The 57,671-nt window shown below is 38.1% G+C and carries 55 protein-coding genes and 1 pseudogene (2 of these 56 cut by a window edge); 28 read left to right on the forward strand and 28 right to left on the reverse strand.

The annotated features are described in order from the left end of the window. Window positions 1-742 carry the 3' portion of a helix-turn-helix domain-containing protein gene (locus HMPREF1321_RS09445; protein ID WP_009422418.1) on the forward strand. It extends 224 nt beyond the left edge of the window, so the window shows 742 of its 966 coding nt (coding positions 225-966); its start codon lies beyond the left edge, outside the window; it ends in the stop codon at window positions 740-742. Between the two features lie 59 nt (window positions 743-801). Here the strand turns inward: HMPREF1321_RS09445 and HMPREF1321_RS09450 are convergent, their stop codons facing one another. Beyond that, window positions 802-1,494: a porin family protein gene (locus HMPREF1321_RS09450; protein WP_009422397.1), complete on the reverse strand. Its 693-nt coding sequence runs from the start codon at window positions 1,492-1,494 to the stop codon at window positions 802-804. An 855-nt stretch (window positions 1,495-2,349) separates the two neighbouring features. Here HMPREF1321_RS09450 and HMPREF1321_RS09455 point away from each other — a divergent pair. The 10 genes from HMPREF1321_RS09455 to HMPREF1321_RS09500 all read left to right on the forward strand — a co-directional run bounded on the left by HMPREF1321_RS09455 (window position 2,350) and on the right by HMPREF1321_RS09500 (window position 15,357). Beyond that, window positions 2,350-3,159, forward strand: a complete 810-nt coding sequence (locus tag HMPREF1321_RS09455) for an RHS repeat domain-containing protein (RefSeq protein WP_009422412.1) — start codon at window positions 2,350-2,352, stop codon at window positions 3,157-3,159. 266 nt (window positions 3,160-3,425) lie between these two features. After that, complete coding sequence (locus tag HMPREF1321_RS09460) at window positions 3,426-4,550, forward strand: DegT/DnrJ/EryC1/StrS family aminotransferase (RefSeq protein WP_034575990.1); 1,125 nt, start codon at window positions 3,426-3,428, stop codon at window positions 4,548-4,550. Between the two features lie 57 nt (window positions 4,551-4,607). Continuing rightward, window positions 4,608-6,194: a DNA methyltransferase gene (locus HMPREF1321_RS09465; protein ID WP_009422404.1), complete on the forward strand. Its 1,587-nt coding sequence runs from the start codon at window positions 4,608-4,610 to the stop codon at window positions 6,192-6,194. A gap of 8 nt (window positions 6,195-6,202) precedes the next feature. Beyond that, a complete protein-coding gene (locus HMPREF1321_RS09470) occupies window positions 6,203-7,924 on the forward strand; it encodes an AIPR family protein (protein WP_009422399.1) in 1,722 nt (573 codons plus the stop codon). Further along, window positions 7,899-8,702 carry a TdeIII family type II restriction endonuclease gene (locus tag HMPREF1321_RS09475; RefSeq protein WP_034575992.1) on the forward strand — a complete coding sequence of 268 codons (804 nt, stop codon included), beginning with the start codon at window positions 7,899-7,901 and terminating at the stop codon, window positions 8,700-8,702. Before HMPREF1321_RS09470 ends, HMPREF1321_RS09475 begins: the two co-directional genes overlap by 26 nt. Further along, a complete protein-coding gene (locus HMPREF1321_RS09480) occupies window positions 8,702-9,670 on the forward strand; it encodes a glycoside hydrolase family 130 protein (protein ID WP_009417204.1) in 969 nt (322 codons plus the stop codon). Before HMPREF1321_RS09475 ends, HMPREF1321_RS09480 begins: the two co-directional genes overlap by 1 nt. A gap of 118 nt (window positions 9,671-9,788) precedes the next feature. After that, window positions 9,789-11,018, forward strand: coding sequence for a 3-deoxy-D-manno-octulosonic acid transferase (locus HMPREF1321_RS09485; protein ID WP_009422351.1), 1,230 nt, complete (start codon window positions 9,789-9,791; stop codon window positions 11,016-11,018). An 802-nt stretch (window positions 11,019-11,820) separates the two neighbouring features. After that, window positions 11,821-12,597 carry an acid phosphatase gene (locus HMPREF1321_RS09490; protein ID WP_002674231.1) on the forward strand — a complete coding sequence of 259 codons (777 nt, stop codon included), beginning with the start codon at window positions 11,821-11,823 and terminating at the stop codon, window positions 12,595-12,597. 11 nt (window positions 12,598-12,608) lie between these two features. Next, on the forward strand, window positions 12,609-13,823 hold the full coding sequence (locus tag HMPREF1321_RS09495; protein ID WP_009422377.1) for an OprO/OprP family phosphate-selective porin: 1,215 nt from the start codon (window positions 12,609-12,611) through the stop codon (window positions 13,821-13,823). A 247-nt stretch (window positions 13,824-14,070) separates the two neighbouring features. Next, the gene (locus tag HMPREF1321_RS09500) at window positions 14,071-15,357 is read left to right on the forward strand and encodes a histidine-type phosphatase (protein ID WP_009422348.1); all 1,287 of its coding nucleotides are present in this window, start codon (window positions 14,071-14,073) and stop codon (window positions 15,355-15,357) included. Between the two features lie 160 nt (window positions 15,358-15,517). Here HMPREF1321_RS09500 and HMPREF1321_RS09505 read toward each other — a convergent pair whose 3' ends face one another. The 27 genes from HMPREF1321_RS09505 to HMPREF1321_RS09635 form a co-directional block, all read right to left on the reverse strand. Continuing rightward, the gene (locus tag HMPREF1321_RS09505; protein ID WP_034575994.1) at window positions 15,518-16,642 is read right to left on the reverse strand and encodes a glycosyltransferase family 4 protein; all 1,125 of its coding nucleotides are present in this window, start codon (window positions 16,640-16,642) and stop codon (window positions 15,518-15,520) included. Next, on the reverse strand, window positions 16,639-17,769 hold the full coding sequence (locus HMPREF1321_RS09510; RefSeq protein WP_009422350.1) for a hypothetical protein: 1,131 nt from the start codon (window positions 17,767-17,769) through the stop codon (window positions 16,639-16,641). Before HMPREF1321_RS09510 ends, HMPREF1321_RS09505 begins: the two co-directional genes overlap by 4 nt. Further along, window positions 17,766-18,656 carry a glycosyltransferase family 8 protein gene (locus HMPREF1321_RS09515; protein WP_009422445.1) on the reverse strand — a complete coding sequence of 297 codons (891 nt, stop codon included), beginning with the start codon at window positions 18,654-18,656 and terminating at the stop codon, window positions 17,766-17,768. The genes HMPREF1321_RS09510 and HMPREF1321_RS09515 overlap by 4 nt, the downstream gene beginning before the upstream one ends. A 7-nt stretch (window positions 18,657-18,663) precedes the next feature. Continuing rightward, the gene (locus HMPREF1321_RS09520) at window positions 18,664-19,512 is read right to left on the reverse strand and encodes an NAD-dependent epimerase/dehydratase family protein (protein ID WP_009422359.1); all 849 of its coding nucleotides are present in this window, start codon (window positions 19,510-19,512) and stop codon (window positions 18,664-18,666) included. After that, entirely contained in the window at window positions 19,509-20,837 is a 1,329-nt protein-coding gene (locus HMPREF1321_RS09525; protein WP_009422360.1) for a UDP-glucose dehydrogenase family protein, read from the reverse strand. The genes HMPREF1321_RS09520 and HMPREF1321_RS09525 overlap by 4 nt, the downstream gene beginning before the upstream one ends. 13 nt (window positions 20,838-20,850) lie before the next feature. After that, window positions 20,851-21,726 carry a glycosyltransferase family 2 protein gene (locus HMPREF1321_RS09530; protein ID WP_009422369.1) on the reverse strand — a complete coding sequence of 292 codons (876 nt, stop codon included), beginning with the start codon at window positions 21,724-21,726 and terminating at the stop codon, window positions 20,851-20,853. A 19-nt stretch (window positions 21,727-21,745) separates the two neighbouring features. Further along, entirely contained in the window at window positions 21,746-23,290 is a 1,545-nt protein-coding gene (locus tag HMPREF1321_RS09535) for a lipopolysaccharide biosynthesis protein (RefSeq protein WP_009422374.1), read from the reverse strand. A gap of 3 nt (window positions 23,291-23,293) precedes the next feature. Beyond that, window positions 23,294-24,442: a hypothetical protein gene (locus tag HMPREF1321_RS09540; protein ID WP_009422364.1), complete on the reverse strand. Its 1,149-nt coding sequence runs from the start codon at window positions 24,440-24,442 to the stop codon at window positions 23,294-23,296. Then, entirely contained in the window at window positions 24,442-25,458 is a 1,017-nt protein-coding gene (locus tag HMPREF1321_RS09545; protein ID WP_009422376.1) for an acyltransferase family protein, read from the reverse strand. Before HMPREF1321_RS09545 ends, HMPREF1321_RS09540 begins: the two co-directional genes overlap by 1 nt. 5 nt (window positions 25,459-25,463) lie before the next feature. Further along, window positions 25,464-26,015 (reverse strand): acyltransferase, encoded by a 552-nt coding sequence (locus HMPREF1321_RS12420; RefSeq protein ID WP_034576004.1) that lies wholly within the window; start codon window positions 26,013-26,015, stop codon window positions 25,464-25,466. Then, window positions 26,012-27,112, reverse strand: a complete 1,101-nt coding sequence (locus HMPREF1321_RS09555; protein WP_009422438.1) for an N-acetyl sugar amidotransferase — start codon at window positions 27,110-27,112, stop codon at window positions 26,012-26,014. Before HMPREF1321_RS09555 ends, HMPREF1321_RS12420 begins: the two co-directional genes overlap by 4 nt. Before the next feature lie 17 nt (window positions 27,113-27,129). Further along, complete coding sequence (locus tag HMPREF1321_RS09560) at window positions 27,130-27,897, reverse strand: oxidoreductase (RefSeq protein WP_009422357.1); 768 nt, start codon at window positions 27,895-27,897, stop codon at window positions 27,130-27,132. Then, complete coding sequence (locus tag HMPREF1321_RS09565) at window positions 27,882-28,799, reverse strand: Gfo/Idh/MocA family protein (protein ID WP_009422440.1); 918 nt, start codon at window positions 28,797-28,799, stop codon at window positions 27,882-27,884. The genes HMPREF1321_RS09560 and HMPREF1321_RS09565 overlap by 16 nt, the downstream gene beginning before the upstream one ends. Window positions 28,800-28,803: 4 nt before the next feature. Beyond that, window positions 28,804-29,535: an acylneuraminate cytidylyltransferase family protein gene (locus HMPREF1321_RS09570; RefSeq protein WP_009422419.1), complete on the reverse strand. Its 732-nt coding sequence runs from the start codon at window positions 29,533-29,535 to the stop codon at window positions 28,804-28,806. 12 nt (window positions 29,536-29,547) lie between these two features. Further along, window positions 29,548-30,591, reverse strand: coding sequence for a nucleotidyltransferase family protein (locus HMPREF1321_RS09575; protein ID WP_009422386.1), 1,044 nt, complete (start codon window positions 30,589-30,591; stop codon window positions 29,548-29,550). A gap of 13 nt (window positions 30,592-30,604) precedes the next feature. Continuing rightward, window positions 30,605-31,762, reverse strand: coding sequence for a UDP-N-acetylglucosamine 2-epimerase (gene neuC, locus HMPREF1321_RS09580; RefSeq protein WP_009422370.1), 1,158 nt, complete (start codon window positions 31,760-31,762; stop codon window positions 30,605-30,607). Then, entirely contained in the window at window positions 31,759-32,766 is a 1,008-nt protein-coding gene (neuB, locus tag HMPREF1321_RS09585; RefSeq protein WP_009422382.1) for an N-acetylneuraminate synthase, read from the reverse strand. The genes neuC and neuB overlap by 4 nt, the downstream gene beginning before the upstream one ends. Beyond that, window positions 32,763-33,398 (reverse strand): acetyltransferase, encoded by a 636-nt coding sequence (locus tag HMPREF1321_RS09590; RefSeq protein ID WP_009422356.1) that lies wholly within the window; start codon window positions 33,396-33,398, stop codon window positions 32,763-32,765. The genes neuB and HMPREF1321_RS09590 overlap by 4 nt, the downstream gene beginning before the upstream one ends. Next, on the reverse strand, window positions 33,353-34,495 hold the full coding sequence (locus tag HMPREF1321_RS09595; RefSeq protein ID WP_009422421.1) for a LegC family aminotransferase: 1,143 nt from the start codon (window positions 34,493-34,495) through the stop codon (window positions 33,353-33,355). The genes HMPREF1321_RS09590 and HMPREF1321_RS09595 overlap by 46 nt, the downstream gene beginning before the upstream one ends. A gap of 69 nt (window positions 34,496-34,564) precedes the next feature. Further along, window positions 34,565-35,773 (reverse strand): UDP-N-acetylglucosamine 4,6-dehydratase, encoded by a 1,209-nt coding sequence (locus HMPREF1321_RS09600; protein ID WP_009422405.1) that lies wholly within the window; start codon window positions 35,771-35,773, stop codon window positions 34,565-34,567. A gap of 54 nt (window positions 35,774-35,827) precedes the next feature. Next, entirely contained in the window at window positions 35,828-37,144 is a 1,317-nt protein-coding gene (locus HMPREF1321_RS09605; RefSeq protein WP_009422426.1) for a UDP-glucose dehydrogenase family protein, read from the reverse strand. Next, complete coding sequence (locus tag HMPREF1321_RS09610) at window positions 37,141-39,069, reverse strand: nucleoside-diphosphate sugar epimerase/dehydratase (protein WP_009422434.1); 1,929 nt, start codon at window positions 39,067-39,069, stop codon at window positions 37,141-37,143. The genes HMPREF1321_RS09605 and HMPREF1321_RS09610 overlap by 4 nt, the downstream gene beginning before the upstream one ends. Before the next feature lie 67 nt (window positions 39,070-39,136). Continuing rightward, window positions 39,137-40,264 (reverse strand): DegT/DnrJ/EryC1/StrS family aminotransferase, encoded by a 1,128-nt coding sequence (locus HMPREF1321_RS09615; RefSeq protein WP_009422431.1) that lies wholly within the window; start codon window positions 40,262-40,264, stop codon window positions 39,137-39,139. Further along, window positions 40,261-40,908 (reverse strand): HAD family hydrolase, encoded by a 648-nt coding sequence (locus tag HMPREF1321_RS09620; protein ID WP_009422410.1) that lies wholly within the window; start codon window positions 40,906-40,908, stop codon window positions 40,261-40,263. The genes HMPREF1321_RS09615 and HMPREF1321_RS09620 overlap by 4 nt, the downstream gene beginning before the upstream one ends. Continuing rightward, on the reverse strand, window positions 40,901-41,875 hold the full coding sequence (locus HMPREF1321_RS09625) for an ATP-grasp domain-containing protein (protein WP_009422449.1): 975 nt from the start codon (window positions 41,873-41,875) through the stop codon (window positions 40,901-40,903). The genes HMPREF1321_RS09620 and HMPREF1321_RS09625 overlap by 8 nt, the downstream gene beginning before the upstream one ends. A gap of 21 nt (window positions 41,876-41,896) precedes the next feature. After that, window positions 41,897-42,520: a sugar transferase gene (locus tag HMPREF1321_RS09630; RefSeq protein WP_009422416.1), complete on the reverse strand. Its 624-nt coding sequence runs from the start codon at window positions 42,518-42,520 to the stop codon at window positions 41,897-41,899. A gap of 78 nt (window positions 42,521-42,598) precedes the next feature. After that, entirely contained in the window at window positions 42,599-43,696 is a 1,098-nt protein-coding gene (locus HMPREF1321_RS09635) for a methyltransferase (protein ID WP_009422444.1), read from the reverse strand. Window positions 43,697-43,987: 291 nt separating this feature from the next. On the opposite strand from HMPREF1321_RS09635, the gene HMPREF1321_RS09640 reads away from it, so the two are divergent. From HMPREF1321_RS09640 to serS, 17 genes and pseudogenes are all read left to right on the forward strand, one after another. Further along, the gene (locus HMPREF1321_RS09640; RefSeq protein ID WP_009422417.1) at window positions 43,988-44,368 is read left to right on the forward strand and encodes a ribonuclease P protein component; all 381 of its coding nucleotides are present in this window, start codon (window positions 43,988-43,990) and stop codon (window positions 44,366-44,368) included. 67 nt (window positions 44,369-44,435) lie between these two features. Beyond that, window positions 44,436-44,996, forward strand: a complete 561-nt coding sequence (gene purN, locus HMPREF1321_RS09645; protein WP_009422372.1) for a phosphoribosylglycinamide formyltransferase — start codon at window positions 44,436-44,438, stop codon at window positions 44,994-44,996. 356 nt (window positions 44,997-45,352) lie between these two features. Then, window positions 45,353-45,808: a 50S ribosomal protein L13 gene (rplM, locus tag HMPREF1321_RS09650; protein WP_009422395.1), complete on the forward strand. Its 456-nt coding sequence runs from the start codon at window positions 45,353-45,355 to the stop codon at window positions 45,806-45,808. After that, the gene (gene rpsI / locus HMPREF1321_RS09655) at window positions 45,808-46,194 is read left to right on the forward strand and encodes a 30S ribosomal protein S9 (RefSeq protein ID WP_009422392.1); all 387 of its coding nucleotides are present in this window, start codon (window positions 45,808-45,810) and stop codon (window positions 46,192-46,194) included. Before rplM ends, rpsI begins: the two co-directional genes overlap by 1 nt. 111 nt (window positions 46,195-46,305) lie before the next feature. Beyond that, entirely contained in the window at window positions 46,306-47,031 is a 726-nt protein-coding gene (gene rpsB, locus HMPREF1321_RS09660) for a 30S ribosomal protein S2 (protein WP_009422407.1), read from the forward strand. 123 nt (window positions 47,032-47,154) lie between these two features. Continuing rightward, window positions 47,155-48,117, forward strand: coding sequence for a translation elongation factor Ts (gene tsf / locus HMPREF1321_RS09665; protein WP_009422394.1), 963 nt, complete (start codon window positions 47,155-47,157; stop codon window positions 48,115-48,117). A 72-nt stretch (window positions 48,118-48,189) separates the two neighbouring features. Next, window positions 48,190-48,426: pseudogene (locus HMPREF1321_RS09670) on the forward strand (gliding motility-associated C-terminal domain-containing protein); the annotation flags it as partial. A 155-nt stretch (window positions 48,427-48,581) separates the two neighbouring features. Beyond that, window positions 48,582-49,922: an NADP-specific glutamate dehydrogenase gene (gene gdhA, locus HMPREF1321_RS09675; protein ID WP_009422345.1), complete on the forward strand. Its 1,341-nt coding sequence runs from the start codon at window positions 48,582-48,584 to the stop codon at window positions 49,920-49,922. A gap of 526 nt (window positions 49,923-50,448) precedes the next feature. Next, entirely contained in the window at window positions 50,449-51,483 is a 1,035-nt protein-coding gene (locus HMPREF1321_RS09680) for an Acg family FMN-binding oxidoreductase (protein ID WP_034575997.1), read from the forward strand. A gap of 316 nt (window positions 51,484-51,799) precedes the next feature. Next, window positions 51,800-52,534: a 23S rRNA (guanosine(2251)-2'-O)-methyltransferase RlmB gene (rlmB, locus tag HMPREF1321_RS09685; protein WP_009422406.1), complete on the forward strand. Its 735-nt coding sequence runs from the start codon at window positions 51,800-51,802 to the stop codon at window positions 52,532-52,534. A gap of 27 nt (window positions 52,535-52,561) precedes the next feature. Next, window positions 52,562-53,395 carry a helix-hairpin-helix domain-containing protein gene (locus tag HMPREF1321_RS09690; RefSeq protein WP_009422409.1) on the forward strand — a complete coding sequence of 278 codons (834 nt, stop codon included), beginning with the start codon at window positions 52,562-52,564 and terminating at the stop codon, window positions 53,393-53,395. A 468-nt stretch (window positions 53,396-53,863) separates the two neighbouring features. Continuing rightward, the gene (locus HMPREF1321_RS09695; protein ID WP_009419475.1) at window positions 53,864-55,009 is read left to right on the forward strand and encodes an acyl-CoA dehydrogenase family protein; all 1,146 of its coding nucleotides are present in this window, start codon (window positions 53,864-53,866) and stop codon (window positions 55,007-55,009) included. A gap of 16 nt (window positions 55,010-55,025) precedes the next feature. Next, entirely contained in the window at window positions 55,026-55,463 is a 438-nt protein-coding gene (locus HMPREF1321_RS09700) for an RrF2 family transcriptional regulator (RefSeq protein WP_009419476.1), read from the forward strand. A gap of 72 nt (window positions 55,464-55,535) precedes the next feature. Then, window positions 55,536-55,799: a SemiSWEET family transporter gene (locus HMPREF1321_RS09705; RefSeq protein ID WP_009412761.1), complete on the forward strand. Its 264-nt coding sequence runs from the start codon at window positions 55,536-55,538 to the stop codon at window positions 55,797-55,799. Window positions 55,800-55,916: 117 nt separating this feature from the next. Beyond that, the gene (locus HMPREF1321_RS09710; RefSeq protein ID WP_009422414.1) at window positions 55,917-56,129 is read left to right on the forward strand and encodes a hypothetical protein; all 213 of its coding nucleotides are present in this window, start codon (window positions 55,917-55,919) and stop codon (window positions 56,127-56,129) included. After that, window positions 56,129-56,428: a Txe/YoeB family addiction module toxin gene (locus tag HMPREF1321_RS09715; protein WP_009422408.1), complete on the forward strand. Its 300-nt coding sequence runs from the start codon at window positions 56,129-56,131 to the stop codon at window positions 56,426-56,428. The genes HMPREF1321_RS09710 and HMPREF1321_RS09715 overlap by 1 nt, the downstream gene beginning before the upstream one ends. Window positions 56,429-56,478: 50 nt before the next feature. Further along, a protein-coding gene (gene serS / locus HMPREF1321_RS09720; RefSeq protein ID WP_009422381.1) for a serine--tRNA ligase crosses the window boundary here: on the forward strand, window positions 56,479-57,671 show its 5' portion. It continues 79 nt past the right edge of the window; 1,193 of the gene's 1,272 nt are visible here — the first part of the coding sequence; the start codon lies at window positions 56,479-56,481; the stop codon falls past the right edge of the window.

Here is a 57,671-nt window from a genome sequence, read left to right on the forward strand (position 1 = left end):
CAAAGGTATGGCGGTGCAGATAGACGGGCGAAATTGTATCAGTAAGGCGGGGACTCACAATATCTTTTTTGGTAAAGAAGAATGCTTGGGCAAAGACTTGTTGCATAAAGATGATATTATAGAAGTGATTACGGTTGCTATCAGTGCTGAGCAATTTGCGCAAATAGCTACTCAATACCCCGAAACTTTTATGGCGTGGTACCAGCGCTATGAGCGGGGTGGTAACTTTATTCTTTCGCCTGAACAATCACTTCCTACTGACTTTGCTATGCAAACTGCCCTTGACCAACTGCAACACGCTTCTCTTTTAGGCAAGGCAGCACGACCTTATGCCGACCTAAAAGTGCAGGAACTTTTTTTGTTACAATTACATCAATACGAACAGCAACAGCTACAAGTATACCAATACTGCAAAACCCAAGCCGACGTGCGGAAGATGTACGAAGTGCGCGACCGCCTTACGGCTCAGTTGGACGTTACGCCTTCGATAACTGAATTGGCACGTGCCGTAGGTGTGAATGAAAAGAAGTTGTGTTATGGTTTTAAAGAGGTATTTGGCACTACTGTTTTTGGTTATCTATACGACTATAAAATGGAGTTGGCACAACAACTGCTCCTTCACACCGATAAGAGTATAAGTGAAATCGCCCTCACTTGTGGGTATGATTATATATCGCATTTTTCGACTGCCTTTAAGAAGAAGTTTGGTAGAAATGCAAAGGAGGTAAGAAATAAGAGGTAAAAAAAGACTGTCTATGGTTTTTAGACAGTCTTTTTTATAAAATTTTTCGTATGAAGCTACTAGAACTTGTAACCTATCCCTACTTGGAATACGCGGTTTTTGAAATTCAAAGTAGTAAGTTTATATCCGTTTTCTGAATACGATTTAGTCGATAAGTCGGTAAGACCTAAATTAAAGGAAGCATCGAAAAAGAAACCAGAATCGAAGTTGTATTCAGCACCAAAGCCTAATCCTAAATCGAATTTCTTGTCGAGAGTTAAAGGTTCATTGTCTACATTTACTAAACCAAAATTCGAATTATCTTTACCGCTGGCTTTAGCTTTTGACACAAAACCTAAGTTCACCCCTATTTTAGGGCGGAACCCATTGAAGTCGTATTTAATCCAAAGAGGAATGTTGAACTGCTCGATTTTCAATTTACCGTCCTTAATATCTAATTCTCCAAGCGAAAAGTTGTTAATCCTACCACTTAAAGAATTGATATTAGCTCCTTGGAAAGCATAGTCAACACCAGCTTCTACCCATAATTGTTCGTTGAAGCCATATTCGATAAAGGCTCCGAAGTGGAACCCAGGGCTGTAAGAAGCACTAAATTTGGCGGTTCCTGTAACTCCTTGTACTGAAACTGATGTTTCAGGGTCAGAAACATTGGACATCAAAAAGCCCGCTTTAGCACCTACTTTAAATTCTTGGGCGTTAGCGCCAATGATAGTGGCGATTGCCACAACAAAAGTAATAAATGTTTTTTTCATTTGTAATATGATTTAATGGTTTTTACTTATGGTTATTAATATCTCTGAACTCTTTGAGTTTTCAGAGGGGTAGTAGAGTAGTAAATTAAATGAAGTGTGATATAAAACTTGATTTCTGATGAGTTTTTATTTTGCAAAGATAAATAAAAAATTTTAATTAGCAAATTTGGAAATGAGAGAATGAGGTGCGAGCCGCACAGGCAGTTAAATTAGCAAATGGGAAAGGGTTGAGAGATTCGGAAGATGTCGGAGTAATTCGGAAGAGGGGAGGTAGGATTTTTGGTGAAAAAAGGCTATGAGAAGGGTGGGGGTAGCTTATAGAGAGCTTATAGGAAGCTTATACGAATCTTGGACGATTGGTATAGAAAGGGTATATAAGTGGTTGGTTCATAGCATAATACAGTGGTACAAAAAATGGTAAAAACGGGGTTTCGAGGCGAAAGAAAAGGGAATCCTCACCCCGTCCCTCTCCCAAGGAGAGGGGGAATGTGGAGACGGAAAAGGGGTGAGGTCGTAGCACGACAGGCAATTGAAAGTAGTACGACAGGTGATTGAAAGTAGTACGATGGGTGATTGAAAGTAGTACGACGGGTGATTGAAAATAGTATAATAGGCAATTGAAAGTAGTATTTTATTACATCGGATTGAGGTTAAATAAGGGTAGAAAATTTCTTTAAAAAGAGAAACAAATGATAGCTATTTAGTTATAAATATAACAAGAGGTGCTTTATTATTCTCATTTTACTTTGTTTTGGCATAGTTTTGGTAAATAGGTAGATATGGCGTATTGGTACATTTAGAAATCTTTTGTACTTTTGCGCCCCAAAAAAGTATTATTTTAAATAGAACATTATTATGAAAAGAATCATAGCTATTGCCTTATTAGCTACTACTGTCGCTTTTGGGCAGAGTCAGAAAAAGAATGGTTGGGAGCGTGCTCAGCTGAAAGGGAAAGTAAAAACGGTTGTGCAATCGGGTATTCAAATTGGTGAAAACGGAGAAGAAATACCGATGAACTCTGAGCTTTTTTCGCAGTTTGACAAAAAGGGAACTGTTGTGAAAATGCAATCGAAGCAAAATGGAATGACGATTAAATTCGTAGATGTGTATGACAAAGACGGGAATATGATAGAGTCGGCTTCGAGAGATGACTCGAACACGTTGCTTTCTAAGAATGTGTATGAGTACGACGAAAAAGGGAACCTTACCAAGCACGATGTAGAGACGCCCGACGGGAATATTTTTATGAGCCGAATAAATGTTTATAACGAACAGAATCAGCTTGTAGAACGCACGGATTGTATAGCAGGAATGTGCCAAGATAAAACTACTTATAAGTATACTCCTGAGGGGAAATTATCGGAAGAGTCTAAATTCACAAAGGACGAGCTTACCAGCAAAACGGTATATACTTACGATGCCAAAGGGAATATAGTAGAAAAGCAAGTGTTTGACAAAGATAACGCTTTGAAACAGAGAGTTGTTTCAGCTTTTGACAAAAACAACAATGAGGTGGAGGTTAAATACTTTGACAAAGATGGCAACGTTACTAAAACAGAGACTTACGAGTTTGTGTATGACAAGAAGAACAACTGGACAAAGAAAACAATGTCGGTTAACGGTCAGCGTGTAACGATTTTCACACAGAAGTTGAAATATTTTTAGGAATAAGAAGTTTTTTTAATAGCATAAGGGTTGGCTTACGAAGGTGAGTCAACCCTTATGTGTTAAGAAGGGGGATATTTTTATATAATTCAAAATATTTTTGTATCTTTGCACTGTGGAAAGCTGTGTTTAATGGCTATAGAACTGTGACGCGGTAGGCATTACGTAGTCGTAGTGCGACGGGCTATTAGGACTTTGACAAAAGTCGTGGCAAAGCAACACTAACTATTAAGGATTAAAAACGAACGATTAATAATATTCGACATATGAAAAAAATACAAATGGTTGACCTTCAAGGTCAGTACGAAAGAATTAAAAATGAAGTACAAGTTTCTTTTGAAGAAGTACTCAACACCACCGCTTTTATCAACGGTCCCCAAGTACAAGCCTTCCAAAAAGAATTGGAAAACTATATGGGGGTAAAACACGTCATCCCTTGCGCCAACGGTACTGATGCCCTGCAAATAGCAATGATGGGACTCGGACTCAAAGAAGGCGATGAAGTTATCACTGCCGATTTTACCTTCGCAGCAACCGTAGAAGTGATTGCCTTGCTAAAACTCACCCCCGTACTCGTAGATGTATATGATGATACTTTCAACATCAATATCGAGGCTATTGAAAAAGCGATTACTCCCCGCACAAAAGCAATTGTACCCGTGCATTTGTTCGGTCAGCCAGCCAATATGGAAGCTGTAATGGCTTTGGCTAAAAAACATAACCTCTTTGTGATTGAAGACAATGCGCAAGCCATTGGTGCTGATTATACTTTTGCCGATGGTCGCAAACAAAAAGTAGGAACTATCGGTCACGTGGGGGCAACTTCTTTCTTCCCTTCTAAGAACCTCGGTTGCTACGGCGACGGAGGGGCTATCTTCACTAACGACGACGACCTCGCTTACACCCTTCGCGGTATCGTAAATCACGGTATGTATGTGCGTTATCACCACGATGTAGTAGGGGTAAACTCTCGTCTCGACTCTTTACAAGCGGCTGTATTGCGCGCTAAACTCCCTCACCTAAACGATTATAATGCCCGTCGTCGTGAAGCCGCTCGCAAATATACCGAAGCGCTGAAAGGCAATCCTCATATCATCACTCCTGTAATCGCCAAAGGTAACGACCACGTGTTCCACCAATATACTCTCCGTATTACCAATGGCAAACGCGATGAACTCGCCAAAGTATTGGGTGAAAAAGGAGTGCCTTTTGGTATTTACTACCCTATACCATTGCACGCCCAAAAAGCCTATACCCGCAGCTCTTATAACGAAGCTGATTTTGGCGTTACCAATAAATTAGTACAAGAAGTCATCTCTCTGCCTATGCACACCGAGCTTGACGACGAGCAAATAGCGTTTATCACAGAATTGATAAAGAAAACAGTGTAGTTGTAGGTCGTAGTAGGACAGACAAAAAGACAGTAATATCCATCGGATTAGAAAAATATGCTAAATACAAATCAATACTTTACATTGCAACAAGCCTCATTGTGGGCAACGGAATATATGGGGAAGAATGTTACTTCCTCAAATATCTCCTATTTAGTACAGTATGGTAAAGTAAAGAAATTTGAAAACAATGGCATCACCCAAATCGCTAAAGAGGAACTTAAAGCCTATTACGATGCTTTGGGTGGAAATCGCGCCTCACAGTGGAAAGAGAAATTAGGCGATGACCTCAACTGGAGTCTGTCGTTTGAGCAGTATAAAGAAGCCGAAACTACCAAGCACGTACACCGCTTGCACCCTTATAAAGGTAAGTTTATTCCGCAGTTAGTAGAATACTTTTTAGATGGACATATTGATGCTTTCAAAAAAGAAGTATTCTTTAAAGCAGGTGATATAGTACTCGACCCTTTTTCAGGCAGTGGTACTACTATGGTGCAAGCCTCAGAATTAGGAATGCACGCTATAGGGATAGACGTATCAGCTTTCAATGCGCTCATAGGCAATGCTAAGGTAGGACATTACGATTTGGTAGATGTGTATAACGAAACGCACCGCATTACCCAAGCCTTAAAGGAGTTTTTAGCAGAAAAACACATACTTGCTTTTGATGCTGAACTTACGGAAGCGCTCAATAATTTCAATAAGGAGTACTTCCCTGTACCCGACTATAAATATCGCCTACAGCGTAAAGAGATAGACGGCAAAGTATACGGAGCAGAGAAAGAACAACAGTTTTTGCCTATTTATCAGGCACTTGTAGAAAAGTATCACATTCAGCTGAAACAAGCTAAAGCTGACACTTTCTTAGACAAGTGGTATATACAGCACGTGCGCGAGGAAATAGATTTTGTGTTTAAGCTTATTAAACAGATAGCTAATCCCACTACCAAGCGTATTGTTACCCTCATATTGAGCCGAACCATTCGCAGTTGTCGTGCCACCACTCACGCTGATTTAGCCACGCTAATAGAGCCAATAACTACCACCTACTATTGTGCTAAACACGGCAAGGTATGCAAACCTCTTTTTTCTATATTGAAATGGTGGGAAACCTATACTAAAGACACTATCAAGCGTTTGCAACAATTTAAAGAATTGCGTACTAATACTTACCAGAAGTGTTTGCAAGGTGATAGTCGTACCATTGACATTTTTGAGGCATTAGAGCATAAGGACCCTGAGTTTGCTGCTTTGGCAAGAAAGCAGCAAATAAAAGGGATTTTCTCATCACCTCCTTATGTAGGTCTGATTGATTATCACGAGCAACACGCATACGCTTATGACCTTTTTGGTTTTGAGCGCAATGACGATAAAGAGATAGGACCCCTTTACAAAGGACAAGGGCAGGAAGCCAAACGTATGTATGTAGCGGGTATTGCTGAGGTACTTACCAATAGCAAACGCTTTTTAGCTGATGATTACGATGTATTTTTGGTAGCCAACGACAAATATGGCTTATATCCCGAAATAGCTGAGCGAGCAGGAATGTGCATTGTAAACCAATACAAACGCCCTGTACTGAATCGTACCGAGAAAGATAAAAACGCGTATGCTGAGATTATATTTCATTTGAAAGAAAAATAGAAATAGTTATGGAACAAAATTTTGACATTGGATTAAATGCAAAAATAAATGAGTTTGCAAAAAAATTTAATATAGATAGGGAAAAAATCAAAGATGACGATATCTTTGAAGATTTTGCAAACTATACCATTGCTTCTACTTTATTGGAAGAAGAGGTAGAGAATGTTAAGTCTGTCTCAACAAATAAGGCACAAGGAATTGATGGTATAGCAATCATTATTAATGATAAATTAATCTCTGAAGAGTCTGATTTAGCAAAATTTGGAGAATCTGAAAAATTAAAAATAAGAATAGGATTCATACAGTCAACTATAAAAGGGAGTTTTGATGAACAGAAATTACGATCTTTTACAGATGAAGTTGTTAATTTTCTTGTAGGAGACATTAGAATTGAACCGTTTTGTAGTATTTATAATAAATTACTTGATCAAGAAGGTGATTATATTAAGAAGAGAATTATTGAAACTCCTCGTATCTCATTGTTTTTCCTATCAGCAAAAACATCACATAATATACAAGAGGAAAAAATTAATATTGAAAAAGCAAAAATTACTTCAAGAAGTGAACTTAAAAATAAATGTCATTTAGATAATTTTTGTATTTATCAAAAAGAGGAAATAAAGAATGAGTATGATAAAATATCTAAGTTTCATACTTCAGAAATAACATTTGAAAAAAATGTTACATTATCTTCTGTAGATAAAGTAAAATTAAGTCTTTTAACTATTATAAAATTTTCAGAATTGAAGAAGTTAATTCTTACTCCTGAGGGTAATCTGAAAGAACGATTGTTTGTTGAAAATGTGAGAAGTTATATTGGTTCAACAAATGTAAATTTAGATATTAGAAATACTTTAAACACAGATTCACAGAAACAGTATTTTCCTTTTTTTAATAATGGGTTAGTTATTATTTGTGATGAAATAGAGAGACATCGTTTTATCGAAAATAGTTTTAAATTGACCTTTCCAAGAATTATCAATGGATGTCAAACAACTAATGAATTGTTCAAGAAATATAAAAAATCAAATGATATTGATTCAGTAGAAATAGTAGCTAAAGTAATATCTACAAAAGACAATGAAATAAAGAAAAGAATTATTTATTCTGCAAACAATCAAAATTCCATTAGTAAAGACTTACAATCTTTAAATGAATTTCATGAAAAAATAGAGAATTATTTCTTAGGAAAAGACTCTTCTAACTATCATCTATATTTTGAGAGACTAAGAGGGCAGCATTCAAATGTTACACCTCCGTACAGTAAAATAAATATAGAAACATTAGCAAGAGTATTTATTTCTGTTTTTTTAAAAATACCTCATGAGATGAAAAGTAGTGCTCTTGCTATAATAGAAAATTATCAAGAGAAAAAATTGGTATTTGATTCTGCAAATCATAGCCCTAATCAATATTATTATTGTGGAGTTTTGTGGTATTGGTTTAATTATCTCTTGCTTAATGAAAAGTTTACTTTGAGATCAAAGACAATGGATATGCATGTTTTAATGGCTTCTGATATTTTTTTAGAAAAAAAGCAAATCAACTCTATTGAAAATAAAATTAGCTTTTTAGATAATGAAAATAATGCTACGAGTTTAATTTTAAACACTGTAAATGTTCTCAATAATCAAAAATATCTATTTGAAAGAAGGGGATTATATTCAAATCCTAAAACACAAAAACTTATAACATTTTTAACAAATGCTAACCCCACAACAAATAACTAATGTAGAAAACACGCTTAGGCATAGTCTTAGAACAAAGTTTCAGCACTATAACCCTGAACCCGCGGTGATGCCTTTCCATACACGCTTATTAGGTAAAGATCGTATGGCACTGTTTTCGTTTATTCATTCTTTGAACACTAATTTTGGTACGAGCATTTTTGAGCCTGTAGCTAAATCATTAGCTGAATCTCGGTTTAAGGTTGCTAAACTACAAGCGGTAGCAGGTGATAAGATAAGTGAAAAAGCACAACGTGTTATTCAGGATATTATGGACAATCTTACCGTAAATGGCAACCCTAATAAGGAAGCAGAAATAGAAGCTATTAGGGCTGTGTGTCAGGAAGGAAAGATGAACATCGTAAAGCCTACCAAAGTAGATGTGTGGTTAGAAAGTCATTCAGATGAACTTTTCTTGTTTGACATTAAAACAGCTAAACCTAACAAAGGGGGCTTTAAAGAGTTTAAACGTACTCTATTAGAGTGGGTAGGCTGTGTATTAGCTGAAAACCCTAACAGAAAAATACATACCCTTATTGCCATACCTTACAATCCTTATGATCCTAAACCCTATTCACGCTGGACAATGGCGGGAATGTTAGATTTAGATAACGAGCTAAAAGTAGCCCAAGAGTTTTGGGATTTTCTCGCAGGTGAGAATGCCTATCAGGATTTGTTAGATTGCTTTGAGCGTGTAGGTATAGAACTACACGATGAAATAGATGAATACTTTAAAAAGTTTAATAACCTAAACAATAACAAATTACTAAAACAAAAATAATGAGTCAAAAAATTCCTTGGCAAGAACGCCCTGCGGGTTGTACCGATGTAATGTGGCGTTATTCTGAAAACCCTATTATCGGTAGGTATGATATCCCTACCTCTAACAGTATTTTTAACTCGGCTGTTGTGCCTTTTGGCGACGGCTATGCAGGGGTTTTCCGTTGCGACAACAAAGCAGTGCAAATGAACATCTTCGCTGGATTCAGTAAAGATGCTATTCACTGGGAAATCAACCACGAACCTATCGTGATGAAAGGTGGTAATACTGATTTCCTTCATTCTGAGTATAAGTACGACCCTCGCGTAACGTTTATCGAAGACCGCTATTGGGTAACTTGGTGTAATGGCTATTGTGGTCCTACTATCGGGATTGCCTATACTTTTGATTTCAAAGAGTTTTTCCAATGCGAGAATGCCTTTTTGCCTTTCAACCGCAACGGAGTGCTCTTCCCAGAGAAAATCAACGGTAAATACGCAATGCTTAGCCGCCCAAGTGATAACGGACATACACCTTTCGGTGATATCTTCATCAGCTATAGCCCCGATATGAAATACTGGGGTGAACACCGCTGTGTGATGAAAGTAACGCCTTTTATAGATAGTGCTTGGCAATGTACCAAAATAGGAGCAGGAGCTGTGCCTATCAAAACCAAAGACGGATGGCTATTGTTCTATCACGGTGTAATCAACACTTGCAACGGTTTCCGCTACTCTATGGGGGCTGCATTGTTAGACCTCAACAATCCAAGCAAGGTAATAGCTCGTACACAGCCTTACCTCTTGGCGCCTGCCACTCTCTACGAAACTACCGGCGATGTGCCTAATGTAGTATTCCCTTGTGCTGCCTTGCATTCTATCGAAGAAGACAAAGTAGCAGTGTACTACGGTGCTGCCGATACAGTAGTGGGCGTTGCCTTCGGACGTATTTCCGAAATCGTAAAATTCACTAAAGAAAACTCATTGTAAACAGATAAATCTAACAAGTGAAAAAGCGCAAGCCGTCGGCTTGCGCTTTTTTTATTGCCCCTTTTTTACTACCTTTGCGCCTTGTATCGTCATTTGTCATTCGTAATTCATCATTAAAATGTACACATTCTCTCTTTATATCATCAAGGCAGTCCTCCCTCTCATTGCCCTATTCAACAAAAAGATACACCTTTTTGTAAGCGGACGTAAAACCGTATGGACTACCCTTACCGCCAAACTCGACCCTCATACCCGCTATGTGTGGATACATACCGCTTCTCTCGGCGAGTTCGAACAAGGCTTGCCCGTTGTCAAATCCTTGAAAAAACAGGGCTATAAGATACTCATTACCTTCTTTTCTCCCTCAGGCTACGAGGTGCGCAAAAACACCCCCGATGCCGATATAGTGGTCTATCTTCCTCTTGATACACCTGCTAATGCTCGCAAGTTCGTGCAAATGGTAAATCCTGCAATGGCTATTTTTGTGAAATACGAGTTTTGGGTCAATTACCTTACCGAGCTCAAAAAAGCACAAGTACCCACTTATTTGCTCTCCGGTATTTTTCGCAAAAATCAAATCTTCTTCAAGCCTTACGGCGGAATGATGCGCCGAGCCCTGCATTGCTTTACTCATTTTTTTGTGCAGAACGAGCTTTCTCAGCAACTACTTAAAAACTTAGGCTTCAATAATGTAACCGTCAGTGGCGATACCCGCTTCGACCGTGTAGCCGAAATATTGGAACGAGACAACCATTTAGATTTTGTAGAGCAGTTCAAAGGAAACAATCTATGTGTGGTCTTCGGTAGTTCGTGGGTTACCGACGAAGACATTTACTTGCAATATGTCAACACTTGCACTGCCCCAGTGAAGTTCATCATTGCCCCTCATAATATTCACCCTACCGATATCGCAGAACTCAAACACAACCAGCAGAAGTTAAACCGTAAAGTTGCCCTATTCTCCGAGAAAGACTCTCTCAACCTTTCTGATTACGACGTACTCATCATCGATACCATAGGCATTCTCACCAAAGTGTACAGCTATGCCGATATAGCCTATGTAGGAGGCGGAATGGGCACTACGGGCTTACACAATGTCTTAGAGCCCGCCGTATTTGGGGTACCTGTAATCATCGGTAAGAATTATGAAAAGTTCAATGAAGCAAAGGAGTTAGTCACCTTAGGAGGCGTTCTCTCCGTAAGCAGTAAAGAAGAATTCGCCCAGGTGATGAATAACCTTGTTGCTTCACCCGAAAAGCGCATCGCCATAGGCAATATCAATCGCCAATATATAAACGAAAAACAAGGCGCTACTAAGACTTTTTTACAAGCAATAACTTCGCTTTAACCTCGCCTTACCGCCTTTTTACCTTCGCTTTTCCGTCACCACATTCCCCCTATTACCTCCGTCATTCGTCATTCGTTCCTCGTCATTCCTTCCCTTTTCCGTCATACTCCCCCCCTATTGCCTATGGCCTAAGGCCTAGTGCCTTTTCTCTTTCTTTCGCCTCGAAACCCCGATTTTAACATTTTTTGCACCGTTGTATTATGCTATGAGTCAATCACTTATATACCCTTTCTATACCAATCGTCCAAGATTCGTATAAGCTTCCTATAAGCTCTCTATAAGCTACCCCCACCCTCCTTACACCCTTTTTTCACCAAATTTTCTCTTAGCTCACTTCCGTTCTTTTCCGATATCTTTTGAAAGCTCCTAACAGTCTCAACACGTCCCTTTTTCATATCAAACTTTGCCCAAGTTAATTGCCCGTCGTGCTACGACTGCCTGTGCGGCTCGCACCTTTGGCAAAGTTGAATAAACTAACAATCCCTCCGCTGGTTTACAAGGCGTAGCCTTGATTTTGTTTAAATTTTGTTTGATTTCTGAGGTACAGCCTCATTCCTCTAATACAACTTCACATCCCATTTTCTAATTTTCTCATTCTCTCATTTCTCCCCCGCCTGTGCGGCTCGCACCTCGTACCTAAAAACCACAAAATCACCATATTTGTTTTTATTTCTTTCTTTTTTAGTAAATATTTTTTTGAAATAATTTGCACATTTATTCTTTTCTTTCTACATTTGTAGTGTCTTTTAAAACCTAAATACCTTCCAAAAGAGAATACAATAAATTTTAACTGTATAATAAGATGAGAAAAACATTATTATTCGTAGCCTTGCTATCGGTGATGGCAACTACATTCGCACAAGAGAAAATCAAAGACGTAAGAACCAAACCCGACCTCTACTTCTTGCAAATCGGTGAGGTGGCAAACAGTCTTGAACTCTTACCTCCTCCTCCTCAACCAGGTAGTATCCTCTTCCTTAACGACGAAGCCCAATACCAATGGGGCTTAATGCAACGCCGTACCCCTCGTGGTGAGCAAGCTGTATCCGATGCTCGCGTAGAGGGTCCTGGTGTACCTAATGCTTTTTCCGAAGCTTTTGGCATCAAGATTTCTAAGGAAACTACTCCCGAAATCTTCAAACTCGTAGTAAATATGCGTGAAGATGCAGGCGACCTCGCTACTCGTGCCGCCAAAGAACACTATATGCGCGTGCGTCCGTTTGCTTTCTACGAAAAGACCACTTGCAATCCCGAACAACAAAAAGAACTCTCTACTAATGGTTCTTATCCCTCTGGTCACACCGCTATCGGGTGGGCTACCGCTTTGGTGCTTGCCGAAATCAATGTCGATAGACAAAACGAAATTCTCAAACGCGGATATGAAATGGGACAAAGTCGCGTGATTTGTGGTTACCATTTCCAAAGTGATGTAGATGCTGCTCGTCTCGTAGCAAGTGCCGTAGTAGCGCGCCTCCACGCCAATGATGCCTTTATGAAACAACTCGAAAAAGCTAAAAAAGAGTTTGAAGGACTTGTAAAAAAAGGCAAAGTAAAGAAAAGTGAACGTATGACTAAATAAAATTTAAAACTATGAAAAAGATATATTTTATGATGTTCAGCCTAATGGCTGTGGGCTATACCTATGCCCAAGAAGAACCAACCACCGTTACCGATACCACCGAACCTATGCCTGCTACACCTGTACAGGAGGCTCCTAAACCCGAAGAAAAGTTAGAAGTAAAACCCGGAGGACGTATTTTATTGGACGCTGGTTATTTCAATGCCAATGAGCAAAAAGATAAGTTTGTAAGTGGGGTAGCTATCCCCGATGTGCGTATGGGCTTAGGCGTACGCTATGGTAATTGGAAAGGAAAAGTAGATATCGGCTTTGCTTATGGCAAAGTTTCTCCTAAGGATATCTTTATCGAATACGGTTTCAGTAAGCACACGCTCTTGCGAGGAGGTTATTTCGTACACCAATTCGGTATGCAAAGTGCCACCAGCTCTTCTTTCAAAATATCGATGGAAGAACCTCAAAGTAACGAGGCTTTCTTCAACTCTCGTCTCATCGGTTTGATGCTCTTACACCAAAAAGATGACTTTATGGGTACTTTAAGCCTCTTTGCCGAAGGTGAAACGATGAAGAAAAGTTCTGATGCTACAGGCGACCAAGGTATGGGTATGATGAGCCGTTTGCTCTATCGCCCACAACGTGAAGAAGGCAAGATTTTTCACGTAGGACTCTCAGGTGCTTTCGAAACACCTCGTTATAACGAAACACCAGCACTTAACCACAACTCTTATGTGCTCAAAACACCTTTCCCTACTCGTATCGCTAAGGTAACCGCACAACAAGCAACTATTGATAACGCTACTTTCCTTTATAAATTCTCCCCCGAATTGCTCTTTGCGCGTGGTCGTTTAGGGTTAGAAGCCCAATATTACTATGTGAATGTAAATCGTAAGAGTGGTTTCGATAATTTCAAAGCAAGTGGTGCTTATGGTATGTTCCGTGCTATCGTAAAAGGAAACCCTTACGAATATACTGACATCGATGGAGGTATCGCTACCCCCAGACCTGGTGCTATGGAACTCGTTGCCGGTTATAACTATACCGACTTATCCGACCCTAAAGCGGGTATCTTAGGAGGTCGCCTCAACGATTATTCACTTACATTCAACTATTATATCAATAAGTATATGATTTGGCGTGTACGTGCTTCCTACACCGGTGTTACTTACCGTGAAAGCATTCCCGACACCAATTTAAGTCTTATCGAAACTCGTTTGCAAATCAAGTTCTAAGTGCGAGCCGCACAGGCAATTGTAAAAGGACTGTTTGAAAAGTTTTTATAGAGGTATAATTGTGGATTGTCCCCCTTTTGGAGGGGGAACGGGGGAGGTTTATTATCATATAGTTATAAAAGACCTCCCACCATATAGCAGTCACAAACTTTGCCAAAGCTCGTAGCACAAGTTGCAATTAAAACTTTGCCAAAGTTTCAAACTTTGGCAAAGTTGAACCTAACAAATTTTCTAATTAAAACGCAGTATGAAAATAAGAATCATAACTCTACAAGCATTACTACTCCTCTTGTGTCCGCTCTTAGCGATGGCACAACTCAACCGCTCCGAAAGCTTCAAAAGCCAATACAAGCTCAAAGAAGTGGTCATTCTCAGCCGTCATAACATTCGCTCCTCTTTATCAGTGAACGGGAGTACTTTGCAAAAAATGACGCCTCACGAGTGGATAAAATGGAGCGCTGCCCCCAGTGAACTTACCCTTCGTGGGGGAGCACTCGAAACCATTATGGGTCAGTTTTTCCGCAAATGGACAGTAGCCGAAGGACTTTTTACTGAAAATGCAGTTCCCTCTGTTGATGAAGTGAATTTCTATGCTAATAGTATGCAACGCACCATTGCGACGGCACAATATTTCTCCTCAGGATTTATGCCCGTAGCCAATTTGCATATCAACCACCGCTTTACCCCCAGCAAAATGGACCCTGTGTTCTTCCCTGCGCTTACTAAAAGTAGCCCTGCTTTCAAAGCACAAGCAATGAAAGAAATTGCTGCTATGGGAGGTAAAAAAGGTATTGTGGGCATCAACGAGGGATTGAAAGACTCTTACCAACTCTTGGAAAAAGTACTCGATTTGAAGAACTCACCCGCTTGTAAATCCGGTGAAGTGTGTGCTTTCAACGATTACAACACCCAGTTGAAACTCGAAAAAGGTGATGAACCTAATATGAAAGGTTCGTTGAAGTTAGCTAACTCCGCTTCCGATGCTTTTATTTTGCAATATTATGAAGATAAAGACCCTGTGCAAGCAGCTTTTGGCAACAACCTCACCACCTCCGATTGGGAGAAAATCGCTAAGGTAAAAGATGTCTATGGCGATGTGCTTTTCACCGCTCCTATCGTAGCCGTGAACGTAGCACACCCACTATTGGTGTATATGAAAGACGAGCTCAACGCCAAAAACCGCAAGTTCACATTCCTTTGTGGTCACGATTCTAACATTGCCAGCGTGAATGCCGCTTTGGAAGTAGAAGAATACAGCTTGCCAAAATCTATTGAGAAGAAAACTCCAATAGGCAGCAAACTCGTGTTTGAAAAATGGGTAGACAACAGCGGTAAAGAGTTTGTATCGGTAAACATTGTATACCAAACCACCGAACAATTGCGTGGAATGGAACTATTGGATATGCAAAATCCACCAGTAGTATTTCCTCTAAAACTCAAAGGAGTGAAAGCCAATGCCGATGGTCTCTACACTTTAGAAAGTGTAAACGACCGCTTCGACAAAGCAATTCGTGCTTACGAAGCTATCAAATAGTATAGTATATCTATTGAAACAATAAAAAAGCTGTCCCATCTCAGGATAGCTTTTTTATTGTTTAACATATCTCTGTAAGCTCTCATTAGCTTTAGTGCGATACTTCTTTAGGTAGCAAAGCTACCTATTTATTTGATTCGTAAAGTACACTAATTAGAACTTATTCTATAAGCTTCAGAAGTTTTTTATTCACTTTGTTTCCATCAAATTTTTCTAAGGCCATTTGGTAACTTTTAAATCCCATACGTTTGATTTCAGTTGGGTTTTTAATAAAATATTCCATAGCTTTCACTAAGGCAGATATATCCCATTTAGGAATAAGAAATCCATTTTCTCCATTTTCTACGGTTTCACGACAACCAGGCACATCAGTAGTAATTATAGCACGACCTATAGCCATCGCTTCTTGAGTGCTACGAGGCACACCTTCTCGATAAGAAGGGAGTACAAATATAGAACTTTCAGTTATCCATTGATTTATATTATTTACAAACCCAGGATAGGTGATAATGTTATTATCAATGTAGTACTGTAGTTCTTCTTTTTTTAGAGCTCCCGGGTTTTCTATATCAAAACTACCAATTACTTTAAAAATCACTTCTGGATATTTCTTTTTTAGTTCTTCAGCAGCTTTCAGGAATTCAAAAATCCCTTTTTCTCGCAGTAATCTTGCTATGAAAACAAATGAAATAAAAGATGATGAGAATTCACTAAACCGATACTCTTTTAAATCTAAGCCAATACCGCCTAATACTTCTCTTCTCTTTACCTTTATATGATATTTATCTAATAAATCTTTAGCGTCATCATTATTTAAAAATAATACCAAATCGGCCTGTGGTAGGGCTAATTTATAAAGTAATATTTGTATAAATTTTATCAATCTTGCTTTTAGTGTTTGCCCATTAGGTTGTTCTGTAAAAGCATATCCCAACCCCTCAATCATTCCAACAACTTTTTGTACACCAGCTATCTTAGCGGCCAATGTGCCAAAAATAACAGGTTTAGCAAAACTTGATAGTATTATATTTGGTCGTATTTGTTTAAAAGTTTTGATTAATTGCCATAAAGTTTTTAAGTCATAGAAAGGGTTAAGTCCACCTCTTTTAAGTGAATAACCTATTGGTATAGCTCCTAACATTTCTATTTGCCTCTTTGTCTGAGAGGAAAAATCAGTAGCCATAACATATACCATATAGTTTTGAGTTATTAAGTATTGTACAAGATGTCTGCGAAAAATAAGAATGTCTTGTGCTATGTTATTTAATAAGATTATTTTTTTCATCGTATTAAAGATTGTTTTTTATATTCACATAACACAATATGATAAACTAATATCCAAATAAAATGCATTATTACATAAAACATTACAGGATAATGTAAATTTGATAATGCTAAACTGATAATAAAAAAGCGAAATATAACAGATTTTTCTTTGTAAAAAATTAGTAATAAGTACATTGTATATACTATAAAATAAAGAAGGCCTACCTTTGATATCATAAATATAGGGCCAAAGTCAATTGTTATATCTGAAAAAGAAGAGAAACCTATCCATAAATCTTCTGTTGGAGTGTATTTAAAAAAATCCACTATAAGATATTCGAAATAATAATAACTAAAAATTAAATATTCCAACCCTATTTTTGGTATTACTTCAGATGTTATAATGTAGTAAAGAATAACCGAAAGAATCAATGTCCCAAAAATCAATAATATTTTATGTTTTTCCCATAATAAAGCTATAATATAAATAAGCAAAGAAATAAACCCTGTACCACTTCCTTGTGCTATAATGGCTGATATAGCTAGTAAATTTAATATTAAGCTATTTTTTTTATCAATAAATCTCTTTAATAATAATGCTCCTACTAAAATAGCAGTATTTATACTAGGTTGACCAAATAATCCAAAAGGACGATCAAGATAAGAATAAGCATCCTCCCCTCGATACATTGGTTGTAAATGAATCATATTAAAGACATTCAATAGTAAAAAGTCAATAAAAATACTAAATGATATTAGTATAATAAGATAAGTAAGATATTGACTTAATTTTGTCTCAACAATTTTCTTTATATCAATAAAAAGAGGAATGGTAGGCACTAAAATAGAGGTTTGTAAGAAAAATAGAACATTATCAAAATTCTCAATATAAAAAAGAGATGTAGAGATTAAATAAATAATAGATAATAAAAAAATAGGAGCAAAAATAAGAAATAATCTTTTTTCTTCACTTGTTATTTTTTTAGGGTTATATAAATTAAGAATTAATGATAATATCAATAAAAATGTAATAACGACGTATACTATTACAGAGTTCAATCGAAGAGTAATAATATTAGCAAAAGGAATAAATAATAATATAAGATAAAAAGATTTTTCTCTAAGTGACAGTTTTTTGGTAGTCATTGTAACATATACTTAATATTTCTATATATGGGACGTAGGAGTTTATATTTTATAATTCCTATATAATCTTTACGAGGCTTATAATCCTTAAAAGATGTTTGCTTTAAGTATTTTTTATATTCCTTTTTCAAAGGATTTATACAAGCATAAAACCAAGGTTTATAAGGATATCCTCCTGTATAATGAACAACACATCTGTGTTTTATTTCTGTTTTCTCTTCACTAGTTTTTCTGCTTTTATCAAGTAAGCTAAATTGGATATTATAGCGCAAAGGGAGTAATTTTATTTTTGTATCAATAATTGCATTAATACTATCTTGATCAGCATAAGATATTACTGTAGGATTTTCAGAAGCAAAAGCTATTATTCTTTGCATCAATTTATCTTCTCTCCATTTATTAGTATTGATTACTAAAATACCTGCATTAAAATAAGTCGATTCTTTTGACATACCTAACTTTTTCTTTGTCTCTTCAGCGTATGTATTAAATGTATCTTTAACAGCTAATACATAATTGTCCTCAAAATCAATTTCAAAAAGAGGAATTAATGAGCCTGTAACTACAATATCAGAATCTAAATACAAGACTCTCTCTTCCTCAAGAAGTTGAGGAATTAGTAACCTAAAAAATGTTTGAATAGATAAGTGTTTTGCCCCTATATGTAGATTTTCAAATAATTTTTCATTAACAATAATATTCTCAAAAGTCACGGGATACCCTTGTATAGTTTCTAATATTAAAGTTTCATTTTCTCTTGAAAGTCCTTCGTTCAATAAATATATTTTAAAAGGGCAAGAGTTATTATTAACCAAAAGAGATTTTAAAGCAACTAAAAAATGCTGTATATAGTTATTATTTGCTGCAAAAACTACTGTATAGTTCATTTTATTATCATACTAGAACATTATTAATAAACTCTTTTATATGTTTCTGAGCTTTCCAGCCAAGAGCTTCTGTTTTTTGGGTAACAACTTCAGCAGTCATACGGTTCCCTTTGCGTTCTGGTAGCATCTGTATATCTCCACCAAATAGCTGAGCGATTTCTAAAACAGTATAGGTTTCTGGACTTCCTATACCATAACCATCACCACGACCTTTTTCGCCTACGATAAGTAGTCCTGATACGATATCATCTATATGAGTGAAATTACGTTGCTGTGTTCCTGGACTTACCACTGTTAAGGGTTCTCCTTTCTTCATCTTCTCAGTGAACAAAGCTATCAGCGTGGCGTATTTGCCTGTGCGTATCTCACGTTTTCCATAAACATTATAGAAATACACAATAGCATACTCAAGTCCATACCAATTACCATAGTTCTTCACCAGTTCAGTATTGGACGATTTGCTCCACGCATACGGACTTTGATTTTTACCTATCCCACCATCACCAAATTTGGTGCTACTTCCTGCATACACTAGTTTACAACAGTGCTTACGACAGAATTCCAATACTTTAAGTGTTCCTATTTTGTTGAATAATAAAACTTTATCTATATCATTAAAACTCTGTTCTACACGAGAGTATTCTCCTAAATGGTATACAAGGTCTGGTACAAAGTCAATCAATTCAAAGATATGTTCTGTACTCCCCTCTATATAGGTTACCCCATCTACGTGGTTCTCACGACTCCCTGTAAAATAGTTGTCTAATGAAAAGACCTGATTATTAATATCTTTTTTTAAGGCTTCACAAAGATTTGAACCTATAAAGCCTGCTCCTCCTGTCACTAATATTTTCATTTCTCTTTACAACCTATCTGTACATACTCCCACCCTTTGTTGGGTAACTCAAAGGCGTTATACTGATTACGCCCGTCAAAGATTATTTTTTCGTTTAGCAATTTGGCTATCTCATCAAAATCGGGAACGCGAAATTCTTTCCATTCGGTAAGCAAAAGCAGAGCGTCAGCTCCTTTTAGAGCTTCGTATTTGCTCTCTACATAAGTAACCTCTACATCTTTTAGGTAGCATACTTTTGCTTCGTGTATCGCTTTTGGGTCATATGCTTGGATTTTAGCACCATGCTTTATGAGCTCCTTAATGATATAAATCGCAGGAGCTTCGCGCATATCATCGGTTTCAGGTTTGAACGATAAGCCCCAAATAGCAAAAGTCTTGCCTGTGAGGTCTTCGCCGTATTTGGCAATTATTTTCTGAGCTATCACATACTTCTGACGGTTGTTTACATTATCTACTGACTCAATAAGTTCCGCTTTATAATCTACTTCTTCAGCTAATTTTTTAAGCGCCAATACATCTTTCGGAAAACAAGAGCCCCCGTAACCACAACCGGGGTAGATAAAGCTATAACCTATACGGCTGTCAGATCCTATCCCTATACGTACTTTGTTTACATCCGCTCCTACACGCTCGCAGATATTAGCAATCTCGTTCATAAACGATATTTTAGTAGCCAGCATTGTATTAGCTGCGTATTTAGTCATTTCTGCTGAACGAATATCCATCATAATCATTCGGTCATTTTGCATATAGAATGGACTGTAAAGTTCTTTCATCTTAGTAAAAGCCTCTTCGCTATCAGCCCCTATTACCACGCGATCAGGTTTCATAAAATCCTGAATTGCTTTACCTTCTTTTAAAAACTCGGGGTTAGATACTATGTAAAATTTGTAATTTACCCCGCGTTTATTTAAGGCAGTTTGCACAGTAACTCGTACCTTGTCAGCAGTACCTACGGGTACCGTTGATTTATCTACTACTATCAACTCCCCTTGCATCTTCTCGCCTATCTGTTGTGCTACCGAAAGTACATATTGCAAATCAGCGGAACCATCATCACCCATAGGAGTACCTACAGCTATAAAAGCTATCTCAGCATCTTTGATGGCTTCGGCTATATCAGTAGTAAAAAATAAGTTATTATGAGCTACATTGCTCAATACCATTTCTTCTAAGCCTGGCTCGTAAATAGGAATCACTCCTTGCTTGAGCTTATCTATTTTCTCAGTGTTTACATCTACACAGGTTACTTTGTTGCCCATCTCAGCGAAACAAGTCCCCGATACTAACCCCACATACCCAGTGCCTATGACAATTATCCTCATATTGTTAAAATAGTTATATTTTAATTCTTAATAAACAACATAAAATCCCTAATAAAGCAAACTTAAATTTTACTGTTCTAATGTCTAAAGATTTTATGTATTGTTGCAAAGCTTTTGAAAAAAAACCATTAGTATGATAAATCCTTCCTTTATGAAAACAGAACATCTTATTTACTAATTTTATTGATTTTTTAGAGGTAATTTCTCCTTTATATTTATTTAATAAATTTTCATATCTCTGAATTTGTATCATTTTATAAGATGTATTACTTCCTTTCCAATAATACCCTAAACTTTGAGCTATATATTTTGTTTTGGCGCCTTCTTTTATAGCTCTTATCCAATAATCAAAATCCTCGACAGCCATTAGATCTAAATTTTGATCAAGAAAGCCTATCTTGTCGATTATTCTTCTTGAAAGAACTACACTTGAATTTTTAATAGGATTACCATTAATAAACAAATCTTCAAAAAAATTTTCTTTTGGAATATCTCTACTATATAGTCTTTTTCTAAATTTATCTTTACTACTATTAGCATTCACTATATCCAAATCGTGATATATAAGGTCATATTGATTTATATACTCATTACAAATCTCTAATTTATTTGTTTTCCACCAATCATCAGAGTCTAAAAAACATATGTAATCTCCTTTGGCTACTTTAATACCTACATTTCTTGATGCTGCAATTCCCTCATCATTATTAAAATTAACACACTTAATTTTAGGGTTATGATATCCTTCAATTACTTCAATAGTGTTATCACTGGAAGCATTATTTACAATTATAAGTTCCCAATTATCATAAGTTTGATTTATGATAGATTCTATGCATCTTGGTAAAAGGTGAGCGTGATTATAGGTGGGTACAATAATTGAAAACATATTTTCAGAATAGTTAATATTAAAATTTATTTTTTTTAAAGAGAATTGCTATTATTGATTTTACTACCACTCTAAAATTAGAAGAAGTAAAATAATGTATTAATAAACTAAAACTAAAAACTCCCCCCATAATAAATGTAACAATAATTAGGTTTTTAATAGATTTCTCAAAGACAAACCAATCTTTTGATATAAAATAAAAACTTATAAGGAAAAGAACAGAAGGAAACGTTGCAAAGATATATCTTTTCAATGAATTGACCAAAGAAATATTTAAAAATCGCAATAAAAAACGATAATAAACAACTGCCATAATGAAAAAAGAAATAAGTTTAAAAATAGCAAAAGAACGTTCTTCAAAATAATTTTTACTAACTAATATCCCTATCCAAAAAATCAATGGAATAAGCCAGTTTATAAAAAACATCTCCCTTATCCTTTGCTTAGCCACCAACAACATCCCTAATGGATAAGATATAAAAGCAAAAAAATTACATAACACCAAGAATTGCACAATAGGCACCGATGACCTATAACTTACATCTACCCAAGAAAATACTAAGGGCTTCGCCAATAAAGCAACCGAAAGAAGAGAAAACATCGTGATAGGAGCATATAAAATAAGTATTTTATCAAGTAAAGTTCTAAGATTCGTTTCATCTCTCAAGCCTTCTAAATGATTAAATCTCGCTGAGAAAGGTGAAAAAAGAATACCAAAAATATTTCTTATGAAAGTAAGCAAAGTGAGTCCAATACTATAAATAGCTACCTTTTCTACTCCCCAAAAACTCCCTATAGCAATAGTGTCCAATTCATAATATAATACCCAAGAAAACATTGAAAAAAACAAAGAATAAGCCAATGATTTTGTATAATCAAAAATCTCCCTATCAAACCTAATAGCCCTAAAAAGTGCATATATATTATAACCATACCTCCTTCTCGCCAATCCTATATTTATAACAGTAGCACACAAATTAATTAATTGAATAAACAAAAAATAACCCACTATATCATAAGAGGTATCTCTAAAAAAATAAAAAACAGCACTAATTTTTAGAAGATTACCTATAATATTTATCCTTTGATATACATAATCCTCCAAGCGAACTATATAAATAGTTTGTACAACCCTTTGTAGTAAAGTAATAGGAGTAGAAAGAGCCAAAATAAGAAGTAAATATTTAGCTATCTCAAACTCCGAAAAATCTGTTAAATTCTTAATAATCCATTGAGGGTGATAGCTTAAAACTAAAAAAACTCCCGAAAATAAAAGAAGGCATATCAAAAGAATAAAAGCCGTGAAGCCAGTTACCCGTATTTCATTTTGTATATCCTTCTTAGCAAAATACTCAGCAGCAAACTTTTGTCCCGCTCCTAAAAAACCTAAATCAGCATATGATAAAAAAATTGAGAGAGACATACAAACAGTATATATTCCATAGATAGGTTTATCTGTACTTATAATGGGTACTACAATAAACAGCGACAAAAACGTAAGTATGAAAGAAAGTCCTTGCCAAAGATATATTTTAAAAAAATTTTTAGAATAAACAGTATCCATCTATTACAGTTCTTTAAGCGTACGTATGAAAATTTCCTCTGTAGAAAGCTCTTCAGTGTCTTTATTCGTTAAATAATCATATTTATATTGATTATATTTTTCTTTATCTGTTAAAGGAGTAGGAAGTATAGCTTGAAGATCATCATAAAAAACCAGAGGAGCATTGAGATATTCCGCTATAAATTTAATAAACTGCCCATTTTCTCCCATATATCTTTGAATTAGTTTACTATTGAGGAAAAGCATAGGCTTCTCCTCAGCCACCGCAAATCCTAAAGCTGTACTATCGTGAACTAACACAAATCGACAGTATTTTACCAATGTAGCCGTTTTACCAAAAAACACTTGTCTTCCATCAAAAAAATTTTTCTCTTTATACAATATTGCTTTTGGATGAGCAGCTATCACAACAGGTAGATGAAACTGTTGTTCCATTTTTTTAAAAAAAGCATTTAACTCACTATAATATTGTTCAGAAGGAATAGGGGTAATACTACAGACTTCTAAATCGGGATGAAAAGGATAATACTCGTCTAAAAAAACTATATACGATTCATTTTCAATTCCTTCACAGCATTTATTTATATTGTGAATATGTTCGTAATCTACTGTATTAACAGCTGTAATTTGTGCTTTTTTAATATCCTCTCTCCAGCCAACACCTATCATATATAAAGAAGAACCACAGTTAAAAATATAATCATAAGTCTTGAAAAAACACATTTTCTTCAATAATAAAGTGAAAAACATTTTAGTATACCTAATATATTTTTTAATATTGAAATTTAAAAGTTTTTGCGATTTAGATAAAGTAGGGAATCCTCCCCGTGTAAATACGGCTAACTTACAATTATATTTTTTAAATAACCTAAACAAGCCTACTACTACATTAGTGAAAGTAAGCCGTGAAACATATAGAGTTTCTCTGTCGTTGTGATTACTTATGAACTCCTTTAGTTGCTTTGTCGTTGCAATGCTGTGTATAGCGACCCCTTCAAATGAGACCTCTTTAGCCAATGAGGGATGATACAGTGCTGTGAGATCTAAATATATTACCTGATAGCCCTCAATGAGCAATCTGTGAAAATAATAATGATCATACACTTGTTCTGAAAGTGCTTGGTAGTCAAAAAATACTATTTTTTTTATCATTAGACAGAACGTTTAATTATAAAATGACGTATTTGTTCTTCGGCTTTGGTAACACCATAAGACAAGAAGGTAATAAAAACAAATAGTAACAAAGGTATACAAAATGAAGGAATTACCCCCCCCCATTTACCCACAAAAAAGAGAAGTATAGGTTCTTGCAACAAATAGAAACTATAACTGATAAACCCAAAAAATAATAAAAACCTATTTTCTAAAACCTCTTGGGCTTTCGTATAGAGTAAAGGCATATAAAAAACTGCAATAATAAGAATTACTGTAATAAAATATTCTATAGGATTATCAACTTTTAAAGAAGAAAGAAGTATAGCAATCAAAGTAGTAATTCCCGAGAGATAGAGATAACTCTTTTTTCTATTTTTAAAATATAAATAAGCCAAACATCCCCCTATAAACCATCCATAATACACAAACATCTCAGAAATCTTTACAAGCATCTCATGGTCTGAGACCAAAGGTGTAACAATAGCAAAAATCCACAGTATAAGCAGAGAAAGTATAGCCTTTCCGTCTTTTCTACGCGACAAAAAGAAAACAGCTCCAAAAATAATATAAAACTTAACCTCAACAAAAAGTGTCCAAAAACTTGGAGACAAAGCTGCAATAGTATCTATATGCAATAGTTTCTTATAAAAATAAGGTTCCGTAAAAGTAAGCCCAGGCAAAAGATTATAAAAAGGCAACCATTTCTGGCAATATAAATAATACCCTATATAAAAAAGTAAGCTGACAATTGCCATTGCAGGAAATAATCGCAACCAGCGTTTATAAAGAAAATTGAGATAACTTCTACTCTTCTCTAAAGTCATCAAAATTACAAAACCCGAAATAAGAAAAAATAACTCTACCCCTAAATATCCATATTTAAAAAGAGGAAAAGATGCATATTCAAAAGCATAAGGGAAATGTTCATATCGCGCATAAGCGTGATACAATACTACTAACCATACTGCAATGCCACGAATTGCATCTAAGTAGCCTATCCTTATTTGTTTCATAAAACTTATTCAATTGTTTTAATTACCTTCGCAGGAACCCCTACAGCTACTGTCCTATCAGGAATAGATTTAGTAACCACACTACCAGCTCCTACTACCGCATTTTCCCCTATCGTTACTCCTGCCAAGATTATACTATTAGCCCCTACCCAACAACCTTTTTTTAGTACGACTTGTTTCTCTGGAGAATATCCCTGATCTATTATAGGAATATTAGGATTATCAAATTTATGATCTCCTAAATAGATATGTACTCCACTCCCCATTAACACATCATCTTCTATAATGATGGAAACAGGTAGATCAGAAAGTGTTTCTCCAAAAAGCATTGTTTGCGGACGAATTACTACCCGTTCCCCTATAGAAATTTGAGAACACCCTATCGCATAAGCTCCTGCCCTAAATTCAGCTGTATCTGCAAAATGATAAAATTTTTTCTTACACAATTTAAGCATAGAACTTTTAAAATGCAATTTCCAATGTGTAAATGGCATATCAGGACCTATGCGATTGGCCTTTAAACAATATTTATATTTTCGTATGATCTCTCGTATCATTTTTTCAATACCCATCTACCCAATTTATCTTTTTTGAATAAATTAGGATTGTACAATTTGTCTATAATTTCCCAAAATTCAGGTTCGGAATATCCTAAAAAAGTACAGAAATCACGAACTGCAAAAGGATCTAAAGCGTGATCGTGTTTTTCGACTAATTTAAAAGCTTCTTCTCGACTAAGCATCCCATAACGTACCATTCGAGCTGCATAATCAGTAGCTGAAGCATGTCCAAATTTAGGATATTTCATCCAAGAATGTACTAAATAAGCACGAGAGTCTATTTGGTCAAAATCTTCAATATGGTGCGTCCTACGCCATTCGTGTGTGAGATCGTGAAAACCTTTTTTCTTCGCTAATTCATAGTTAGCAAAACTATTCCATTCTATAAAATAACTCACATAGATAGGTTCAAGTTTGTCTAACTCCTCTTGGGTAGGAGGTTCAAAAAAATTTAAATCTTTTAAAGACACTCCTAAAGCCAACAATTCCTCTGTAGCTATCCCTGACCCTACTCCATTATAGATCTGTTCTTTCGCCGAAGGTGTTTCAACAGCATTATTTCCGCCATATTCATAACTTACATTCTCCCCATAAACTAATAGTTTGATATTGAACTTAACAGCCATATGGAGAGGGTAAGTGTAGATATAACGATCTATAAAATAGGTAGGCTTACCATATTTTTCAAAAGTATATCTCATTATTTTTTTCTGCGCTTTGATATTAGGTTTCATACTGATAATATCACAGCCAAAAGCTTCTGAAATATTTTTGATATTATGCATCCCTGCATCAGTCATCGGGAAATTATCTTCAACACTCACCAAAAGAGGATTCATCCCCAATACTTCTTTAAATAAGTAAGTTTGAAAATGACTATCTTTACCACCACTTACAGCAATCATACAATCATAGCCATTAGGCCCATTACATCCTCTATATTTGTCACAAAGTTGTTTGAGCTCTTCAAAACGCTTAGTGTAATCTATATTTTTTCTATTTTCATAAGATTGGCAGGCAGAGCATACCCCATTTTCGTCAAATGTAATACCTGGTCTTGTATCAGGCATTACGCATTTTGTACAATATTTCATTTATTTTCTTTTATTATTTACAAAGTGAAACCATCATCCACTACTATATTTTGTCCATTTACATATTCTGAAAGGTCTGATAACAAAAACAATACCGTACCTGAAATATCTTTAGCATCCAGCATTCCCTTGTTTAAACAAAACTCTTTATAAGCTCTTAAGAAAGACTCTGGTTGTTTGTCTTCTATACCTCCCAAAGAAATGGTATTTACTCTAATATTTTTCCCTTTAAAGTATTTAGCCATATATTTGGTGAGATGTATTAAACCTGATTTGATAGCAGCATATTCTACTGGCATAGTCATAGAAGTATTATTATAAACCTCAAAACGTGGCGCAATTACCCCATAAATAGAGGCTAAATTGATGATATTACCATAGCCTTGTTCATAGAAAAACTTAGCAAATTGCTGTGAAGTAAGGAAATAACCGCCTAAGTTCAAGCCTACATTCTCGCAAAAATCATCATAGGTTACATCAAAAAAGTGTTTCCCATAGTTTTTATTTCGTGGGTAGGCACTATTTATGAGGGCATCTATTTTACCAAACTTTTCTGAGATAGAGGTTATAAGTTTTTGTATAGAGTTGATATCAGTGATGTCAACTTGGGCAGGGATAATTCGCTCCATACCCAATGCTTCTACAGCTTTTTTAGCTACCGAGAGTTCTCGTTCTGCCATAATAGCAATAGCTCCATTAGTAGCGATAGCTTGGCAAAACTCTTTGCCTAATAAGCCTGCCCCCCCCGTAACTACTACTACTTTGTATTTTATTCCTGCAAGCATAGTTTTAAAACTTTATATCCTTCAACAATGGTGTTGAATTTTGTTTGTTTGTTTAATATTTCTTCTACAAAAAACTGCATTTGAGCAGTATAAGTTTCTAAAGGCACTTGTCTTGATTGAAAAACGATCTCATCATTATATGAAATGTTATTCTTTAATAAATCTACTAAATAAGTTCCCTCATTAGTGAGTATTTCGAGGGTGCGTTTGCTGTCTCTCCTATAATAGTTTAATACTACAGAAACTGAAAAGTCATCATATTCCCATAAATAGTTAGCATAGTCATAGGCAGTAATATTTAAAGATGATTTATTACTAAAGAAAGATTGAGTACGAGTAGGAGTTCCAAATAGCCAATATACATAATCCAATTCGTGAATAAGGTCGATATGTACGCCTCCTCCCATTTCTTTGTTAGCACTGTACACCTTCCTGAAATCTACATTAGGTCGCCAATCAGGCAAATAAGAACCACAATATACATTTACCTCATTTACTCTTTTGTTTGCGAGCAACTCTTTTGTTTTAGCAATACACTCTAAATAGCGTAGATTACAAGCTACATAAGTAGGTATTTCTTGCTTTTCAACTTCGGTTACCAACTCATTTGCTTCTTTAGAGAGGTCACCAAAAAGAGGTTTTTCTATAAACAAAGGCTTTTTATAAGCAATAACCTCTTTTATAGTTTGATAATGTACTGACGTAGGATTTGATATCAGAATAAATGAAAGCGTATCTATTGCTATCTCATCAATATCAAAGACTTCAATAATCCCCTTTATTCCTTTAAAAGGTTCTCCTTTTCTTCGGAGTGCATAAATTACTACAGAAGGATAAAGCTCTTGCAATGCTTTGATATGTTTTAAAGCTATAGACCCTAAACCTATAATGAGTACTTTCATTTATCTAATAATTAAAATCAAAATCCAATTTTTTCTGAGTTAATAAAAATGACATAAATTCAAAGTCGATAGGTTCATCTAAATCAAAGCACAAATGTGGCACTTCATAAACCAAACTTTTGTCTGTAATCACACCTTCACAATGGTTGTCAAAGAAAGCTCTTTTGTAATAATAAAAAGAGGCATTCATATCAAAAACCTTTGGGGCGCTTTGTCGTGTTAAAAAACTTCCTTTTTTGCAAAGTTCATAAAAACCCTCTTTATTTTCTTCAACCATATTAAAATAAGGATTTCTATGACAAGGGCTCACTGAAAAAACATTATAAGCCTCAGCATTTCGTTCCAATAAAACTAAAGCTTTTTCCAAATCGGCTACATTTCTTAAAGGAGCTGTAACATCCATATCCAAAACATAATCATATTTCTTATGGTGTTTTTGCTCCATAAAGTTCTTTACATCTATAATTACGCCTAATTTTCCAGCAGTATCTGTAGCTAATGCCTCAGGACGGGTATAGTCAGTCTCTATATATAGCCCTTGTCTCTCTACTACATCCTTTATTTGTTGGCTATCTGTAGAAAGTACAATATCCACTTTGCCTTTGTATTTTTCTTTAAAAGCGTTAGCTGTTTTTAGAGTGTAATATATAAGAGGTTTCTCATTAATAACTTTTATATTTTTACCAGGGATTCCTTTAGATCCTCCTCTTGCGCAAATGGTAATTAATATTTCCATAATAATGAATATCTAATCTTGCAAATGTTTAATAAACTCTTGTGCGTGCTCATAGTCTACGGTTTTACCGATGTCTATCCAATAGCCTATGATAGGGTCGTATACCAATTTACCTCCTTCAGTAACTAATTGCTCCATTACATCTGTAATGTCGCAATACTTACCTTTTTCTATTTTAGAAATTAGAGAGCGTTTGAGTATATAAATACCTGCGTTTGAGTGGTATATAAAACTGGGTTTTTCTTTAAAGTTTGTTACTCGTCCTTCTCTAGTTTCAAATACGGCATAAGGGATATCTACTTTATACTCAGTAGAAGCTACTGCCATATCTGCATTTTCATTGATGAGTTTTAAGTAAAGGGACTCAAAGTTTACATTGGTAAACAAGTCGCTATTCATCAATAAAATATGTTCAGAGCTTAGGTTGTTTATCAGTGCTAAAGCACCTGCCGTACCCAAGGGTTCGTCTTCCCATACATATTCTATACTAATTTCTTTTTGGCTACCATCACCCAAGTAGTTTACTATCTGCTCACCAAGGTATTTTACTGATATATAAATTTTTTTGATTCCAAAACTAATGAGCCTATCTATGTTGTGTTCTATGATGGGTTTATCACCTAATCGCAACATTGGTTTTGGAACGGTATCTGTGAGCGGACTCAAGCGTTTGCCTCTTCCTCCAGCCATAATCACTGCTTTCAAAGGAAGTTGGGCTTTGGTATATTCTAAATCTATCAAATCGACCATTTTACCTTCTTGGTTGAGGATAGGTAGAATTTTTATATCGCTTTTTCGATATTTCTCAAAGCTCTGATAGGTGTCTTTTTGGTATAGTCGTTTGAAATCTGGGTTTGCAATCTCTCCCAGAGTTTTCTGTAGGTTTTGTTCAGCGATGATAGATCTGCGTATATCACCATCAGTAACTGAGCCTATAACTTTCTCATTATCATCTACTACGAAGAGAATAAGCCGACTTAAGTTGCGCAACTCGTTGAGACGTTGTAGCCCCTCTACTAAGTTTTTGTTTTTATGTATTAAAATGTCAGTTCTCATAGTAGCATTAAAATTAATTGTCAATATTGTAAAACGACTTTTTTAAAGGAATAATAGAGTGTTCTTTGATTGTTTTTAAAATTTTTTCAGCGGCAGTCCCATTGCCATATGGCATTTCTTGTTGCTTTATTTTATCTCTAAATTGTTTAGAGAGAGCAAAAGTAATACTTTTTTTGATAACCTCCAAAGTGTTAGTACTATTAATAACACTCTCACTACAAAAACGTCCTTTCTGTCTATCGCCTATGTTAATAGTAGGAATACAAAAAGCAGGTACTTCTAAAATCCCAGAAGAAGAGTTGCCTATAACAAAATCTACAAATTGTAAGGCTGATAGGTAACGCAATTGCCCCAATGATTTAAAAGCAACCGCTTTATCCTTGTGAGTCTCTACATATTCAGTAATCATTTTATTGATGATACGTCCGTTTTTATCTGAGTTAGCGTGGGTAAAGATAAGAGCCGTATCAGTGAGCTCATCAAGGGCTGTCAGTATATTTTCAAAAGTTTGTATAGGAGCTTCTTTTTCGAGTGTTACAGGATGATAGGTAATGAGTACATTTCTTTTCTTCAGCTTGAAATCAATAGATTTTTCAAAAGCTTGTCTATCCAATAACTTTAATTTTTTTATACTATCTAAGCCTATAGCTCCTACATTAAATACTGTATCAGGGTGTTCTCCTAATTGTATTACTCTTTTTCGATAGACTTCTGTAGAAGTGAAGTGTAAATGACTAAACTTAGTAATGCTATGCCTAATAGCTTCATCATAAGCGCCTTCGGTTGTTTCACCTCCGTGTAAGTGTGCTATTGGGATGTTAGCCATTCCAGCTGCTATCACCGCCCCTAATATTTCCGTTCTATCGCCCAAAACCACCACTAAGTCTGGCTGTAGATCCTCAAGAGCATCAGCGAAGCCTGAAACAGCTAAGGCAATGCTCTTTGAAATGCCTACTGAAGTATCTGACGATAGCAAGCATTCTACTTTTTTATTGACTACAAAACCTGCTGCGGTTATCTCATCAAGAGTATAACCAAACTCAGGAGACAAATGCGTTCCTGTAGCGATGAGTTGCAATTGTAACTCAATATCTTTATTGATGAGTTCTATCAAAGGGCGTAACAAGCCAAACTCGGCTCTTGTACCTGTTATGACACAAATTTTTCTCATAGCTCAATCAAATCGTCTTCTTCAAAGTCCTTTTTAGCTGTTTTACCTATTACCTCATCCCATTGCATAGGAGAAATACCCGTGCCGGGGCGTTTTACGGTTAAGTTTTCAACGGTAAAAGGTTCTCCTTTTGCTATTTTTTTGGCAGCTACGATACTTTTTCTCACAATAGGTTTGTTCTTAGCTTCAGAAGCAGAAACCTCTTTGATGCCAGAACCACCTACTGCTTTTTCTATATTGCGGATTGCACTTACCATAGCTTTTAGTTCCTCAGGTTCAAGCGATGCTTTATGATCGGGACCTGGTAAAGTTTTATCTAAGGTAAAGTGTTTTTCGATCACGGTAGCGCCTAAGGCTACCGCAGCTATAGGGACTTCTATTCCCAAAGTATGGTCGGAATAACCTATATTGACGCCTACTTCTTGTTGAATATGTAGCATTGCTTTTAGGTTTACATCTTCCATAGGGGTGGGGTATTCGGTATTACAATGCAATACTGTAATTCTGTTTTTGCTTACCCCATTATCAGTAAGTACTTTTACGGCATCTTTTATTTCGGTGATGTTAGCCATACCTGTAGAGAGTATCACTTCAGGAAAAAGAGTTGCTACTTTTCTTAAATAGGGCAGGTTAGTAATTTCACCTGAAGGAACTTTAGCTATAGTGATTCCTAACCCAGCTAAGAATTCTAACGATTCGAAATCAAAACCTGTAGAGAGAAATTGCACACCTTTTTGGGCACAATAGTCAATTAACTCTTGATGATCTTTTTGAGAGAGCTCTAATTTTTTGAGCATTTCATACTGAGAGTCGTTGTCTTGCGTGTTTTTATCTTGATAGGCTGCTCGTTTTGCTTGTTTGGTTACCAAGTTGCCAGCCTTAAAGGTTTGGAATTTCACATAATCCACACCAGCTTCAGCTCCTTTATCAATAAGAGCCTTGGCTTTGGCGATATCGCCATTATGATTAACGCCTGCTTCGGCTATGATAAGTGTTCTTTTCATTTTTTTACAAATGTTCCTGCTGATATGATACTATTAGGTGGAATGGTTACCCCATTAGAAATAGTAGCATTACTACCTATAAAAGTACCTCTGCCGATCACACAATCTCCATTGATTATTGCTCCTGTAGAGATATGACAAAAATCGTCTATCACTACACCGTGTTCGATATTTGCTTTGGTATTGACAATACAGTTTTTTCCTATTTTAGCCCCTGCATTCACTAAAGCGTGATGCATTATAATTGTACCTTCTTCTATAATAGTGTGTTTTGACACATACGCCAAAGGAGAAATTACTACAGGCAAATGATAGCCTATTGTTTTCAACTTTTGGAATAAGTGCACTCGTAAAACATTACTTTTTATTTGTCCTACTGAAATTAAAGCATTAGGGCAAGTTAGGTATAATTTTTCTAAATCATCATCAGTAGCTATAATTTTATATCCTAATACTTCTTTTCCTAAATGCTCCTTGGAGTCGATAATTCCTTTGATGAGATATTTTTCTTCTTGTTCAATCACATCTATCACCGAGGTGCAATGCCCTCCGCCTCCTACAAGGATGATATTAGGTTTTTCTTTTTTCATCTCACTCCACTGGGTATATTCACTACTCTTGCTTCTAACCATTCGGCGTTGCTAAGGTCTGCTTTAGGGCTGTCTTTAAACATCGGTAGTCGGTTCATTAGTTGCCATATTGGGCGACTCATTACCCCCTTTGCATTTGTTTCGGTAAGGAAAGTGTCGCGCTCTTCTTTGTTGTTTAAGATAATGGCATTGAGCCAATAGTTGCATTTTTCGTATTCACGTTCGGCAAAAAAGGTAATACCTTGTTTTTCGAAATAAGCTTTATAGGCTTCGGCTGTAGCGCGTTTGTTGGTTAAAAAGCCCTCTAACTGTTCTAATTGGGCTACCCCTAAGGCAGCATTGATATTGGGCATACGATAATTATAACCTATTTCATCGTGTACGAACTCCCAAGCGTGAGGTACTTTGGCTTGGGTGGTGAGGTGTTTGGCGTGTTTGCCTATAGACTCATCATTGGTGAGTATCATACCGCCACCTCCTGTAGTAATGGTTTTATTACCATTGAAAGAGATACCTCCTATTTTGGCGAATGTGCCCAAATGTTTGCCTCTGTAATAACTACCGATGGCTTCGGCAGCATCTTCCATTACTTCTATATGATAACGATCGCAGATAGCTATAATTTCTTCTATACGGCAGGCGTGCCCAAAGGTGTGCATTGGCATACACGCTTTGATACGTCGGTTTGTTTGTTTATGGTAGCATTCATTCCCTCGTAGTTCGGTATTTTCTTTTAAAAAGTGCTCTAAAGAGGTAGGAGAGAGTCCCATTGTATCTTTATCGACATCTACAAATACGGGTACAGCTCCTGCATATACGATAGCATTAGTAGTAGCTATAAAGGTTAGCGGTTGAGTGATTACCTCATCACCGGCTTCTACCCCACTGAGCTTTAGGGCTATGTGGAGGCCATTGGTGCCATTTACGCATACTACAGCATATTTGGCTCCTGTATATTCAGCTATTTTTTGTTCGAAGAGGTCTACAAATTTTCCTACGCTTGATACGAAAGTAGTATCAATGCACTCTTCTAAGTATTTTTTTTCATTCCCTGCAAAAGTAGGGGCGTGTAATGGAATAAAAGCCTCTTTCTCATCGTAAAGGTCACGTATAAAGGATATGGTTTCAGCGATATTCATATTCAATTTGCCTATAATACTTTGACAAAGTTCTATACTTTGTCAAAGTTGAAATTTTTATCATCAATATTACATTTTGCTATCCAAATACTTTCCTGTTTCTTGGTGGTCGAAATTTACTAAGAATGTTTTCATCAGCAGGGTGATGTCTTTTTTCTCAGTAGTAGGATTGTCAAATAGTTGGGTTAGTTTATTTATAAAACTTTCTATTTCAGTTATTTTTTTAAAAGATTGTAGACTAATCACTCCTAAAGAAGTGTATTTATCTAATGTTACTTGTTCTCCTTCAGTATAAAATTCCTCGTAGGGTTTTTCGCCTGTGGTATCACTTGTTGAGAAATAAACGGGATACCATTTATCAGTTTCTTTTCGGCTTTCAGCCTTAGCAATAGCTTCAGCTTCACTCTTGCATTCCAGAGGGGTATATCCTAAGTCTTTTAATAGCTGGGAGGCTATTTCTGAGAAAGTAAGTACTTGTTCTTTCTTCAATTTAGGGAAGTATATCTGTCCTGTAGTGCCTAATATACAAGCCATTAAACAAATTTGTCCGCTTTCTTCGGGAGATACAAAGTAACGAGTTACATCAGAAGGGGCTGATAATGGTTGGTTTTTAGCAATACGCTCTAAAAATCCTGCTGGCAATGAGCCATTAGAGAAGGCTACATTGGCAAAACGTGCTGTAGTTACGGGGAACTTATGAGCATAAGCCATTATCATATCTTCCATTATTTTTTTGCTACCTCCCATTATATTTACAGGGTTAGCAGCTTTGTCGGTCGATACACAGAAGAAATGTTCAGGAGGATAGTCACACAATAAATCTAAGAATTTTTTAGCGTTTACGATATTGTTTTTGAGTAAGGCTTCTACCGAATATTTATCTTTTTCGCTTCGCACGTGCTTGTGAGCTGAAAAGTTAGCTACTATATCAAAACCGTCACGAGCTTTGAACATTTTTACAAAAGTATCATCGGCGTAATTCATAGGGTAGGTTACATAGTCGGTAGGCACTGTAAAGGCGGAAGTACTGCGCAACTCGCGAGTGAGTTCGGTAAGCCCATTTTCGCTAATATCTACTACTACCAAACCTTTAGGTTTGAAAGGTAGTAAGGCTTTGATATACGAGCTTCCAATAGAGCCTGCGCCACCAATTACCAATACGCTCTTGCCCTCAATAGCCTTAGTTAGTGCTGCTTGATGGGTGTGCAAATCTGCCTGAAACATACTCTCAGGACGCTTGGTAACGTATTTCGATATAAAATGTTCTATATTTAGCATTAAATAATTTCTTTGTGTTTATTTTTAAAGTGAGTTATCCGTGTCATTTATTATTTATACTCCTATCTGTACATACTCCCAACCCTTGCTTGGTAACTCAAAGGCATTATACTGATTCCTGCCATCAAAGATTACTTTTTCTTTTAGCATTTTAGCAATCTCGTCGAAATCGGGTACGCGGAACTCTTTCCATTCGGTGAGCAACAACAAAGCGTCCGCACCTTTAAGAGCTTCGTATTTGCTCTCTACATAAGTAACGGGTACGTCTTTTAGGTAACATACCTTTGCCTCGTGAACTGCTTTGGGGTCGTAGGCTTGTACTTTGGCACCGCGTTTTATGAGCTCCTTGATGATGTAAATCGCAGGAGCTTCCCGCATATCATCGGTTTCAGGTTTGAATGAAAGTCCCCATACCGCAAAAGTTCTACCACTGAGGTCTTCCCCATATTTGTTAACTACTTTCTGTGCGATCACTATCTTCTGACGGTTGTTCACATTGTCTACTGATTCAATCAGTTCTGCTTTGTAATCTACCTCTTCTGCTAATTTTTTAAGTGCCAATACGTCTTTCGGGAAACAAGAACCTCCATAGCCACATCCTGGGTAAATAAAGCTAAAGCCTATCCTGCTATCAGATCCTATCCCTATACGCACTTTGTTCACATCAGCACCTACACGCTCACAGATATTCGCGATCTCGTTCATAAACGAAATCTTAGTAGCAAGCATCGTATTGGCAGCGTATTTGGTCATCTCTGCCGAACGAATATCCATTGTAATCATACGGTCATTTTGTATATAGAACGGACTGTAGAGCTCTTTCATCTTCTTGAAAGCGAACTCACTATCTGCCCCTATCACTACACGGTCAGGCTTCATAAAGTCTTCAATTGCTTTGCCTTCTTTTAAAAACTCGGGGTTGGACACCACGTGAAATTTGTAACTCACTCCGCGTTTATCCAAGGCAGCTTGCACGGTAGTGCGTACCTTATCGGCAGTGCCTACGGGCACAGTCGATTTGTCTACAACTATTAACTCTCCTTGCATTGTTTCGCCTATGGCTTGGGCTACCGAAAGCACATATTGCAAGTCTGCCGACCCATCATCACCCATAGGAGTACCTACAGCTATAAAAGCAATCTCAGCATCTTTGATTGCCTCCGCGAGGTCAGTAGTGAAAAATAGTGTTTTAGCTAAATTGCTCTGTACCATTTCTTCCAATCCTGGCTCGTAAATAGGAATCACACCTTGTTTCAGCTTCTCTATTTTCTCAGTGTTTACATCTACGCAGGTTACTTTGTTGCCCATCTCAGCAAAACAAGCCCCTGACACTAACCCCACATATCCGGTGCCTATGACTGCTATTCTCATTCTATTTTCTTATCTAAGGTTTCATATTCGGAGTTATTGCTTTTAAACTCCTTTACTATTTGTTTTAATAAACGTACTACTTCTGTCTTATCCCCTTGCGTAGCTACCTCATACATTTTGTTAGTGAGAGCCTCTATTTCAGTAAACGACATTGAAGGGTCTTTGCTAATCATTATTTTCTTGTGGTGCGTAGGCATTGTTTTAGTACTGTCACTTAGTAGTTCTTCATAGAGTTTCTCACCAGGGCGCAAACCTGTGTACACGAGCTTGATATCTACATTAGGTTCAAAGCCTGATAGTTTAATCATACGAGTAGCGAGGTTAAGAATTTTCACGGGTTCACCCATATCAAAAACAAAAATCTCACCGCCTTTGCCCATAGTCCCTGCTTGGAGTACTAACTCACACGCTTCGGTTATCGTCATAAAGTAACGTACTATATCAGGGTGGGTAATGGTTACAGGACCTCCTTTTTCTATCTGTTTCCTAAAATGAGGAATTACCGATCCATTAGAACCTAATACATTGCCAAAACGAGTGGTGATAAAAGTTGTTTTGTTACCCTCTTTGTTTTGTAAGGCTTGTACAAAGAGCTCTGCCACCCTCTTTGAAGCACCCATTACATTGGTGGGATTCACTGCTTTATCAGTGGATATCATCACAAAGTGAGATACTTCATACTTGTTAGCTAAGAGTGCTACATTTTTAGTCCCTTGTATGTTTACCAACGCAGCTTCGTGCGGATTCTCTTCTATCATCGGTACGTGTTTATAGGCAGCCGCGTGATAGACTACTGAAAACTTATGCGCTTTAAACACACTTTCTAAACGTTCACGGTTGGTAATGTCGGCTAAAACAAACTCAAAAGCGATGTCCGGGAAGCTCTCTTTAAGTTCTAATTCTATGTCGTATAGAGGAGTTTCTGCTTGGTCGACTACAACTACTAAGGCGGGGGTGAAGGTAGCTATCTGTCGTATCAACTCACTACCAATAGACCCTGCTCCTCCTGTTACCAATATATTCTTGTGATAGTGTTTTTCGCGTACTTCTTCGTTATCTAATACTATCTGTCTCCGTCCTAAGAGGTCTTCTATTTGTATTTTATGAAGGTTAAATCCTTCTTTTTCTGGACGTAATTTCTGCAGTGCAGGAGTTTTGAGTATTTGCAAACCTTTTTCTAAACACACATTCACCCAAAAAGTCATCTCTTCTTTGGAAAGATGGTTCTTGTTTATGAGCACCCCATCAGCCTCTAATTCTTCACAAGGAGTATCTATAAATTTATCTTTTGAGATAATGGGTCTACCCAACAGTGTGGCCTGCTTAGGATTCGTACGCCCAGTAAGAAACCCTACTACCGAATAAGGAATCGCAGCATTGCCTATAATCCCATTGGCGAAAGCTACTGCTTCATCATCTATCCCTAAGATGAGAATACGCCTCTTAGAAGTACGCCTATTAATTTCTTTTACCAAATAAAAAAACTCTTTTACTGATAACCTAAATACAAATAGTATGATGAACGACACAGTAAAATATATCAGTAGAATAGGGTTCAACAACACTTTTTCGCCTATAACGTGCAGACTTATCTTGTTAGCAATAAACATTGCTATCACCGTACACCCACTTGAAAGCAGAATGCGAAACAAATCCCTAAAAGTAGAATACCGTATAATCCCTGAATAAGTACGGAAGATGAACATAAAGAAGATATTCACCCCTATAACTAATAAATAGCGTTTGTAAAGAGGAATACTGTCGGGAATATATACCCCCAAGCGTTCTACTACAAAAAAGGAAAAGAATAGAGCTATAAATAGCAAAAGCACCTCCATACACACCACGATCCAACGTGGGGTGTAACGAGCAGTAGCTAAGTTTACCAAAGTGCTATCACTATATGTATTATGTGCTTGAGGCATTGTTTTAAATATAAATGGAAAAATTTGCACAAAGGTACAAAATTCTTTTTAATTTTATAGAGACACTTTATAATTTCTTAAAAACGCCTTTTATTCTCTCTCGGTCTGCATCAGTAAGATTAGAACCTGAGGGCAAGCATAAACCATTGTTAAATAAGTGCTCACAGGTCTTTTTACCATAGTAAGGAGCTGTAGCAAATACAGGTTGCAAGTGCATAGGTTTCCATAAAGGACGCGTTTCAATATTTTCTTCCAAAAAGGCTAATCGCAAGTCTTCTCTATCAAATCCTGTTTTAGTTTTATCAATGGTAATAGCCGAAAGCCAATAATTACAAAAGTAATCTTCATTGGGCTCTGTAAGTAATTTTATCCCTTCAATTCCTTTGAACAAGTCGGCATAAAAAGCGTGCATCTTTCGGCGAGCTTCAATGCGCTGTGGCAATACCTCCATTTGTCCACGACCTATGCCTGCCGTAATATTGCTCATACGGTAGTTATATCCTATGTGCGAATGCTGGTAGTGAGGAGCGTTGTCGCGTGCTTGGGTGCTCAAAAATACAGCTTTATCTTTCTCTTCTTGAGTGTGACATACCAAAGCCCCTCCTCCTGAGGTAGTGATAATCTTATTACCGTTGAACGAAAGTACCCCAAACCTACCAAAAGTACCACAAGGTTTTCCTTTGTAAGTGCTTCCTAAGGCTTCAGCGGCATCTTCCACCAATGGAATATCATACTTTTTACATAGAGCGAGTACCTCCTCTATTTTGAAAGGCATTCCGTAGAGCGATACAGCTACTACTGCTTTGGGCTTCTTGCCTTTTTTAATACGGTCTTCAATGGCTTCTTCTAAGAAAGCGGGAGAGATATTCCAGGTGCTCTCTTCCGAGTCTACAAACACGGGCGTAGCTCCTTGGTATACGATAGGATTAGCAGAAGCTGAAAAAGTCATCGATTGACAGAGCACCTCATCGCCTGCTTGCACCCCACACTCTATAAGAGCTAAGTGCAAGGCTGCCGTGCCCGCCGAAAGTGCCGATACTTTCACTCCATTGCCTAAAAAGTGTTGCAAATCCTCTTCAAAGCCATTTACGTTAGGACCTAAGGGCGCTACCCAATTCTCCTCAAAGGCTTGATGGATATATTTTAGTTCGTTTCCTCCCATATGTGGGGAAGATAACCATATTTTTTCTTTCATAACGTGTATATAAGTTCTTTTAATTCTGTGATAATATAGGTAGGTTGTTGTGCAGGGGCTACCTCGAAATCCTGCGAGTGTATGTTCCATCCCTTATTGAGCAAACAGTAACTCGTCCATCCCAATATATTTGGAGCTATAAAGTCTTTTGCAGGATTGTCGCCTATATAGCAATACGCCTTAATATCTTCTTCTGTAAACACTTCATAGTTGTGTAAGTCAGGTTTACTACTGCCAAATTCTTCCGAAATGACAATTTTGTCAAACAGGGCTTCTATCCCTAAAGCTCTTAACTTATTGCGCTGTGTAACTGATCGTCCATCAGTAATAAGTCCTATTTTATAGCCTTGAGCTTTGCAAAAAACTAAAACTTCTTGTGCTCCTTCATTTAAAGATATTACAGGGAAATGGTTTCTATAAACCTGCAATAATTGTTCCATACTGAAATGTGGAAAGTACTTTGCCACATATTCAAAAGCATTCCTTCCTTCTTGATATTCACAAATCATTTGCTTATAAAGCCTTTCCGTTGCTACCGCCTCAGAGACAACCAAAGAAGCTATTGCTCGGTAAGCCGACTTCAAATAGTCGATTTCATATACCAAAGTATCGTCTAAATCAAAAATAACGTACTTGCTACTCATAATGGCTTACAAAAACAGCTTCGTCATACCTAAGCATCAACAAATGGTCTTCCCAATTGTTGTTCACTGGTATTTCTTTGCCTAACAAGTATTCTTCTATTAAGTATTTAGGATAATTAGCTCCTGCGACATAGCTAAGCGGGAAACCTCCTCCAAAACGAGGATTGATTTCAATAGCTATCACTTGTTTTGTCGTCCGATTTAAAAAAAATTGCATCGTTAAACAGCCTTTTGCCCCTTCAATATGCGCAAGATGTTTTGTAACGAATGGCACTAAAACGTTCTTTTCAGTAATCCCTTTGTTGATTTCACCTGCACGCACAAATATGCGTTTGCGGGGTACCGCGCATTTTAAATCTCCATTGCGATTGTAATAGGCATCTACCGTATATTCATCGTGCATTTTTGGGTCTATATACTCCATAAAAAGCAGGTCAGGGTTGTTAAGGTGATAATCAGTCAGCTCATCTGCCTTGCGTATCACAAAAATATCTTTGCTAAGCGAACCATTGTAGGGCTTTATAAGGAGCGGAAAAGTAGGTCGTGTTTTATCAATAGAAACAGGTACCTCTATGCCTTTTTCTCGAAAAAAAGTGTTTGTAAGTCGTTTATCCCTACATTGTTGCACAAACGCTAATGAGGAAACCACAGGGGTAATTCCTTTGTCTAAAAAAAGTCGTTGATGCTTAGCAAGCATCAGTAGTTCAGTATCAATAGTAGGGACAATAAGTTTTACACCCCATTGCAAACATTGTTCTAATAAGGCTTGTGGATAATTCTCATCAGTTGCTTTACATATAGAGGCATATCCATCGGCTATCTGGCAAGCAGGCGAGAAAGCAGGGTTCATATCTACCGCATACACCTTGCTCTCAGGGAATAGCTCTTTCAATTCTCTTTGAAAAGCCCGCAACAACGCCACCCGTTGCCCTGCCGACGTGATTAATATATTATTTTCTTCTTTCATTTATAAAAAATACTTGTCGTGCTACAAACTGCTTGCCGTGCTACGACCTCCTCTAAACTCCTCCATTGTAGCTTGTCCTTCTTGTGATATCCCTTCGCGTATAAACACTTTCTTCACCGTAAGAAACAGTATTTTAAGGTCTAATACGAATGATTGGTGGTCTACATACCACACGTCCAACTCAAATTTCTTTTCCCAGCTGATAGCATTGCGTCCATTCACTTGCGCCCAACCAGTGATACCTGGTTTTACCTCGTGCCTACGCTTCTGAGTCTCGTTATACAAAGGTAAATACTGAGGCAATAACGGTCTCGGACCTATAACCGACATATCCCCTTTCAATACATTCAGCAACTGTGGTATCTCATCAAGCGAAGTCTTCCGTACAAAAGCTCCTATTTTCGTGAGTCGCTTAGCATCAGGCAAAAGCTGTCCGTTGGCATCACAACGGTCGTTCATTGTTTTGAACTTGATAATCCTAAAAATGCGTTCTCCTTTCCCAGGTCGTAACTGATAGAAGAACGGCTTTCCGTTATTAGCAAACCACAACCCTACCATCACCACCACAAAGATAGGACTCAGCACAATAAAGGCAATCAGTGCTGTAAGAAAGTCTAACGCCGGTTTTATAATATTCCTATACATCTATTTTCTCCCAAAAGTTACCCCTGTGCCTCATACCTGCCTGTCGCACAACCACCATTAATCATTAACCACTAACCATTAACCATTAATCACTACCTTAAACAGCGTATGGCTATTGCCACTGCCTAAGTTGTCATAGATATCCACTACCTTTAGTCCAGCGCGTTCTACGCATTTTATCATATCACCCGAATAGTACATCTTGCTATTGCCGTTTGCCATTGCCGTAAAATACACACTGATTTGGGTAAGGCAATACGCCCCCGTTTCGTGTTGTTGTCTGTCCCAATAGGCTTCCAGAATATACAACTCGGTATGAGCGTCCATCGCAGCAGCTGCCCTACTGAGAATACTCGTTACTTCCTCCTCTGAGAAGCAATCCAAAAACTGACTCATCCATATCACGTCAAACCCTTTCGGAAAAGGCACAGAGGCGTCCAACAGATTAGCCGGATAGCCTCCAATACGGTCAGCCCCTTCTTTGCCTGCGATATTGTTTTTCATCAAACCCAGTTGCTGAGGTAAGTCCATAATGGTTACCTGCACATCGGGGTTAAAGCTCACGGTCTTTAACGCAAAGCGTCCCGTATTCCCTCCCACGTCTAAGAGCGTCTTTACAGGGCGTTTAAAAATGATATTTAAAGCATCTTCAAAAGAATAATCAGAATAGTAATGGTCAAAAGCAAACCACTTTTCTTGCGCCTTTTGGGGCAATTGTGAGAGCCCCTCATAAATCGTAGGCCAAGACCCAAACACTTTAAGCCCAGCAGGTTTCCCTTCTTTAAGGGCTTCTTCAAGGTGAAACAACCCTTCGTAGCACACCTCTTGAATGAATTCCATATTCACACGGGTGCTCTTGTCGCGAAGCAAAAACCAACCTGCTTTCGATATTGCAAAACGGTCGCCCTCTTTCAAGAGTACCGTACCTATGGAAAGCGACGACTCCAAAAGTATTTTCACAGCATAGTCACTCAGCTGTGTTTTAGTCGCCACCTCCTGCATTGTCAATCCTTCAGGGGCATTGCACAAAGCCTCGAACACGCCGAGTTTTACCATTAGATGTGATATTTGGAACACCACAGGCGCAAAAGCAATCTCTTGAGCCAAGCGCTGAGCTTCCAAAGCCGTTTTTTGTTCAGTAGTGTATTGTTTTCTGATTGCTGGTGTTAAATTCATATGCTTAAATATCTCAGTTCAGTAATTAAGGTGCAAATGTACAAATTAAATAGCAAATAGCAATAAAAAGATTTTTCAGCTATCTGCCACCCTTTCGTTTCTTAGCTCTTTCCTTGATTATTCCTTTTTCTCATTAACATTTATTTAACATATGATATTCAGTGAATTAACGCCTTTTCTATACCAATCGTCCAAGATTCGTATAAGCTTCCTATAAGCTTTCTATAAGCTAAGACCACTCTTTTCATTTGTCCATTTGTTAATTCTTTCTTACCTTTGCCGTCGAATTTAATGTGTTTTATTTTGCCTACTTTTCCCAAAACCGAAAAACTCTGCAAGCGTGAAGCCATTCAGCAACTCTTTGCCCAAGCCGAGGCACTTACCTGCTATCCGCTTAGGTTGTTGTACGCCCCTGTTAGCAGCTTAGAAGCTCCTTACCAACTGCTTATCAGTGTGCCCAAACGCACTTTCAAGCGCGCAGTACATCGCAATTTGCTAAAACGGCGCCTGCGCGAAAGCTACCGACTCCAAAAACACCTATTGCCCGTAAAAACTGAAAAGTATGCCCTTGCCTTTCTCTATATAGGAAAAGAACTCACCGATTACGCCACCATTTACAAATCCGTAACCCAACTCATAGAAGATTTTTCTCATCAACTCACCCAACAGTAACCCATCGCTTTTGCGCTCCATCTTCCCCTTTTGAAGAGGGGTTAGGGAGATGTTTAAATTACCCCCTATGAAAAAGATTATCATTTTTGCCTCAGGTTCAGGCTCCAATGCCGAACGTATCGCTACCTATTTCCACCAAAAAGACACTGCGCAAGTAAGCCTTATACTCTGCAATAACCCTCAGGCAGGCGTACTCACGCGTGCCAAACGCTTAGCCATTCCCTCTTTAGTCTTCAACCGACAAGCGTTCTATGAGTCGGATATCGTCCTCAATGTCCTTAAATCCCAGCACCCCGACCTTATCGTGCTGGCAGGTTTCTTGTGGAAAGTACCTGCTTATCTCACTGAGGCTTATCCTCATAAAATCATCAACATACACCCTTCTCTTTTGCCTAAATACGGCGGAAAAGGAATGTATGGCTCACACGTGCACGAAGCCGTCATTGCCAATGCCGAAAAAGAAAGTGGCATCACCATTCACTATGTAAACGAACATTACGACGAAGGTAATATCATCTTCCAAGCCAAAACAACCGTACTCTCCACCGATACTCCCGACACCTTAGCCGAAAAAATTCACTTATTAGAATATGAACATTTCCCCAAAATCATTGAAAAGTTATTATAGCTCAACAAGCAAATATGTTCTACACGAATAATGTGAATCAAGAGTAGAAAAAATAACATATTGTTTATTCTATATTACAATATTAGAATCGCTTTTACGTTACATTGTAGGGGGTAGTTTGAAAAACACTCTTTGAAAACAAACCTTTTCAGTCGCTCCTGCTTTTAAATACTCCGAGAAATTTCTATTAATTCTTTAACCTTCTAATTTCTAATATATTACCTTTTGTCTTTTACCTTTTACCTTAACTTTTTTGGTCAATTCAAAAAATTGTCGTACTTTTGCGCCCTAAAAATAAAAGTGTCGTTTGATGACACTATTAAGGAATGTTTAATTTTTAATAAAAATCACAAAGAGTGGACACATTAAGCTACAAAACCATCTCTGCCAATAAAGCCACTGTAAACAAAAAGTGGGTCTTGGTAGATGCTGATGGACAGACTTTGGGTCGCCTTGCCTCTAAAGTAGCCAAGCTACTTCGCGGTAAGTACAAATCCGAATTTACCCCTCACGTTGATTGTGGCGATAACGTAATCGTTATTAACGCCGAGAAAATCAACCTTACAGGGAACAAATGGGAAGATAAAAGCTATCTTCGCCACACTGGTTACCCAGGAGGACAACGCTTCACAGGAGCAAAACAACTCCTCGACAAACACCCAGAACGTATCATCGAAAAAGCTGTAAAAGGTATGTTACCAAAAACAAGATTGGGTGCAGCAGTTTTACGTAATTTAAAAGTGTATGCAGGTAGCGAGCACAAACAAGAAGCTCAACAACCTGTTACCATTAACTTAAACGATTTGAAATAATGGAAGTAATTCACACCATCGGTAGACGAAAAACCGCCGTAGCGCGTATCTACCTTAAAGCAGGTAACGGTACTATCACCGTAAACAAACGCGAACTCAACAATTATTTCACTACCCCTACATTGCAATACAAAGTAAAACAAGCCCTCAGCCTTGTAGGTGCTGAAGATGCTTACGATGTAAAAGTAAACGTGTATGGTGGTGGTATCACTGGTCAAGCTGAAGCCGTTCGTTTGGCTATTGCTCGCGCACTTTGCGAACTCGACGCTGAAAACCGCACCGTATTGAAACCCGAAGGGCTTTTAACACGCGACCCTCGTATGGTTGAACGCAAGAAATTCGGTCAGAAAAAAGCCCGTAAGAGATTCCAATTCTCTAAACGTTAATATCAATTTGCTCCTTAGTTTAGCATCCAAATGGCTCAGGCGGTTATTTAAAATTTACAAAACCTCTCCAAGCTATTGCTAATAGTAGGAACGTAAACTATTTAAAAAGAAATGGCAAATAACATAGAAATTAAAGATTTATTAGATGCAGGCGTACATTTCGGTCACCTTACCCGCAAATGGAATCCTAATATGGCTCCCTACATCTATATGGAACGCAACGGTATCCACGTAATCAACTTGTACAAAACCGCTGCTAAAATTGAAGAGGCTGCCGAAGCCCTCAAAAAAATCGTAGCCTCTGGCAAAAAAGTGCTTTTCGTGGCTACCAAAAAACAAGCTAAAGACGTAGTTGCCGAAAAAGCAACTTCAGTAAAAATGCCTTACATCACCGAGCGTTGGCCTGGTGGTATGCTTACTAACTTTGTAACTATCCGTAAGGCAGTAAAGAAAATGTCGTCTATCGATAAAATGAAAAAAGACGGTACTTTCGATACCCTTTCAAAACGTGAAAAACTACACGTAGAACGTATGCGCGAAAAACTCGAAAAGAACTTAGGGTCTATCGCCGATATGTCTCGCCTCCCTGGTGCTCTATTTGTAGTCGATACACTCCGTGAACACATCGCTGTAAGAGAAGCGCAAAAATTAAACATTCCTATTTTCGCAATGGTAGATACAAACTCCGACCCTCGTGAGGTGGATTTTGCTATCCCTGCCAACGACGACGCTTCTAAAGCTATCGAAAAAGTTCTTTCTTACATCACCGAAGCTGTAAACGAAGGTCTTTCTAGCAGAACTGCCGACGCTAACAAAGAAGCTGAAGCAGCTGAATAAATCAAATAAGCTTTGACAAAGTTTGGGACTTTGTCAAAGCCTTAAAATTATTTTTTAACTCACTTTCACCGGCTTCTCCCTCCCCTCGGGGGAGGGCTGGGGAGAGGATAAACATTAATAAAAATGGCAAATATTACCGCCGCAGACGTAAATAAACTCCGCCAAGCTACCGGCGCAGGTATGATGGACTGTAAAGCTGCCCTCATCGAAGCCGAAGGCGATTTCGATAAAGCAATAGAAGTATTGCGCAAAAAAGGTCAGAAAGTAGCTGCTAAACGCGCTGACCGCGATTCTAAAGAAGGCGCTGCTATCGCACAAGTGAATGCTAACCACACTGTAGGTGCTATCATCTCTCTCAACTGTGAGACCGACTTCGTAGCCAAAAACGCCGATTTCATAGCCCTCGCTAAAGATTTAGCTGATCTCGCTCTTACTGTAAATAGTAAAGACGAACTTCTTGCCCTTAACTACAAAGGTATTACCGTAGCCGAAAAACTCCTCGAACAAACAGGCGTTATCGGTGAGAAAATAGAGCTCGGGGCTTTCGAAAAAGTAGAAGCGCCTTTTGTAGGTTCTTATATTCACCACGGTAACAAAATCGCTGCAATCGTAGGCTTATCAGCAGCTATCGCCGATGCTGCCGAAGTAGGTAAAAACTTGGCGATGCAAATCGCTGCTATGGGTGCTGAAACCCTTTCTTACAAAGATTTCTCTCCTGAGTACATCGCTAAAGAAACCGAAGCACGCATCGCAATTATCGAAAAAGAAAACGAAGAGTTACACCGCTTGGGCAAACCGCTCAAACACGTACCTCAATACGTTTCTCAAGCACAACTCACTCCTGAAGTATTAGCTAAAGCTGAAGCCGATGCTAAAGCTGAACTGAAAGCTGAAGGTAAACCAGAACAAATTTGGGATAAAATCCTTCCTGGTAAGATACAACGCTTCATCTCCGATAACACTACCCTCGACCAAGAGAAAGCGCTCCTCGACCAAGTGTACATCTACGATGAAAGTAAAAAAGTATCCGATTTTGTAAAATCTAAAAATGTAGAGATTACAGCTTTCAAACGCGTAGCTTTGTAATTTATATATTTAAATGACATAGTTAAAACTCCTCTTACTATCAAGTAGGGGGAGTTTTTCTTTAACTACTAATCGCTAGAAGGAGCAGATACTAATAGTTCTATTCATCTTCTCATATTTGATGAAATGGGCTTAAAAGTATATGAAAATGAACATTATGGCAAAAATGGCGATTATTTTAGAGGTTATGCTAATGCCAAAGGTTTTATAGGGAATAGCAAAGCTCTTCACGGCACTTATTTCTATATCGTTCGTTATAGCAAGCGCGGAAAAGAAGAACAACAAAAAGGCTTTTTATATGTGAGGTAAAACTTCATTTTCTTTTGAAAATAAATCTTTTTAATAAAAATTTCTTTCGTTTTCTTTGTATGTTTCAATAATATTAACTACTTTTGTCGCTCATTAATATATTTGCGTAACTAAATAATTCATTAACACATAATTCATAACTAATTAAATATATTATGGACGTAAAAAAAATAATGACCTCCTTAGAGGCAAAACACCCAGGAGAAAAAGAGTACTTGCAAGCAGTACACGAAGTGCTTGAATCAGTACAAGAGGTGTACAACCAGCACCCCGAATTTGCCAAAGCTAAAATTATAGAACGCATCGTAGAGCCCGACCGCATTCATACCTTCCGCGTGGATTGGGTTGACGATAAAGGCGAAGTGCAAAGCAACCTCGGCTACCGCGTGCAGTTCAACGCTGCCATAGGTCCCTATAAAGGTGGTATCCGCTTCCACAAAGCTGTGAACCCTTCAATGCTTAAATTTCTTGGCTTCGAACAAACTTTCAAAAACGCCCTCACTACCCTGCCTATGGGAGGCGCTAAAGGGGGTTCTGACTTCGACCCTACCGGTAAGTCCGATGCCGAAATTATGCGTTTCTGCCAAGCCTTTATACTCGAACTTTGGAAATATATAGGTCCTGATACCGACGTGCCTGCTGGCGACGTGGGTGTAGGCGGACGCGAAATAGGCTATATGTACGGTATGTACAAGAAATTAGCCCACGAGTATAACACTGGGGTACTCACCGGTAAAGGTATCAACTGGGGAGGTTCGCTCATTCGTCCTGAAGCTACAGGTTATGGCGCGCTCTACTTTGTAGACCATATGCTTAAAAAACTCGGCAGAGACATCAAAGGACAACGCGTAGTAGTATCAGGCTTTGGTAATGTAGCCTGGGGTGCCTCACAAAAAGCGACCCAGTTGGGCGCCAAAGTTATCGGACTTTCAGGTCCCGATGGTTGTGTAGAAGTACCTAATGGTATGACTCACGAAATGATTGACTATATGCTCGAACTTCGTGCTTCTAACCGCAATATTGTAGCTCCTTTTGCCGAAAAATTTGCTAAAGAAAGTAAGTTTACCGCAGGTAAAAAAGCGTGGACTATCCCTTGTGATATTGCCTTACCTTGTGCATTCCAAAACGAATTAGACGGCAATGATGCTCAAATGCTTATCAAAAATGGTGTAAAACTCGTAGCCGAAGTATCGAATATGGGTTGTACTCCTGAGGCAATCAAAGTGTTCCAAGATGCTAAATTGCCTTTCGCCCCAGGTAAAGCAGTGAATGCAGGAGGGGTAGCTACTTCAGGTCTTGAAATGACTCAAAATGCAGCGCACCTCGCGTGGAGAGCTGAAGAAGTTGATGCTAAGTTACACCAAATTATGGAGTCTATCCACAACGCTTGCCTCAAATATGGTCAGGAAGATGGTTATATTAACTACGTGAAAGGTGCTAACATCGCAGGCTTTATGAAAGTAGCTCACGCAATGCTCGACCAAGGCGTGGTTTAATTTAATGAACAATTGATAATGAACAATCAACAAAAAAGCTGCTTCTTAAAATGAGGCAGCTTTTTTTAATCCTTTTACTTCTTATGAATAATCTTTATATATAAATACCGATTTCTTTCGCTTTTCTTCTCGCTTTTCACCCTCTAACCACTCACTTTTAACTATTCACTATCAACTATTTATATACCCTTTCTATACCAATCTTCCAAGATTCGTATAAGCTTCCTATAAGCTCTCTATAAGCTAACCCCACCCTCCTAACAGCCTTTTTTCACCAAAAACCCCCTTAGCCTCCTTCTGAAAAATTCCGTTTCCTTCCGACCCCCCCTGACCAGTCCGATTTGTACGACAAGTCAAACCTGTCAAAAAACTATTTTTTATCACTACTCATTTTCTAATTTTCTAATTCTCTAATTTTTTCATTTCCAAATTTTCTCATTGCCATTCACGCATTTCTTAACCCAAGTTCATTTTTTCATCGCTTTTTCACCGTTACTTTGCACTGTAAAACAAAAACAACTTAAAAATGAACTTAAAAATGTTTAGTATCACACTTCTTATGACGTTGACTGCCTTAAAGTCCAACGGTCAAAATCCTGACCTCCTCACATTGGTCACTGCGGCTACACAAGCCCCTTCAGGTCACAATTCTCAACCTTGGTTCTTCACTGTTGAGAACAACCGCATCATTATTACGCCCGATTTTACCAAAGCGCTCCCTGCCGTAGACGGCAAACACCGCGAACTGTTTATGAGCTTGGGCTGTGCTCTGGAAAACCTCTGCCTAAAAGCCACCGAATTGCACTATCACACTCAGGTACAACTCACCAGCGAAGGCGTCATCACCGTGCTTTTGCAAAAACGAGAAGATGTAACACCCAGCTCCTTAGCAGCTGTCATTCCTAAACGCCAAACCAACCGCTCGGTATACGACGGCAAACGCATCGACGCTCCTTTGCTCGAAAGTTTAGTAAGCAAAGCTATGGACGATACGGGCGCAAAGCTCTACACTTTCGCCAATGGTTCTCCGCTTTTTGCAACACTTACCGAAGCAGTAATGCAAGGCAATGCCGTGCAAATGGCTGACCCCGCTTTCAAAAACGAACTCCTCTCGTGGATACGCTTCAACAAAAAGCATTCTGAAAGCACTCGCGACGGACTCAGTTACGCAGTGCTCGGCGCTCCTAATCTCCCTCGTTGGGTAACCGAGCCCATTGTAAAGGCATCATTAAAAGCCGATAAGCAAAACAAAACCGACTTGAAGAAGATACAATCTTCCTCCGATATAGTGCTTATCACTTCTGAGAAAGACGATATCCGCACCTGGATAAATACAGGTCGTTTATTAGAACGTTTTTTGCTCGTCCTTACCGAAGCAGGCATCGCCAATGCTTACCTCAATCAGCCGTGTGAAGTGCCCGAACTCCGTGCGCAACTGCAAGCCGATTTACCCATAGCAAAAGCCTATCCACAAATCCTCTTGCGCATCGGCTATGCGAAGCCCGTAGCTTATTCCAAGAGAAAAGATATCAAAGAAGTTAGCAAATTTAAAAATGAGTAAATTAGTCAATGCGTAGTAGCACTCTATAAGGTATCATAAAAAGCTTGGTTGTCACTTTTAGTCACTACAATTCCCCCTCTTTGAGGAAGTCAGCGAGCTGGCGCAGGTGAGTATGTGAATAAGGGGAGGTTTATAATCAAATGGTTATAAACCTCTCCATCGTTTTTGTGATATCAGCTTTGGTATGCTACTAATTAGCAAATGACCAAATTTGCTCATTTGCTAATTATACACTACCTTTGTCCCCTCAATCACCTTTTGTTTGATTTTGAAAAAGATTTGTAAAATTTCTGAGGCGCAAGCCTTATCTTGAAAGATGCAACAAGAATCCCAAATATACGGCATTCGTGCCCTGATAGAAGCTCTCAAAGCAGGCAAAACCATCGATAAAGTCTTTTTGCAAAAAGGCTTACAAGGTGGTTTGTTTAGAGAGCTAATGCCCTTATTGCAAGCAGCCCAAGTGCCCGTGCAGTATGTGCCTGTTGAAAAACTGAACCGCCTTACCAAGAAAAACCACCAAGGGGTAGTCGCTACCCTCTCCCCCGTAGATTATCACAATTTTGAGGATTTGGTAATCTTAGTTACCGAAAGCGGAGTCACACCGCTTTTCCTCGTGTTAGACCACCTTTCTGATGTGCGCAACTTTGGCGCGATTATCCGCACGGCAGAGTGTACAGGCGTTTCGGGGATTATCATCCCTAAGCGTGGCAGTGTGAGCATCACCGCCGATACTGTCAAAACCTCGGCAGGAGCTGTGTTTCGCGTGCCTATCTGCAAGGTCGAAAACCTTGTAGATGCAGTCTACTACCTGCAAGGCAGTGGCATTAGGGTAGTGGCAGCGACCGAAAAGACTAGCCAATTGCTATACGCCGAAGACTTTACGGTACCTACCGCTATTGTTATGGGGGCAGAAGACGTCGGGGTATCGCCAGCAGTACTAAAAGTAGTAGATAGCAAAGCCAAATTGCCAATGGTAGGCGATATTAGCTCGCTAAACGTTTCGGTAGCTTGTGCTGTTTTCTTGTACGAAGCTCTCAAACAACGACTCTAATCCTCCAACCCCTATCTCCTAAAACCGATGAACCGCCAACAAACCCGAGGTGTCCTTTTTTTGCTATTGCTCATCATAGCACTGCAATTCGCCTTTCGTAATCTCAGCTTTAACCGCACTTTCGTCCCTACTGAAACTACTGTACTTCAACGGGAGATGGACTCGCTAAGAGCTCTTGTTTCCTTGCCTAAAAAAGATACCATTTACCCCTTCAATCCCAATTTTATCACTGACTACAAAGGCTTCAAACTCGGACTCACTCCAGAACAAATCGACCGCTTGCAAGCTTTTCGCGCACAGAATAAGTATGTCAATTCTGCCGAAGAGTTCCAACAAGTAACCGGTGTGCCTGACAGTCTTCTGCACAAAATAGCCCCTTCTTTTAAGTTCCCCGAATGGGTGAAAAACCGCAGAACTTCTTCTTATGTCTATGAAAAATACCCCCAAAAACACTACCCCAAACAAGATATCAATACCGCAACTGCCGAAGAACTGATGAAAATCTACGGTATAGGCGAAGGCTTTTCCAATCGCATCTTGAAATACCGCAACAAGTTGCACGGCTTTACCTATATCAGCCAAGTGGCAGAAGTCTACGGACTCGAAAAGGAAGTATACGAACGAGTAGCCGAGCGCTTTGAAGTACAAACAACACCCGTGATAGAGAAGAAGGACATCAATACTCTCAATATGTACGAACTCAGCAAAATTCCTTATGTGAAATACGGAGAAGGCAAGAAGATTGTAGGCTTGCGTTCCGAGCTCGGTACGCTCAAATCTTTTGACGACCTTTTGCAAATAGAGGGTTTCGATAAACAACGCATCGCCCGATTGCAGTTGTATCTCTATATCGAACAGTAGCCTTCAAGATGATTAAAAAGAATTTCGTTCTTCTTTAACACTTTTTTTTCAATAAGTAAACTCCCTCTTTTTACTAACTGAGATCCAACTAACTAACGCTCTTCTTTCGTCTTTCCTTCGTCTTAGGTTCGTCTTAGCTTCGCTTTACCTTCGGTTGAGGTTCGCTTGTTCTTCAGAAAACGTAAAACACTTATTTATTTGTTTTACAGCTGATTAATATGTTTTATGGTATAAAATACCTAAAAGTATTTTCCTTGTTTAATACTGAAAAAAATGCAGCCATATAACAAACTTTAACATTTTTTCTTCAATCTTATTGCCACTATACACCATTTTTATTCAATAACACTTCTCTAACAATTAACATTCTTCTTTTCACCCCCTCATTAAAAAAATCGTAATTCGTAATTCGTAATTCGTAATTATTTTGTATCTTTGCCCCTTGGTATTAGAATAAGCATATAACGAATGAATTTTAACTATTCTGAAACACAACGAATGGTAGCCGATGCGGCTAAAGAGTTTGCCGAAAAATATATCCGTCCACACGTGATGGAATGGGACGAAAGTCAGGAATTTCCTGTGGAGGTATTCCGCAAAGCAGGCGAACTTGGCTTTATGGGCGTTTTAGTACCCGAAGCCTACGGTGGCTCAGGTCTCGACTACCACGATTATATCGCGATTGTGGAAGAAATCTCAAAAGTCGACCCTTCTATAGGGCTCTCAATAGCAGCTCATAACTCTCTTTGTACCAATCATATCCTTAGCTTTGGTAGCGAACAGCAAAAACAACGCTGGTTGCCCAAATTGGCTTCAGGTGAATGGATAGGTGCTTGGGGCATTACCGAACACAATACCGGTTCTGATTCCGGAGGTATGGCTACTACCGCTGTAAAAGACGGCGACGAGTGGATACTGAACGGTACTAAAAACTTTATTACTCACGGCAAAACAGGACAGATAGCCGTAGTCATTGCTCGTACCGGCGAAAAAGGTAACAAACACGCCATCACAGCCTTTGTAGTCGAACGTGGTACGAAGGGTTTTAGCAGTGGTAAAAAAGAAAACAAACTCGGTATGCGCGCCAGCGAAACCGCCGAAATGATATTTCAAGATTGTCGTATTCCCGATGCCAATCGTTTGGGTGATGTAGGCGACGGCTTTATTCAAGCAATGAAGATATTAGACGGCGGACGTATTTCTATCGGTGCTCTTTCTTTGGGTATTGCCAAAGGCGCTTACGAAGCCTCCCTCAAATACGCCAAAGAACGTATGCAGTTCGGTAAACGCCTCATCGACCTACAAGCCGTTGGTTTCAAACTCGCCGATATGGCTACCGAAATAGAAGCTTCCGAACTGCTCTTGCACAAATCGGCTTTCCAAAAGAACAACGGTCAGCGTGTAACGCTATCGGGGGCAATGGCAAAGATGTACGCCTCCGAAGTATGTGTGCGCGTAGCTACCGAAGCCATTCAAATTCACGGCGGTTATGGTTATACGAAAGATTTTCCGGTCGAAAAATTCTTCCGTGACTCTAAATTGTGTACCATAGGCGAGGGAACAACCGAAATACAGAAATTAGTCATCAGTCGACAAATAGATAAGAACTCATAATAAAAAACGAACGAATATGTTATCCAATTCCAGCAAGTATGCCATCAATGCAGTAATATACCTTGCCATACACTCGTCGGCAAGCCATAGAATAGCGCCCAAAGACGTGGCAGAAGCGCTACATATTCCTACGCCCTTTTTGGCAAAAATATTGCAAACTTTAGCCCGCAAAAAGGTAATTAGCTCCAACAAAGGTCCTGGGGGAGGCTTTTGGCTCTCCGATGAGGAAAAACAAGCTCCTTTAATGACTGTTGTAGAGCAAATAGGTGAAGCCGATAAGTTTATCGCCTGTGCGATGGGCTTCAAAGAGTGTTCATCAGAGAAACCCTGTCCGTTACACGCTTCCGTACAGCCTTTCAGAGATAATTTTATGCGAGAACTTAGCGAGAACTCCATAGCCTCCTTTGCTCAAAAAATTGCTGATAAGACTGCTTTCTTATCACCTACGGAGTAATGATGCTAGTCGCACGAGCAATTATTTATTTACAAAATTATTATAGTTAATAAACTTAAAAAATAATTATATATGGAGAACGGAAAACTCTTTAACATTTTAGGTTGGGTAGCAATGGCTGCCTCTATTAGTATGTATGTGTCATACATACCACAAATCAGTGATAACCTTGCAGGACACAAGGGGAATCCTATACAGCCTTTGGTAGCAGCAATTAACTGCTCGTTATGGGTGATATATGGCTTTTTCAAAAAACCCAAAAGAGACTATCCTATATTATTAGCGAACTTACCAGGTATTGTCTTTGGTTTATTTGCCTTTGCAACTGCTTTGTAATTAGGTTGTCACACACTTTACCAAAGTTTCTTGCCCGTGTGGCTCGAAACTTTGGCAAAGTTGAAAAATACTTATTACATTTTACGTCAAATCCTAATACTTAAAAAATAATAACAAATGAGAACAGGAACTTTAACCATTGAACCTCCTAAAGGAATATCCTTAGAAGAAGCTAAATTAGCACTTAAAAGTTTAAAATTTAAGATACTAAAAGTAACAGATGATACTGAAATGACAGAGCAAGAGTTCTTTAGTATGGTTGATAAGGCTCGTGCTGAGAAAAAGACAAAAGTTAGTAAAGAACAAATGCGTAAAATGCTTTTAGAATAATGGAAGAAGATGCAGTTTTATATGAGCTTTCTTACTCTGATACTTATTTTAAGCATATTAAGAAACACAAAAAAGCAAAGCAGGTAAAAATTCTTAAAAGAATTGCTGAACTTTTAGAAGAGATAGCACAAGATCCTACTCGTGGAGTAGGAAATCCTGAAGCTCTTAGGCATTATGGAGAAAGTGATGTTTGGTCTCGTAGAATAGATGCAAAACATAGACTAATGTACGAGATTTTTGAAGAGAAAAAGCGCATAGAAATTTTGTCAGCTTATGGACATTATAAAGATAAAGATTAACCTCCTACTCCCTTGTTAATTGTCAATTGTCAATTGTTAATTGAAAAGATATGTTACAACTAAACACTATTAGAGAAGAAAAAGACCGCGTGCTCACCGGTCTTAAAAAGCGCAACTTTAAAGAGTTGTCTCTCATAGACGATATTATCGCCTTAGACGAAAAACGCCGTAGCACTCAGCTTTCATTAGATGAAACACTGGCGAAATCCAATAACCTTTCTAAGGAAATAGGCAACCTCTTTAAAGCAGGTGAAACCGACAAAGCCAATACTCTTAAAGAGCAAACCGCTACCCTTAAAGAAGATATCAAAACCCTTACCGATACCCTCAACACTACCGTAGAGGAGCTTAACGATTTGCTCTACCGCGTGCCTAATATCCCTAATGAGTTGGTGCCCGAAGGTACTTCCGAAGCCGACAATCTAGTCGTATTCGAGGCAGGTACTATTCCTGATTTAGGTAAAGACGCTCTTCCTCACTGGGAACTCGCCAAGAAGTACGACCTCATCGATTTCGAGTTAGGCGTAAAGCTCACCGGTGCAGGCTTCCCTGTGTACAAAGGCAAAGGAGCAAAACTGCAACGCGCTCTCATTACCTACTTCCTCGACAAGAACACCGAGGCAGGCTATAACGAATACCAAGTGCCTCACGTAGTAAACGAAGCCTCAGGCTATGGCACCGGTCAGTTACCCGATAAAGAAGGACAGATGTACCACGTAGGGGTAGATAACCTCTACCTTATCCCTACCGCTGAGGTGCCTGTGACTAATATTTTCCGCGATACCTTGCTCAACGAAAGCGATTTGCCTATCTGCTGTACCGCCTATACCCCTTGCTTCCGTCGTGAAGCTGGTAGCTATGGTGCTCACGTACGCGGGCTCAACCGCTTGCATCAGTTCGACAAGGTGGAGATTGTACGCATCGAGCACCCCGACCACTCTTATAAAGCGCTCGAAGGAATGATAGAACACGTAAAAGGCATTCTCAATGAGTTGAAACTCCCTTACCATATCTTGCGCCTTTGTGGTGGCGATTTAGGCTTTACCTCAGCAATTACTTACGATTTCGAGGTATATTCCACCGCTCAAGAAAAGTGGTTAGAGATAAGCTCAGTGTCTAACTTCGAAACCTTCCAAGCCAACCGTCTTAAATTGCGTTTCAAGGACACCGACGGTAAAAACCGCTTAGCACATACCCTCAACGGTAGTTCACTTGCCCTCCCGCGCGTATTAGCCGGTATTTT

The sequence above is a fragment of the Capnocytophaga sp. oral taxon 412 str. F0487 genome (genome assembly GCF_000271925.1).
Lineage (GTDB): Bacteria > Bacteroidota > Bacteroidia > Flavobacteriales > Flavobacteriaceae > Capnocytophaga > Capnocytophaga ochracea.

Excerpts from the sequence above, each read along its gene's own strand:
- HMPREF1321_RS12420 (WP_034576004.1), bottom strand. The coding sequence starts at position 26,015 with ATGATACGAGAGATCATACGAAAATATAAATATTGTTTAAAGGCCAAT.
- HMPREF1321_RS09615 (WP_009422431.1), bottom strand. The coding sequence starts at position 40,264 with ATGAAAGAAAAAATATGGTTATCTTCCCCACATATGGGAGGAAACGAA.
- HMPREF1321_RS09555 (WP_009422438.1), bottom strand. The coding sequence starts at position 27,112 with ATGAAATATTGTACAAAATGCGTAATGCCTGATACAAGACCAGGTATT.
- HMPREF1321_RS09470 (WP_009422399.1), top strand. The coding sequence starts at position 6,203 with ATGGAACAAAATTTTGACATTGGATTAAATGCAAAAATAAATGAGTTT.
- HMPREF1321_RS09500 (WP_009422348.1), top strand. The coding sequence starts at position 14,071 with ATGAAAATAAGAATCATAACTCTACAAGCATTACTACTCCTCTTGTGT.
- rpsI (WP_009422392.1), top strand. The coding sequence starts at position 45,808 with ATGGAAGTAATTCACACCATCGGTAGACGAAAAACCGCCGTAGCGCGT.
- HMPREF1321_RS09505 (WP_034575994.1), bottom strand. The coding sequence starts at position 16,642 with ATGAAAAAAATAATCTTATTAAATAACATAGCACAAGACATTCTTATT.
- HMPREF1321_RS09475 (WP_034575992.1), top strand. The coding sequence starts at position 7,899 with ATGCTAACCCCACAACAAATAACTAATGTAGAAAACACGCTTAGGCAT.
- HMPREF1321_RS09535 (WP_009422374.1), bottom strand. The coding sequence starts at position 23,290 with ATGGATACTGTTTATTCTAAAAATTTTTTTAAAATATATCTTTGGCAA.
- tsf (WP_009422394.1), top strand. The coding sequence starts at position 47,155 with ATGGCAAATATTACCGCCGCAGACGTAAATAAACTCCGCCAAGCTACC.
- HMPREF1321_RS09490 (WP_002674231.1), top strand. The coding sequence starts at position 11,821 with ATGAGAAAAACATTATTATTCGTAGCCTTGCTATCGGTGATGGCAACT.
- HMPREF1321_RS09455 (WP_009422412.1), top strand. The coding sequence starts at position 2,350 with ATGAAAAGAATCATAGCTATTGCCTTATTAGCTACTACTGTCGCTTTT.
- HMPREF1321_RS09525 (WP_009422360.1), bottom strand. The coding sequence starts at position 20,837 with ATGAGGATAATTGTCATAGGCACTGGGTATGTGGGGTTAGTATCGGGG.
- HMPREF1321_RS09695 (WP_009419475.1), top strand. The coding sequence starts at position 53,864 with ATGAATTTTAACTATTCTGAAACACAACGAATGGTAGCCGATGCGGCT.
- HMPREF1321_RS09530 (WP_009422369.1), bottom strand. The coding sequence starts at position 21,726 with ATGTTTTCAATTATTGTACCCACCTATAATCACGCTCACCTTTTACCA.
- HMPREF1321_RS09545 (WP_009422376.1), bottom strand. The coding sequence starts at position 25,458 with ATGAAACAAATAAGGATAGGCTACTTAGATGCAATTCGTGGCATTGCA.
- rlmB (WP_009422406.1), top strand. The coding sequence starts at position 51,800 with ATGCAACAAGAATCCCAAATATACGGCATTCGTGCCCTGATAGAAGCT.
- HMPREF1321_RS09450 (WP_009422397.1), bottom strand. The coding sequence starts at position 1,494 with ATGAAAAAAACATTTATTACTTTTGTTGTGGCAATCGCCACTATCATT.
- HMPREF1321_RS09465 (WP_009422404.1), top strand. The coding sequence starts at position 4,608 with ATGCTAAATACAAATCAATACTTTACATTGCAACAAGCCTCATTGTGG.
- HMPREF1321_RS09625 (WP_009422449.1), bottom strand. The coding sequence starts at position 41,875 with ATGAAAGAAGAAAATAATATATTAATCACGTCGGCAGGGCAACGGGTG.
- HMPREF1321_RS09600 (WP_009422405.1), bottom strand. The coding sequence starts at position 35,773 with ATGCTAAATATAGAACATTTTATATCGAAATACGTTACCAAGCGTCCT.
- HMPREF1321_RS09700 (WP_009419476.1), top strand. The coding sequence starts at position 55,026 with ATGTTATCCAATTCCAGCAAGTATGCCATCAATGCAGTAATATACCTT.
- HMPREF1321_RS09495 (WP_009422377.1), top strand. The coding sequence starts at position 12,609 with ATGAAAAAGATATATTTTATGATGTTCAGCCTAATGGCTGTGGGCTAT.
- rpsB (WP_009422407.1), top strand. The coding sequence starts at position 46,306 with ATGGCAAATAACATAGAAATTAAAGATTTATTAGATGCAGGCGTACAT.
- HMPREF1321_RS09485 (WP_009422351.1), top strand. The coding sequence starts at position 9,789 with ATGTACACATTCTCTCTTTATATCATCAAGGCAGTCCTCCCTCTCATT.
- purN (WP_009422372.1), top strand. The coding sequence starts at position 44,436 with ATGAAAAAGATTATCATTTTTGCCTCAGGTTCAGGCTCCAATGCCGAA.
- HMPREF1321_RS09520 (WP_009422359.1), bottom strand. The coding sequence starts at position 19,512 with ATGAAAATATTAGTGACAGGAGGAGCAGGCTTTATAGGTTCAAATCTT.
- HMPREF1321_RS09480 (WP_009417204.1), top strand. The coding sequence starts at position 8,702 with ATGAGTCAAAAAATTCCTTGGCAAGAACGCCCTGCGGGTTGTACCGAT.
- HMPREF1321_RS09460 (WP_034575990.1), top strand. The coding sequence starts at position 3,426 with ATGAAAAAAATACAAATGGTTGACCTTCAAGGTCAGTACGAAAGAATT.
- HMPREF1321_RS09620 (WP_009422410.1), bottom strand. The coding sequence starts at position 40,908 with ATGAGTAGCAAGTACGTTATTTTTGATTTAGACGATACTTTGGTATAT.
- HMPREF1321_RS09565 (WP_009422440.1), bottom strand. The coding sequence starts at position 28,799 with ATGAAAGTACTCATTATAGGTTTAGGGTCTATAGCTTTAAAACATATC.
- HMPREF1321_RS09710 (WP_009422414.1), top strand. The coding sequence starts at position 55,917 with ATGAGAACAGGAACTTTAACCATTGAACCTCCTAAAGGAATATCCTTA.
- HMPREF1321_RS09560 (WP_009422357.1), bottom strand. The coding sequence starts at position 27,897 with ATGCTTGCAGGAATAAAATACAAAGTAGTAGTAGTTACGGGGGGGGCA.
- neuB (WP_009422382.1), bottom strand. The coding sequence starts at position 32,766 with ATGAAAAGAACACTTATCATAGCCGAAGCAGGCGTTAATCATAATGGC.
- HMPREF1321_RS09610 (WP_009422434.1), bottom strand. The coding sequence starts at position 39,069 with ATGCCTCAAGCACATAATACATATAGTGATAGCACTTTGGTAAACTTA.
- HMPREF1321_RS09630 (WP_009422416.1), bottom strand. The coding sequence starts at position 42,520 with ATGTATAGGAATATTATAAAACCGGCGTTAGACTTTCTTACAGCACTG.
- HMPREF1321_RS09680 (WP_034575997.1), top strand. The coding sequence starts at position 50,449 with ATGAACTTAAAAATGTTTAGTATCACACTTCTTATGACGTTGACTGCC.
- gdhA (WP_009422345.1), top strand. The coding sequence starts at position 48,582 with ATGGACGTAAAAAAAATAATGACCTCCTTAGAGGCAAAACACCCAGGA.
- HMPREF1321_RS09595 (WP_009422421.1), bottom strand. The coding sequence starts at position 34,495 with ATGAATATCGCTGAAACCATATCCTTTATACGTGACCTTTACGATGAG.
- HMPREF1321_RS09640 (WP_009422417.1), top strand. The coding sequence starts at position 43,988 with ATGTGTTTTATTTTGCCTACTTTTCCCAAAACCGAAAAACTCTGCAAG.
- HMPREF1321_RS09635 (WP_009422444.1), bottom strand. The coding sequence starts at position 43,696 with ATGAATTTAACACCAGCAATCAGAAAACAATACACTACTGAACAAAAA.
- HMPREF1321_RS09515 (WP_009422445.1), bottom strand. The coding sequence starts at position 18,656 with ATGAACTATACAGTAGTTTTTGCAGCAAATAATAACTATATACAGCAT.
- HMPREF1321_RS09590 (WP_009422356.1), bottom strand. The coding sequence starts at position 33,398 with ATGGTTAGAAGCAAGAGTAGTGAATATACCCAGTGGAGTGAGATGAAA.
- HMPREF1321_RS09705 (WP_009412761.1), top strand. The coding sequence starts at position 55,536 with ATGGAGAACGGAAAACTCTTTAACATTTTAGGTTGGGTAGCAATGGCT.
- HMPREF1321_RS09575 (WP_009422386.1), bottom strand. The coding sequence starts at position 30,591 with ATGAGAACTGACATTTTAATACATAAAAACAAAAACTTAGTAGAGGGG.
- HMPREF1321_RS09715 (WP_009422408.1), top strand. The coding sequence starts at position 56,129 with ATGGAAGAAGATGCAGTTTTATATGAGCTTTCTTACTCTGATACTTAT.
- HMPREF1321_RS09540 (WP_009422364.1), bottom strand. The coding sequence starts at position 24,442 with ATGATAAAAAAAATAGTATTTTTTGACTACCAAGCACTTTCAGAACAA.
- neuC (WP_009422370.1), bottom strand. The coding sequence starts at position 31,762 with ATGAGAAAAATTTGTGTCATAACAGGTACAAGAGCCGAGTTTGGCTTG.
- HMPREF1321_RS09570 (WP_009422419.1), bottom strand. The coding sequence starts at position 29,535 with ATGGAAATATTAATTACCATTTGCGCAAGAGGAGGATCTAAAGGAATC.
- HMPREF1321_RS09605 (WP_009422426.1), bottom strand. The coding sequence starts at position 37,144 with ATGAGAATAGCAGTCATAGGCACCGGATATGTGGGGTTAGTGTCAGGG.
- HMPREF1321_RS09690 (WP_009422409.1), top strand. The coding sequence starts at position 52,562 with ATGAACCGCCAACAAACCCGAGGTGTCCTTTTTTTGCTATTGCTCATC.
- HMPREF1321_RS09510 (WP_009422350.1), bottom strand. The coding sequence starts at position 17,769 with ATGACTACCAAAAAACTGTCACTTAGAGAAAAATCTTTTTATCTTATA.